The organism is Streptomyces sp. NPDC087901 (assembly GCF_044742205.1).
In the GTDB taxonomy this organism is placed as follows: domain Bacteria; phylum Actinomycetota; class Actinomycetes; order Streptomycetales; family Streptomycetaceae; genus Streptomyces.
In genome coordinates this window covers 518,295-574,124 of sequence record NZ_JBIUUC010000001.1, presented here as the reverse complement: position 1 = coordinate 574,124, position 55,830 = coordinate 518,295, and the positions used below count along the sequence as shown (strand labels likewise).

The window sequence follows — 55,830 nt, the reverse complement described above, 5'->3', positions numbered from 1 at the left end:
GCTGATCGTCATCGATCCCCGCCGCACCAGGACCGCCGAGCAGGCGGACCTCCATCTGGCACCCCGGCCCGGCACCGATCTTGCGCTCGCGCTCGGCATGCTGCACCTGGTGGTGTCGCAGGGGCGGGTGGACGAGGACTTCGTACGGGAGCGCACCAGCGGCTGGGACGAGGCACGGGCCGGGGTGATGGCCCACTGGCCGGAGCTGGTGGAGCGGCTGACCGGCGTTCCGGTGCCGCAACTGCGGGCGGCCGTCGAGATGTTCTGCGAGGCGGAGAGCGGCATGGTGCTGACCGCGCGCGGCCCCGAGCAGCAGGCGAAGGGAACGGACACCGTCGGCGCCTGGATCAACTTCGCCCTGGCCACCGGGCGCGCGGGCCGGCCGCTGTCCGGCTACGGCTGCCTGACCGGGCAGGGCAACGGCCAGGGCGGTCGTGAACACGGCCAGAAGGCCGACCAGTTGCCCGGCTACCGCAAGCTCACCGACCCGGCGGCGCGCCGCCATGTCGCCGGGGTGTGGGGGGTCGACCCCGACTCGCTCCCGGGGCCGGGGCGCAGCGCCTACGAGCTGCTCGACGCGCTGGGCACCGAGGTGCGGGCACTGCTGGTGATGGGCTCGAATCCGGTGGTGTCCGCGCCGCACGCGGGGCATGTGGAGGAGCGGCTGCGGTCGCTGGACTTCCTCGCGGTCGCCGATGTCGTGCTGTCGGAGACGGCAGCGCTGGCCGATGTGGTGCTGCCGGTGACGCAGTGGGCCGAGGAGACCGGGACCACCACGAACCTGGAGGGCCGGGTGCTGCTGCGCCGGCGGGCGGTCACCGCGCCCGAGGGCGTCCGCAGCGATCTGGACGTGCTGCACGGACTGGCCGGGCTCCTCGGGCACGGGAAGGGGTTCCCGGCAGACCCGGAGGAGGTGTTCGACGAGCTGCGCCGGGCTTCGGCGGGCGGCCCGGCGGACTACGCGGGCATCACATACGAGCGGATCGCCGCCGAGGACGGGGTCTTCTGGCCGTGTCCGGACACGGAGCACGCCGGTACGCCGCGGCTGTTCCTTGACCGGTTCGCGACGGAGGACGGGCGGGCCCGGTTCGTGCCCGTCACGCACCGGCCGTCCGCCGAGGAGACGGACGCGGAGTACCCGGTGGTGCTGACCACCGGACGGGTCGTCGCCCAGTACCAGTCGGGGGCGCAGACCCGCCGGGTGGCGGAGCTGAACGCTGCCGCCCCGGGGCCCTTCGTCGAGCTGCATCCCCGGCTCGCGGAGCGGATCGGGGTGGCCGAGGGCGATCCGGTGGCGGTCACTTCACGCCGCGGCCGGGCGGTGGCGCCCGCGCGGATCACCGTGGCGATCCGGCAGGACACCGTGTTCATGCCGTTCCACTGGGCGGGTGAGGGCCGGGCCAACACGCTGACCAACCCGGCCCTGGACCCGGTGTCGAAGATGCCGGAGTTCAAGGTCTGCGCGGTGCGGCTGGAGGCGCTCGTCCCGGACTCCGGTCCCGCTCAGAGCGAGGTGACCGGGGCCGTCTCCGCGGAGACCCAGCCCAGGTAGCGGGCGCTCCCCCGGAGCACCGGCAGGGCGATGATCTCCGGGGTGTCGTAGTCGTGTGCCTCCTGGAGGTACGCCTCCAGCTCGTCGTACCGTTCGGCCGTCGTCTTGAGGAACAGCTGCCATTCCTCGGTGGTCTCGATGGCGTTCTGCCAGCGGTAGACCGAGGTGACGGGCGCGGAGATCTGTACGCAGGCGGCAAGTCGCGCCTCCACCGCGCCCTGCGCCAGGAGCTGTGCCTTCTCCTCGCTGTCCGTCGTGGTCAGTACGGTCAGCCATGCGGGCGTGGTCACCTTCGGTCTCCTCGGATCGGCAGCGGGTCCTGCTCCCGATTGTCGGGCCCACGCTGCCGGGGCGCAGTCAGCCGCCGTACGGATGGGCCGCCCTGGCGTCCCTCAGCGCCCGCCCCCACCAGATCAGTTGGTCCAGGAGGGACTTCGCAGCGGCGTCGGGGCCGACCGGGTCGCGGTGCCTGCCCTCGTCGTCGAAGAGGGCGCCGGCGTTGTGGAACGAGACGGTGTCGCGGATCGATACGACGTGCAGTTCGGCGAAGACCTGGCGCAGGTGCTCGACCGCGCGCAGACCGCCGGAGACCCCGCCGTAGGAGACGAAGGCGACGGGTTTGGCCTGCCATTCGGCGCGGTGCCAGTCGATGAGGTTCTTGAGCGGGGCCGGGTAGGAGTGGTTGTACTCCGGGGTGATGACGACGAAGGCGTCGGCGTCCGCCAGCCGGCCCGAGACCTCGGCCAGCCGGGCCCGGTCCTCGGGTCCGTGGCTGTATGTGAGGGCGGTCGGGAGGTCGAGTGCGGCGACGTCGACCAGGTCGGTCTCGATGCCTGGGTGGCTGCCGGTACGGGAGAGGAACCAGTCGGCGACGACGGGCGCGAACCGGCCCTCGCGGTTGCTGGCGAGGATGACCGCGACCTTCAGAGGGGTGGTCCCGGACAGAGCGGTGGCCGTGGATTCGGCGGTGATGAGGTCCATGCGAGGAGACTCGTACGTCAACCATGGTTGAGGTCAAGCGGTCACCGCCCGCCTTCCCTCCGCGCGTGTCGGCATACCGTGGACGGCATGACGACTCCAGCAGCCGCACCACTCCCCTACGCCGAGTTCGACGGACATCCGGCCACCGAGGACGATCTGCGGGCGGCCGCCTTCTTCACCTACGGCCATTTCACGGCCATGCAGGTCAGGGGCGGCCGGGTACGCGGCCTGGGCCTTCACCTGGAGCGGCTCGATGCCGCGAACCGGGAGCTGTTCGAACTCCCCCTGGACGGCGACCCGGTACGCGAACTGATCCGGCACGCACTGCGGGCCGCGGGAGCGGCGGACGCCTCGGTGCGGGTGCACGGACTGCGGCCGCCGGGCGCCGCCGGGACGACCGTCATGGTCACGGTGCGCGGGCCGGCCCGGATGAGCCCCGAGCCGGTCGGCCTGATGTCCGTCCCGTACGCGCGCACCGCGCCGCACCTCAAGCGCCCCGGCGACTTCGGCCAGACGTACTACGGGGATCTCGCCCGCCGCGCCGGCTTCGACGACGCGCTGCTGACCCTTCCGGACGGCGCGGTGACCGAGGGCGCGATCACCAACATCGGCTTCTGGGACGGTGCTTCGGTGATCTGGCCGCAGGCACCCGCACTGCTGGGCATCACCATGGCGCTCCTGGAACAGGAGCTGCCCGGCGCGGGCGTGCGCTCGGTACGCCGACCGGTGACGAAGGACGGACTGGGGACCTACCGGTCCGCGTTCGTCACCAACTCGCAGGGCATCGCCCCGGTCGCCCGCGTCGACGACACCGTGTTCACGGTCGACGAGGAGCTGATGAAGCGGCTGGCGGCTGCGTACGGGACGGCCTCCTGGGACACCGTCTGACCCCCTGGGCGGCCGGCGGCCCGCCGCGGGGGTGGACCATGTCCCCATGCAGACCCCCGCCGAAGGACCGCCGTCGCCCATGCAGATCCACATCGAGGGATCGCGGCTGCCCGGCCGCACCTGCGGGCCCGGCGGCGACTTCCCCGGCCGCGAGAACATCCACGTGGGCGTGCAGCGCAAGGACCGGCCGGGCGAACTCCTCGGGCTGCACCCCGGCGACGCCCCGGCCGCCCACTGGACCCTGGACTGCACCACCACCGACGGCCCGGACGGTGTCGAGCCGAGCGGGCCGTTCGTGCAGAACCGGCTCGGCGGCCGGTTCGTCTACCTGTCGTGGGGCACGGTCGACGCGGACGGGCTGTTCTCCATGTTCCGGCGGGCCAAGCTGATGTTCTCCGACATCGACGCGGAGACCCTCGAAGCGGCCGCGCGCTCGGGGCACCTCACCGCACGACTGCCGCTCTCCGACACCGCGGGACAGCCACTGTGCGGCCGGATCCGGCCCCCCGTCATCACCTGGTCCGCCGACGCGCCCGCCTGAGCGGACGCCTTCCGGCACAGGACGCGGACGCCTTCCGGCACAGGACGAACCGCCCTCACCGGGCCCAGGGGGGGTGGGTCCGGTGAGGGCGGCGGCCGGGGGCGGCGTGCGCACCGTCCCGTGGGGGGTGAGCATCGTGTGCCCGGCGACACCCGGGTCATGCATGTGACGTACGCCACTTTCCCTCCGGTGGGCCGTCACCCGATCGGCACCGGACACCGAAGGGCCACCCCTCTCCCCCACCATCACCGCTGTGACCTGCACGCATGGGGCGTGGCAAGGAGGCGGCGCCGGTCCGATCGGGTGAAAGCTGACCCGGTGTCAGCAGGCATGGGTGGCGGCCCGGCCGTTAGCTCGGAACCAGGACACACCAGCCAGCGCCGTCCCCGCTCGGAGGAACCCCCCATGCGCAGTCCTGCTCGCCTCGTGACCGGCACCGCCGCCGCGGCTCTCGCCGCTGCCGCGCTCGGCCTCGGTGCCGCCGCCCCGTCCGCGTACGGGGACGAAGCGGCGCCACTGGAGATCACTCCCGCGAGTGCGGCCCCGGGCGCCACCGTCACCGTGAACACCACCGCCTGCGGCGGCGACACGGGCGCCACGGGGGACGCGAGCTCCCTGGACGCCTCGCAGTTCGCACTGGCGCCGGCCACTCTCAAGGAGGTCCTGGCCGGTTCGTTCCGGGTGCCGGGCAACATCGAGCCGGGGCCGTACAGCATCGACGTGGCCTGCGAGAACGGCAAGCAGGCCACCGGGGAGATCGAGGTGAAGGCGGCGAGTACGACCGTCAAGGACGGCAACGACAGCGCCGCGGGGTCCTCCGACACGGACTCCCCCGCCGATGCCGGTCTGCCCACGGACCTCTACGACTCCGAGGAGTACGACACCACCGGTCTCGACGAGGCCGAGGCTTCCGGTTCGGCCCTCGTGCCCGATGCCCCCGCGCTCCCCGGCCGTGGCACCCCCACCGCTCGCCCGAGCCCCTCCGGGCACGAGAGTTCCGCCGGGCACGACAGTTCGTCCGGGCACGACAGTTCGTCCGGCGACTACGAAACCCCCTCCGGCCACCACACCTCGGCCGCGCCCACCGCCCCCACGGGGCATGTGAAGACCGGTATCGGCGGCAGCGTCGGACCGGACACCACCCAGATCGCGGCGGGAGCCGGCGTTCTCGCCGCGACCGCCGTCGGCGGAGCCTGGCTCCTGCGTCGCCGGGCGAGCGGCACGCAGGACGACAGCTGACGGAGACTTCCACCTCTCCGTACCGCCCGGATTCCGTCCCGGTGGCTTCGCGCCACCGGGACGGGACCCTTCTCACCCGGGCCCGTCCCGGCCCCCGTCACCCGGAGGACGACCGTGTCCCAGAAGGCCAAGGGCTGGCTGCTCGTCGTCGCGGCGCTGGCCGGTCTCTGGCTGATCCGGAACGGCTCCGACACCCGGCTGACCCCGCCTGCCCCGGCCTCCGCCGACTCCTTCGCCGCCGGTCCCGGACTGCTGCCCGGCTCGCCGGTCGCCGAGCCGCTCCGGCCCTCGGCGCCCGTCCGCATCACCATCCCCGCCATCCGGGTCGACGCCCCGATGATGCGGCTCGGACTGGGACCGGACGGCAGCCTCGACGTACCGCCGGCCGGGAACACCGACATCGTCGGCTGGTACAGGGACGGCCCGCCGCCCGGCGCCAAGGGCACGGCGATCGTCGCCGGTCACGTCGACAACGCCCAGGGCCCGTCCGTCTTCTACGACCTGGGGACGATGAAGAAGGGCAGCACCGTCGAGGTGCTGCGCCAGGACGGCCGCACCGCCGTCTTCTCGGTCGACGCGATCGAGGTGTACGACAACGACGACTTCCCCGACCGGCGGGTGTACGGGGCCTCGGAGCACGCCTCCTTGCGCCTGATCACCTGCGGCGGCGGGTTCTCCGACGCGACGGGCTACGAGGGCAACGTGGTGGCGTACGCCCATCTCACCGGCGTGCGCTGAGGGGCCCTGCCCCGTTCAGGCCTGCCCCGTTCAAGCCTGCCCCGTTCAAGCCTGCCCCGTTCAAGCCTGCCACTGGTCGAACGCGAGCTTCGCCACCAGCGAGAAGACCACCACCAGCAGCACCCCGCGGACGAACTCGCTGCCCTTGCGCAGCGCCATCCGCGCCCCGAACAGGCCGCCCGCCAGGTTGAACACCGCCATCAGCGCGGCCAGCTGCCACATCACGTTGCCCTGGTAGGCGAACATCGCCAGGGCCCCGCCGTTGGTGCAGACGTTGACGATCTTGGCGGTGGCGGAGGCCGTCACCAGGTCGAGGTGGAGCACCGCGGTGAGCGCCAGCACGAGGAAGGTGCCGGTGCCCGGCCCGAACAGCCCGTCGTACAGCCCGATGCCGCCGCCCACCAGGACGATCGCGGTGACGGTGCGGGCCCGGGTGACCCGGGGCGCCGTGCCGTCCTCGGCGGACCGGCCGAACTGGGGCCGCAGCATCACGAACGCGGCCACGGCCAGCAGTACCACCATGATCACCGGGCGCAGCACCTCACTGCTGATCCCGGCGGCGAAGAAGGCTCCGGTCATCGAGCCGGCCAGCGCCGCCAGCCCGATCCGCAGCGCCGTGCCGACCTTCACCGGCGCCTTGCGCGCATAGGTGACGGCGGCGCCCGACGTGCCGACGATGGCGACCGCCTTGTTGGTGCCGAGGATCTGGGCAGCCGGGACGTGCGGCAGGCCGAGCAGCAGCGCGGGCAGCAGAAGCAGTCCGCCGCCCCCGACCACCGCGTCGATCCAGCCCGCCGCTGCCGCGGCGAGGCACAGCACAACGAGGGTGGTCAGGGATATGTCAGGCATGATCGCGACCTTAAGGAAACGGTACGTGTCGCGTCCAACCGTCCCGGAATTCTTGAGCCAATTCTGAGCTCGGCGCCCCGTCCGGCCCTCACAGGCGCCCTCCGCCGGCGCTGAGCGCAAGGTTCCTCCCGGGAAACAGAGGGGATCCGGACGGGTAACACCCCCCGGTCACGCTTCCAGTCATGAGGACACGGACGGAGAACACGGCGCAGGTGGTGGTGATCGGCGCCGGGATGGCGGGCGCACGCCTCGCCGCCAAGGTGCCCGATGTCACCGTCATCGGCGAGGAGTCGCACGCCCCCTACAACCGGGTACTGCTGGCCGAGGTGCTGGCCGGACGGTATCCGGCGGACGTGATCGCGCTCCCCCCGGCCGAGGTCAGGCGCGGGGTGCGGGTGGTGCGGATCGACCGGGCCGACCGGCTGGTGCACTGCGACGACGGAAGTGTCGTGCGCTACGGACGGCTGGTCCTGGCGACCGGCTCCAACCCGGTGCTCCCGCCGCTGCGCGGACTCGGGAACACGATGCCGGACGGGGTGCACGCGTTCCGCACCCTCGACGACTGCCTGGCGCTGCGCGCCTCGGTGCGGCCGGGGGTGAGCGCGGTCGTCATCGGCGGCGGTCTCCTCGGCGTCTCGGCGGCCCGGGCGCTGGCCGAGTGCGGCGCCCAGGTGGTGCTGGCCCAGCAGGGCGAGCACCTCATGGAACGGCAGCTGGACGCGGAGTCGGCGGGGCTGCTGCGGCGCCATCTGGAGTCGCTCGGCGTCGAGGTGCACACCGAGTGCCGGGTCCGCGGGCTGCGCTGCACCGACGGCGCGGTGCGGGCCGTGGAGCTCGCCGACGGCTACGAGCTGGCGGCCGAGATCACCGTGCTGGCCTGCGGGGTGCGCCCCCGGACAGGCCTCGCGCAGGCGGCCGGCCTGGAGGTTCGCAAGGGTGTCGTCGTCGACGACGAGCTGCGCACCTCCGATCCGTACATCCACGCCGTCGGCGACTGCGCCGAGCACCGCTCCACCGTGTACGGGCTCGCGGGCCCGGCGCTGGAGCAGGCCGATGTGCTCGCCGAGGTGCTGGCCGGCCGGCCCGCCCGGTACGACGGCACCCGGGCCCTGACCCGGCTGACCCTGAACGGCCCGGCCGACCCCGGTACGGGATCGCTCGATCTCGCCGCCTTCGGCGACTCCCGGCCGCTGCCCGGCGACGACGTGATCCGGCTGGCCGACGCCACCCGGGGCGCGTACCGCACGGTCGTCGTCCGCGGCGACCGGCTGGCGGGAGGTGTGCTGCTCGGCGATCTCGCCGCGGTCGGCACCCTGGCCCGCACCTGGCAGGACGACGAACCGCTCCCCGCCGAAACGTCCCTGCTCCACCTGCTCACCAACGACGGAGGCTTCTGAGATGCCGGTGTCCACTTTCCCGACCGCCCACACCTCCACCGCAGCAGCCGTGCCGACCATCGTGGTCGTCGGGCACGGAATGGTCGGCCAGCGTTTCCTGGAGGCCCTCGCCGACCGCGGGCTGACGGCCTCTGCCGGCACCGCCCGGGTCGTCGTGCTCTGCGAGGAGCCCCGCGCCGCCTACGACCGGGTGCAGCTGACCTCGTACTTCTCGGGGAAGACCCCCGAGGACCTGTCGCTGGTCGAGCAGGGCTTCATGGAGCAGCACGGCTTCGAGCTGCGGATCGGTGACCCGGCCGAGTCCCTGGACCGCGAGGCGCGCACGGTCACCGCGCGTTCCGGCGAGACCTTCACGTACGACACGCTGGTGCTGGCCACCGGCTCCTACCCGTTCGTCCCGCCCGTCCCCGGCAAGGACAGCGAGGGCTGTTTCGTCTACCGCACGATCGAGGACCTGCTCGCGATCGAGGAGTACGCGAAGACGGCGACGACCGGCGCGGTCGTCGGCGGCGGACTGCTCGGTCTCGAGGCGGCGGGCGCGCTGAAGGGGCTCGGACTCGACACCCACGTGGTGGAGTTCGCGCCCCGGCTGATGCCCGTCCAGGTAGACGAGGGCGGTGGCGCGGCGCTGCTGCGCACCATCGAGAACATGGGCCTGACCGTCCACACGGGCGTCGGCACCCAGGAGGTCACCTCGGGCGAGGACGGCTCGGTGAACGGGATGTCGCTCTCCGACGGCTCGTCGCTCGCCACGGATCTGGTGGTCTTCTCGGCCGGTGTCAGGCCCCGCGACCAGCTGGCCCGGGACTGCGGTCTGGCGGTCGGCCAGCGTGGCGGCATCATCGTCGACGACGAGTGCCGCACCTCCGACCCGGCGGTCTTCGCGATCGGCGAGTGCGCACTGGCCTCGGACGGCCGGGTGTACGGCCTGGTGGCCCCCGGTTACGAGATGGCGCAGACGGCCGCCGCCGTGATCGCGGGCAACGAGGCGGCGTTCACCGGCGCCGACCTGTCGACGAAGCTGAAGCTCCTCGGTGTGGACGTGGCGTCCTTCGGTGACGCCCACGGCACCGCCGAGGGCTGCCTCGACGTCGTGTACGCGGACTCCCGCTCGGGCGTCTACAAGAAGCTGGTGATCGGCCAGGACGGCACGCTCCTCGGCGGCGTGCTCATCGGCGACGCCGACCAGTACGGCACGCTGCGCCCGATGACGGGCACGGTCCTGCCGGTCGCCCCCGAGCAGCTGGTGCTGCCGGCCGGCGCGGGCGGCCCGGTCACCCTCGGCCCCTCCTCACTGCCCGACGAAGCCGTGATCTGCTCCTGCCACAACGTCACCAAGGGCGCGATCTGCGAGCACACCACGCTGCCGGAGGTGAAGAAGTGCACCAAGGCCGGTACCGGTTGCGGCAGTTGCGTCAAGGTCATCGGCCAGCTGCTCCCGCAGAGCCAGGACAAGGGCCTGTGCGGCTGCTTCTCGTACACCCGCAGCGAGCTGTACGAGATCGTCCGCACCCTGGGAATCACCTCGTACGCCGAGCTGCTCGACTCGCACGGCCGTGAGGCGGCGCGCGGTGGCGACGGCTGCGAGGTCTGCAAGCCGACGGTCGGTTCGGTCATCGCCTCGCTGGCGCCGACGGTCGGTGCGAGCGGCTACGTCCTGGACGGCGAGCAGGCGGCGCTGCAGGACACCAACGACCACTTCCTGGCCAACCTCCAGCGCAACGGTTCCTACTCGATCGTGCCGCGCATCCCCGGCGGCGAGATCACCCCGGAGAAGCTGATCGTGATCGGCGAGGTGGCCCGTGACTTCGGTCTCTACACCAAGATCACCGGTGGTCAGCGGATCGACCTGTTCGGCGCCCGCGTCGACCAGCTGCCGCTGATCTGGACCCGGCTGGTCGACGCGGGCTTCGAGTCGGGGCACGCGTACGGGAAGTCGCTGCGGACGGTCAAGTCCTGTGTGGGGCAGACCTGGTGCCGCTACGGCGTGCAGGACTCGGTGAAGATGGCGATCGACCTGGAGCTGCGCTACCGGGGCCTGCGCTCCCCGCACAAGCTGAAGTCGGCGGTCTCCGGCTGCGCCCGTGAATGCGCCGAGGCCCGCGGCAAGGACTTCGGGATCATCGCCACGGCCCAGGGCTGGAACCTGTACGTGGGCGGCAACGGCGGTGCCACCCCGCGCCACGCGGACCTGCTGGCCCAGGACCTGTCCGACGCCGAACTGGTGCGCCTCATCGACCGGTTCCTGATGTTCTACATCCGCACGGCCGACCGGCTGGAGCGCACCTCGACCTGGCTGGACCGGATCGAGGGCGGCCTGGAGCACGTACGGGACGTCGTCGTCCACGACTCGCTGGGGCTCTGCGACGAGCTGGAGCGGCTGATGGCCGACCACGTCCGCGGCTACCGCGACGAGTGGGCCGAGACCATCAACGACCCGGAGCGGCTGCGCCGCTTCGTCACCTTCGTCAACGCACCCGACGCACCCGACCCGTCGGTGAAGTTCGTCCCGGAACGCGACCAGGTCAAGCCCGACCTGGACATCCTCGCGGGCCCGGTTCTCGCCATCCGCACTCTTGAAGGGACCGCCTCCTGATGACGACCCAGACGATGAACGGGACGATGGAGACCGCGCAGGACACCCGGGTCATCCGGCTCGCCGCCGGGGACGACTGGCTCACGGTCTGCGACCGCGCGCTGCTGACGCCGGGCCGCGGAGTCGCCGCACTCCTCCCGGACGGCCGGCAGGTCGCGCTGTTCGTGGACCGGGCGGGGCGGGCGTACGCGATCGACAACCGCGACCCGTTCACCGGTGCGTACGTGCTCTCGCGCGGGCTGGTCGGATCGGAGGGCGGGCAGCCGTTCGTCGCCTCGCCGCTGCTGAAGCAGCGCTTCGACCTGGCGACGGGCGCCTGCCTGGACGACGACGAGGTCTCGGTGCCGGTCTTCGAAGTCCGCGCCGACTGATCCCGGCCCGTTCACCGCCTGTTGACGCTCCGTCAACTGCGCACCTCTACTGTCCTGACGTTCGACCCGCCGGGCCGACCGGACCGGCGGGCCCTCACGTCACCCGTGGAGTGATCGTGGAACGTCGGACCTTCTTGCGCACAGCCGTGATCGGCGGCTCGGCGGCCGCCTTCGGCGGCACCCTGTGGCGGGGTGCCGCCTTCGCCGGCCCCGCCCAGCCGGCCACCGGCCCGTACGGCGCACTGCAGGCGGCCAACGGCAACGGCATCCTGCTGCCGAGCGGCTTCTCCAGCAGAATCATCGCCCGCTCGGGGCAGACCGTCCCCGGCACCTCGTACGCCTGGCACAGCGCACCCGACGGGGGCGCCACGTTCGCCGACGGGAGCGGCTGGATCTACGTCTCCAACGCCGAGGTCTCCTCCGGCAGCGGCGGCGGGGCGAGCGCGGTGCGCTTCAACTCCTCCGGAACCGTCACCTCCGCCTCCCGGATCCTGTCCGGCACCAACAACAACTGCGCGGGCGGCCGTACCCCGTGGAACACCTGGCTGTCCTGCGAGGAGGTCAGCCGCGGATTCGTCTACGAGACGGACCCCTGGGGCGTGAACGCGGCCGTGCAGCGCCCCGCGCTGGGCCGCTTCAAGCACGAGGCGGCGGCAGCCGACCCGGACCACGGGTACGTCTACCTCACCGAGGACGAGACGGACGGCCGCTTCTACCGCTTCCGCCCCACCACCTGGGGCAACTTGTCCGCCGGCACCCTCCAGGTCCTGGTGGCCGGCACCGGCACCTCGGGCCCGGTGACCTGGTCGACGGTCCCCGACCCGGACGGCTCGCCCACCCTGACCCGCTACCAGGTCTCCGGCGCCAAGGTGTTCAACGGCGGCGAGGGCTGCTTCTACGCGGCGGGCACCTGCTGGTTCACCACCAAGGGCGACAACCGGGTGTGGGCGTACGACGCGAACGCGTCCAGCATCTCGCTCGTCTACGACGACTCGCTGGTCACCGGCGGCAGCGCCCCGCTGACCGGCGTCGACAACGTCACCCGGTCCACGTCGGGAGACCTCTACGTCGCCGAGGACGGCGGCAACATGGAGATCTGCCTGATCACCCCGGACGACACCGTCGCCCCGTTCCTGCGGATCAGCGGCCAGTCCGGCTCGGAGATCACCGGCCCGGCTTTCTCCCCGGACGGCACGCGGCTCTACTTCTCCTCGCAGCGCGGGACGAGCGGCAGCTCGTCCGGAGGCATCACGTACGAGGTCACGGGGCCGTTCCGCAGCTGAGCGGGACCCCGGCCGCGCGGCGCCCGTACCGGTGCCGCGCGGCCGTCTCCCCCGCCATCAGGCCGGCTGGCCACCGGCCTCGACGGCCGCCGGGTCCATCCAGATGACCTCCCAGATGTGGTGGTCCGGGTCCTGGAAGGACCGGCCGTACATGAAGCCGAGCTCCTGGGTCTCGTTGGCGGGCGATCCCCCGGAGGCGAGCGCCGTGTCCACCAGCTCGTCGACCTTCTCGCGGCTCTCGGCGCTCAGGGCCAGGATCACCTCGGTGGACTTCGAGGCGTCCACGATCTCCTTCTTGGTGAAGTCCTTGAAGCGCGGCTCCTCGAGGAGCATGGCGAAGATGGTGTCGCTGATGACGAGACAGGCGGTGTGCTCGTCACTGAACTGCGGGTTGAAGGAGTATCCGAGCTTGCCGAAGAAGTCCTTGGTCGTCTCGATGTTCTTGACCGGCAGGTTCACGAAAATCATCTGAGGCATGGCCGTCCCGCTCTCTCGGTGGTGTCCTGTGTGCGCTTCTCGAACGCGTTACGACAGGTAGACGCCGGGGCCACCGGGAACTCATCGGCACCGGACGAAAAATCCTTCCCGCACGGCGCCGGAGGGAAAACCTCCTCCGCGGCACCGGAGGAGGCGGAGGCTCAGGACACGGCGAGCGGCGCGCCGCCCCTCAGCAACGAGCCGCCCAGCGGGGTGAGGGTGTGCAGGACCGAGCTGCCGTGGCGCAGGGTGTGGACCAGGCCCGCCTCGCGCAGCACGCTGGCGTGCTGGCTCGCCGAGGCGAGGGAGACACCTGCCCGGCGGGCGAGCTCGCTGGTCGTGCAGCCGTCGCCGATGACCTTCAGGACCGTCGACCGGGTGTTCCCGAGCAGCCGGCCGAGCCACGGGCCCGGTTCGGCGAAGACCGGGGCGGCTGCGTGGGTCACCGGGTAGACGAGCACCGGCGGGAGCGTCGGGTCGCGGTAGACGACCGGGGTGCCGCGACAGAAGAAGGACGGCTGGAGGAGCAGGCCGCGTCCGTCCAGGTGCAGTTCGCGGTCGACCGGGTAGTCCGCCTCCAGCACGGGCGCCCGCCAGCGGATCACCGGCGGGAGCGAGGCCAGCAACTCGTCGGCGCCGCCGTCCAGGAGCGCCCGGCCGCGGACCGCGCGGTCGGCCTCGATGCGGGCCTGGATGTGCGGCCAGTAGGGCTCGACGGCGGCCCGGTGGTAGGCGCGCAGGACCCCGATGAGCCGGCCCAGGGGCTCGGCGCGCCCCTCCCCCAGCGTGTCCAGCGCCACCGGCCGGATCATCCGCCGGACCGCACCGCGGCCGCCGGCCGCCTCTTGGGCGCCCAGCACCGCCAGTTCGGCCTGCAGCCGCTCGGGCGGGGTGTCGCGCAGGGCCTCCATTCCGGTGGTGAAGTCCATCGGTTCGGCGCCTTCCTGAGAAGGCGTCAGGAAGTCCGGGAAATAGCCGCGCGGTGGAACCACGGCAGACAGCAGACGTACTTCATTATTCAACCGTGGCCGGGTTTCGGAGCGCCATTTCCCGAACACCGTGGAAGCCCGCCGGTCTCTCAGCCGGTGAAAGCTGAGAATGGTCTCCCATAATGCGTCAGGCCCGGTGGCCATCCGCACCTTGGAAAGGTCCCATCCGGAGACATGGATACGCAGCACCGAACCCCCACCCCTTGCACCTGCAATTGCCCCCGCGCAAGAGTATGCGAAGGGTAACTACACGTCACCACGGGGTTTCGGCCAGAGGTGAAACGTCTCGCCCCGAACCACCGTCACCCGAAAGGCTGTACGACGTCGGGTGCGATTCCGGAGCCACCGGAAGAGCGGGTGAAGGCCGTGGGGGGTTTTGCTCGCTCGGCGGCGGTTGGTGACGGTGCGGCTCCGCGCTCGACGGGGGTAAGCCGGGTGCGGTCCGGGGATGGGGATCCCTGGACCGCACCCCGGTCCGTTACGGGCCCATCTCTTTGCGCATTAAACGAAGCAATGAATAACCGCCCCGCAGAAAGCGCTCACATTCCGGTGCCCGGCCCAGGGCGGCGCGACATCCGAACACGTGCCCCGTGCACATGACAAGGCGGCGGCACCCCCGCACAGGGTGCCGCCGCCTTCGGGAATTCCGCGGCTGCCGCCGGACCGATGAGGGTCGTCCGGTCCGGCGGCAGCCGGCGGAGTCAGTGGCTCCGCCGCGTCATCGGCTGTCGCTGCCCCTCGACTCCGCAGCCGCCCGGCCGGCCTCCAGCCGGGCCACCGGAATGCGGAACGGTGAACAGGAGACGTAGTCCAGGCCCACCTCGTGGAAGAAGTGCACCGACTCCGGGTCGCCACCGTGCTCGCCGCAGACGCCGAGCTTCAGGTCGGGACGCGTGGCCTTGCCGGCCGCGACCGCGCTGCGCACCAGCGCCCCCACGCCGTCCCTGTCGATCGTCTCGAACGGCGACACCCCGAAGATGCCCTTCTCCAGGTACGCGGTGAAGAACGAGGCCTCCACGTCGTCACGGGAGAAGCCCCACACCGTCTGGGTCAGGTCGTTGGTGCCGAAGGAGAAGAACTCCGCCGCCTCGGCGATCTGACCGGCGGTCAGCGCGGCGCGCGGCAGCTCGATCATCGTGCCGATCTTCAGCTTGAGGTTCGTGCCCGTGGCGGCCTGGACCTCGGCGATGACCTGGTCGGCCTCCTCGCGGACGATCTCCAGCTCCTGGACCGTACCGACGAGCGGGATCATGATCTCCGCGCGCGGGTCGCCCTTGGCGTTCTTGCGCTCGGCGGCAGCCTCGGCGATCGCCCGTACCTGCATGGCGAACAGACCCGGGATGACGAGGCCGAGCCGGACCCCGCGCAGACCGAGCATCGGGTTCTGCTCGTGCAGCTTGTGCACGGCCTGCAACAGCCGCAGGTCGTTCTCGTTGGCGTCCTTGCGGGACTCGGCGAGCGCGACGCGGACCGAGAGTTCGGTGATGTCGGGCAGGAACTCGTGCAGCGGCGGGTCCAGCAGCCGTACGGTGACGGGCAGTCCGTCCATCGCCTCGAAGAGCTCGATGAAGTCGGCCTTCTGGAGCGGAAGCAGCTCCTCCAGGGCCGTCTCGCGCTCCTGGTCGGTGTCGGCCAGGATCAGCTTCTCGACCATCTCGCGGCGCTCACCGAGGAACATGTGCTCGGTGCGGCACAGCCCGATGCCCTGGGCGCCGAAGCGGCGGGCCCGCAGGGCGTCCTCGGCGTTGTCCGCGTTGGCCCGCACCCGCAGCCGACGCACCCGGTCCGCGTACGCCATGATCCGGTGCACGGCGGCGACCAGCTCGTCGGCGTCGTCGGCGCCCGCGTGCATCCGGCCCTCGAAGTACTCGACGACCGGCGACGGTACGACGGGTACCTCACCGAGGTACACCTTGCCGGTCGAGCCGTCGATGGAGACGACGTCGCCCTCCTCGATGACCCGCCCGCCCACCGTCATCCGGCGGCGCTTGGTGTCGACCTCCAGGTCCTCGGCGCCGCAGACACAGGTCTTGCCCATGCCGCGGGCGACGACGGCCGCATGCGAGGTCTTGCCGCCGCGCGAGGTCAGGATGCCCTCGGCTGCGATCATGCCGTCGAGGTCGTCCGGGTTGGTCTCGCGCCGGATGAGGATGACCTTCTCGCCGGAGCGGGACCATTTGACCGCGGTGTACGAGTCGAAGACGGCCTTGCCGACCGCCGCGCCCGGCGACGCAGCGATGCCGCGGCCCAGCCGCTCCGTCTTCGCTTCGTCGTCGAAGCGCGGGAACATCAGCTGCGCGAGCTGCGCGCCGTTGACGCGCTGCAGGGCCTCGGCCTCGTCGATGAGCCCCTGGTCGACGAGCTGGGTGGCGATCCGGAAGGCGGCACCGGCGGTGCGCTTGCCGACCCGGGTCTGGAGCATCCACAGCTGGCCGCGCTCGATGGTGAACTCGATGTCGCAGAGGTCCTTGTAGTGGGTCTCCAGCGTCTCCATGATCTGCATCAGCTGGTCGTACGACTTCTTGTCGATGGACTCCAGCTCGGCGAGCGGCACGGTGTTGCGGATGCCCGCGACGACGTCCTCGCCCTGCGCGTTCTGCAGGTAGTCGCCGTACACGCCCTGGTGGCCGCTGGCAGGGTCGCGGGTGAAGGCGACACCCGTACCGGAGTCGGGGCCGAGGTTGCCGAAGACCATGGAGCACACGTTGACCGCGGTGCCGAGGTCGCCGGGGATGCGCTCCTGACGGCGGTAGAGCTTGGCCCGGTCGGTGTTCCACGAGTCGAAGACGGCCTTTATGGCCAGGTCCATCTGCTCGCGAGGGTCCTGCGGGAAGTCGCGTCCGGCGTCCCGCGTGACGATCTTCTTGAACTGCTTGACCAGCTTCTTCAGGTCGCCCGCGTCGAGATCCACGTCGACGGTGACGCCCTTGGCCTCCTTCGCGGCCTCCAGCGCCTCCTCGAACAGGTCGCCCTCGACGCCGAGGACGGTCTTGCCGAACATCTGGATCAGGCGGCGGTATGAGTCCCACGCGAACCGCTCGTCGCCGGACTGGGCGACGAGGCCGACGACGGAGGCGTCGGAGAGGCCGATGTTGAGGACCGTGTCCATCATTCCGGGCATCGAGAACTTGGCGCCGGAGCGGACGGAGACCAGCAGCGGGTCGTCGGCCTGGCCGAGCTTCTTGCCCATCCGCGCCTCAAGGGCGTCGAGGTGCGCACTCACCTCTTCGCGCAGGGCGGCCGGCTCGTCGCCGCTGTCGAGGTAGACCTTGCAGGCCTCGGTGGTGATGGTGAAACCCGGAGGGACGGGAAGCCCGAGGTTGGTCATCTCGGCGAGGTTGGCACCCTTCCCGCCGAGAAGGTCCTTCAGTTCCTTGTTGCCCTCGGTGAAGTCGTAGACGAACTTCTGAAGGTCTTCGTTTTCCGACACGAGTCTCGACTCCTCGACGACGCGGTGGCTGCCCTGACGGCGAGGAACATACCCAGATCGAAGGTGTCTCGGTACGTCCACTTGCCCGTCATGCGGCCTCAACCACCCGTCCGCCAGCAGATCGAAAGTGACCCCATGGGTGAGCCGAACGCACGTCTGCATTCAAGACTTGTACACATCGCTACGGAACGCTCCCCGGTCGCGCAGATCATGTGACCGTACGTAAGGGGAGAGTCGATCGATCAAACCGAAGTTACCTGGCACCCAGTGCCATCATTTGAGAAGTGCACCCTGTTCATTTGCGCTCAAACGAGCGTCACCTGTCTCAAGGTGGCGAGAATCACGCCGAGCCGGCCGCTCAGATGTCACCATCCGGACGCCTCCCAGGTGGCTCCCGGTGGCCCTCCGCTCACACAGCGGCAGACAAACGCATCACGCGGGCGCGCCGGCCGTCACTTCTCGGCCCGATCGGCCGATTCTCGCGGGATAACGCGCTCACATGAGCAAGGGCTCCGAGAGGGCACCGGGTGCCCTCTCGAGGAGGCCTGTCAGCCGCCCGACGTGTCCAGTTCCGCGTCCGCGCTGACGCCCGCGCAGTCGTACGGGTCCTTCAGCCAGCCGTCCGGGAGCACCACCCGGTTGTTGCCCGAGGTGCGTCCGCGCGGACCGTCGGCACCGTCCGGCCACGGCTGGTCCAGCTCCAGCTCCTGCAGCTGGGAGCCGAGTTCGTCGAGCGACGAGGTGATCGCCAGCTTCTTGCGCATCTCGGAGCCGACCGCGAAGCCCTTCAGGTACCAGGCGACGTGCTTGCGGAAGTCGATCACGCCGCGGGTCTCGTCACCGATCCACTCCCCGAGCAGCGTCGCGTGCCGCAGCATGACGTCCGCGACGGTCCGCAGGGAGGGCGCCTGCCGCGTCTCCGTACCCTCGAACGCGCTCACCAGGTCGCCGAAGAGCCAGGGGCGGCCCAGGCAGCCGCGGCCCACGACCACGCCGTCGCAGCCGGTCTCGCGCATCATCCTCAGGGCGTCGTCCGCACACCAGATGTCACCGTTGCCGAGGACGGGGATCTCCGGGACGTGTTCCTTGAGCCGGGCGATGGCGTCCCAGTCGGCGGTGCCGCCGTAGTGCTGCGCCGTCGTCCTGCCGTGCAGGGCGACGGCCGTCACGCCCTCCTCGACGGCGATCCGGCCGGCGTCGAGGAAGGTGAGGTGGTCGTCGTCGATGCCCTTGCGCATCTTGATGGTGACGGGCAGGTCACCGGCCTGCGAGACGGCCTGCCTGAGGATCGCGCGCAGCAGCGGCCGCTTGTACGGGAGCGCCGAGCCTCCGCCCTTGCGGGTGACCTTGGGGACCGGGCAGCCGAAGTTCAGGTCGATGTGGTCGGCGAGGTTCTCGTCGACGATCATGCGGACGGCCTTGCCGACCGTGACCGGGTCGACTCCGTACAGCTGGATCGAGCGCGGGGTCTCGCTCGCGTCGAAGTGGATGAGCTGCATGGTCTTCTCGTTGCGCTCGACCAGGGCCCGCGTCGTGATCATCTCGCTGACGAACAGCCCCTTACCGCCCGAGAACTCCCGGCACAGGGTGCGGAAGGGAGCGTTGGTGATGCCGGCCATGGGGGCCAGGACCACCGGCGGCTGCACGGTGTGCGGGCCGATGCGGAGCAGCTGGGGCGAGGGGGCGAGCGTGGTCATTCCCCCATTGTCGCGTACGCCGGGAACTGCTCCGGCGGCGGCGGGGACGCGCCGGGTCGCGCGGGTCCCGTCCCAGGGCTCCGTTGTCGGACCCCCCACGTAGCGTGAGGGGGACGGTACCGAACCAGAGAACGAGGGAACGACGCTCATGAACTCCGCCCGACCCGCCCGCTCCACCCGCCTCGCCCGCCCCTTAGGCCCGGGCGCTTCGGCTGCATCGGCTGCATCGACGGCATCGGCTGCATCAACCGCATCGACCGCCGGAAAGGCCCCCAGCCGCCGCACCCTGCTCTCACTGGGCACCGCAGGGGCAGCCGGTGCACTGCTCGCCTCCACCGCGGGTCCCGCCCGGGCCGCCGCGCGGACCCCCGGGCCCGGGTCCGCCAGCGTCGCGCTTCGCGAGCTGGAACGCGTCCATGGCGCCCGCGTCGGCGCGTTCGCGTACAACCTGGCCACCGGGGCCACCGTCCGGCACCGGGCCGATGAGCTCTTCCCCGTACTCTCCACGTTCAAGACGCTCGCCGCGGCGGCCGTGCTGAGGGACCTGGACCGGGACGGCGAGGTGCTCGGCCGGCTCGTCCGCTACACGAAGGCGGACTGTGTGGTCGATTCCCCGATCACCGACACACCTGGACACATCGCGAGCGGGCTGACCGTCGCCCAGCTCTGCGACGCGGCCATCTGCGACAGCGACAACACCGCGGGCAATCTGCTGCTGCGCGAGCTCGGCGGCCCTGGGGCGATCACCCGTTTCAGCCGCTCGATCGGTGACCCGACGACACGGCTCGACCGCTGGGAGCCCGAGCTCAATTCGGCCGAGCCCGGGCGGCGTACCGACACCACCACTCCGGCCGCCATCGCACGCGACTACGCCCGGCTGGTGCTCGGGGACGTACTGGAACCGGGCGACCGCGAGCGGCTGACCGGCTGGCTGCTGAACTGCCGGACCAGCGGGACCCGTTTCCGGCTCGGACTGCCGCCGGAGTGGACGGTCGCGGACAAGACCGGCGGCGGATCGTACGGCAGCTGCAACGACGTGGGCATCGCCTGGACACCGGACGGGACCCCGGTGGTGCTGGCCGTGCTGACGACCAAGCCGGACGGGGACGCGGGGGCGGCCGGGGACCATCCGCTGGTGGCCGGCGTCGCCGGGGTACTGGCAGCGGAAGTCGTTAGTTAGGCGTACTATCCATGAATGCCTGAGCTCAGCCACCGGCGACGGATGCTCGTACTGGCGATCTGCTGCATGAGCCTCCTGCTCGTCAGTCTCGACGTCACCGTCCTCAACGTCGCTCTGCCCGCCATGCGCCAGGACCTGGACGCGAGCGTCGCGGGGATGCAATGGACGATCGACGCGTACACGCTCGTCCTTGCCTCCCTGCTGATGCTCGCGGGGTCCACCGCCGACCGGATCGGCCGGCGCAAGGTCTTCATGGCCGGTCTCGTCCTGTTCACCCTGGGCTCGGCGCTCTGCTCGCTGGCACCCAGCCTGGAGATGCTCATCGCGTTCCGGATGGTGCAGGCCGTCGGTGGCTCGATGCTCAACCCCGTGGCGATGTCGATCATCACCAACACCTTCACCGACCCCCGCGAGCGCGCCCGTGCGATCGGTGTGTGGGGCGGGGTCGTCGGCGTCTCGATGGCCGCGGGACCGGTGGTCGGCGGCGCCCTGGTCGACTCGGTCGGCTGGCGGTCGATCTTCTGGATCAACCTGCCGGTCGGCATCGCCGCCTTGCTGCTGACCTGGCGGTACGTCCCCGAGTCCCGCGCCCCGAAGGCCCGTCGCCCGGACCCCGTCGGCCAGCTGCTGGTGATCACGCTGCTGGGCTCGCTGACGTACGCGATCATCGAGGCGCCGCAGAAGGGCTGGACCTCGGCGGAGATCCTCCTCCTCGCCGCGCTCGCGGCAGCCTCGCTCACCGGCCTGCTGGTGTACGAGCCCCGGCGCACCGACCCGCTGATCGACCTGCGGTTCTTCCGCAGCATCCCCTTCAGCGGGGCCACCGTCATCGCGGTCAGTGCCTTCGCCGCCCTCGGCGGCTTCCTCTTCGTCAACACGCTCTATCTGCAGGACGTGCGGGGCCTGAGCGCACTCACCGCCGGCCTCTACATGCTGCCGATGGCGGCGGTGGTCTGTGTGCTGTCACCCCTGTCGGGCCGGCTCGTCGCCAGCCGCGGGCCGCGCATCCCGCTGCTCGTCGCCGGTGTCGCGATGGCGGTGAGCGGGCTGATGTTCGCGGCGTTCGACGCGGAGACCGGCACCGCGTCGATGTTCACCGCGTATGTGCTGTTCGGTCTGGGCTTCGGCTCGGTGAACGCGCCCATCACCAACACCGCGGTCTCCGGGATGCCACGCTCCCAGGCGGGCGTGGCCGCGGCGGTCGCCTCGACCAGCCGCCAGATCGGGCAGACGCTGGGCGTCGCCGTGATCGGGGCGGTCCTTGCGGCGGGGGTGGCCGGTTCCTCGTACGGCAGCGGGTCCGCGGGCGACTTCGTCGAGGCCAGCAGGGCCGCCTGGTGGATCATCACCGGCTGCGGGGTGTGCGTCCTGCTGGTCGGCGCGCTGAGCAGCGGGCGCTGGGCCCGGGACACCGCCCGCCGGACCGCGGAACGGCTGGAGGATTCTGCTGTCATGCCCGCGTCCGGTGCTCCCGCGGGTCAGTCCTCGTCGGCGAGCACCAGGGCCTGAAGCCGCTCCAGCCGCTCGCGGGTCTCCTCGTCGCGTGGCACGTACGTCACCAGCCTCGGTCCGGCGGACGGGCCGAGCCAGAGGTCCGTGGTCTCCACCCGGAGCAGCCCGACATGGGCGTTGCGGAAGATCTTGGACCGGCCACCGGCTCCCAGCACCTCGTGCCGCGCCCAGGTCTCCCGGAATTCCGGCGAAGCCGCCTCCAGCCGCTCGCGCAGCGCCTTCCAGGAGGGTTCGGCGAGGTGTTCCGCCATCGCTGCCCGGAATTTGGCGGTCAGGAGACGTGCCACCTCGTCGATGTCCATGACCGAGGATCGCCACTGCTCGTTCGTGTAGGCCAGCAGCATGATGTTGCGGTCCTCGGGAGCGACGGCTTCCATGTCGCAGAGCAGCCGGCCGTAGGTGCGGTTGTGGGCGAGGACGTCGTACCGGCTGTTCTGTACGCAGGCCGGGATCGGTTCCAGTTGCCGCAGCATGGTGCGCAGCGCCGGGGTGATGCTCGGGCACTCCGTGCCGGGTGCCGGGTCGATGGCGGCGGCGAGGGAGAAGAGGTGGGTGCGCTCGCTGCGGTCCAGGAGCAGGGCGCGGGCGAGCGCGTCGAGGACCTGGGGCGAGACCTGGATGTCACGCGCCTGTTCGAGCCAGGTGTACCAGGTGACGCCGACGGCGGAGAGCTGGGCGACCTCCTCGCGGCGCAGCCCCGGGGTGCGCCGGCGGCGGCCCCGGACCAGCCCCACCTGCTCGGGGGTGATCCGCTCCCGGCGGCTGCGCAGGAAGTCCGCGAGCTCGTGGCGCCGGATCTCGGGTTCGGGCGGGCCGGAGAGCTCCCGGTGGGGCTCGGGGGCCTCCGGGATCCGAACCGCTTCTAGGTCCTTCCGCGCTGCCGTCACCATCGTCGTCATGCCTCCAGGGTGCGGGACCGTCCGATGCCATGCCAGGTGCTGCTTGTACCAGGATAAAGACACTCTGGTACCAGGCTCCGAGAAGAGCGATCGTCGGTTCCGTGAGTGAATCCTCTGTACGGCCGAAGACATACGCCGCCCCCGCCCCCGTGGTGCGGCACGACCATCCGGCCCCGGTGCTCGGCGCGCTGGGGCTGTTCACCGTGCTGCTGGGTGCGGCCCTCCCCCTGATCGACTTCTTCATCGTCAACGTCGCCCTGCCCACCATCGACCACGACCTGGCCGCGGGTCCCGCGCTGCTGGAACTGGTCGTCGCGGGCTATGGGCTCTCGTACGCCGTCCTGCTTGTCCTCGGCGGCCGGCTCGGCGACATGGCCGGCCGGCGCCGGCTCTTCCTGCTGGGCATCGCCGCTTTCGGGCTCACCTCACTGGCCTGCGGGCTCGCCCCGAACGCCTGGACGCTGGTCGGTGCGCGGGTGGCCCAGGGGGCCGCGGCGGCGCTGATGCTGCCGCAGGTGCTCGCCACCATCCAGGCGGCCACCTCGGGGCACCGGCGGGCCCGGGCGATGAGCCTGTACGGGGCCACGGCCGGGCTCTCCATGGTCGCGGGCCAGATCCTGGGCGGTGTGCTGGTCGCCGCTGCGCCGCTGTCGTCGGTGTTCGGCGAGAGCGCGGGGTGGCGCTCGGTGTTCCTGGTCAACGTTCCGGTGGCGGCCGTCGGGCTGTTCCTGGCGGCCCGCGCGGTGCCGGAGACCCGTTCGGAGCGGCCGGCGCCCATCGACGTACCGGGCACGCTGCTGCTCGCCCTGTCCCTGGTGACGCTGCTGGCCCCGCTCACCGAGGGGCGGGCCGCGGGCTGGCCGCTGTGGACCTGGGTGTCGCTGGCGCTGTTCCCGTTCGCCGCGGTCGCCTTCTACCGGGTGGAGCGGCGGGCCGACCGGCGCGGACTGGTTCCGCTGGTCCCGCCGAGCCTGTTGCGGCTCGACTCGCTGCGGCGCGGGCTGGCGCTGGTGGTGCCGTTCTCGATCGGCTTCGGCGGCTTCATGTTCGTCATCGCCGTGGCGCTCCAGCAGGGCCTGAAGCTGGGTCCGGCGGCATCGGGCCTGTCGATGGCCCCGATGGCGGTGGCCTTCTTCGCGGCCTCACTGGCCGGTCCGCGGCTGGTGCGGCGATACGGCAGCCGGGTCGTGACGGCCGGCGGACTGATCCAGGCGGCAGGCGTCGTCGTGCTCGCTCTCACGGTGTGGCACGGCTGGTCGGGCCTGGGGCTGCCGGGGCTGATTCCGGGGATGGCGATCGCCGGCCTCGGTCAGGGGCTGCAGCTGCCCGTCCTCTTCCGCATCGTGCTGTCCGACGTGCCGCCGGAGCGGGCCGGTGTGGGCGGCGGTGTCATGACGACGACCCAGCAGGCGGCGCTGGCGCTGGGCGTGGCGACGCTCGGCTCGCTGTTCCTGGCGCTGGCGCCGGGCTCGGGCATGCGGGACGCGCTGATCGTGACGCTGCTGGTCCAGCTGGCGGCTGTCGCGCTGACCACGCTGCTGAGCCTGCGGCTGCCGCGCAGCGTGGCCTGAGAGCGGGGCGCCGATACGGGTGTGGGCCCGGAACACCTCAGATGCCTGAGGTGTTCCGGGCCCACGGTCGTACGGGTGGTGCGAACTGTCCTCGGCGAGGAGGCGTCAGCTCTGCGCAGGCGCGTCCTGCTCCGGGGCGTCCTGCGCGGCGGGGGCGGCGGCGGCGTCCGACGGCTCGGTTCCGGCGGCGCGCTCACGCATCTTGCGCAGCAGCTCCGCCTTCTGCTCGGCGGCCGTCTTGCGGTTGGCGTTGCGCTCGGGGCCGGCGCCCTGCTGCTCGGCGCGGGACACCTTCTTGCGCTGTCCGCCGACACCGAGAAGGTTGTTACGGCTCTTGGCCACGGGGTTCTCCCATTCGTGGTGAAAGTGAGGTCTGAGAAGACCCTGGATCGGTCCGGTGGGCGGCGGGTGGTCGGACCCGCCGCGCTCTCACTCGTAGATCTGGAAGAACGAAGACATGGGCAAACGGTATCCCGCCCCCATCGGCCGCGGCACCGCGTTTTCTCCCCGCCGGGCGAAGCTCCTACTTCGCGGTCGGGTCGACCGTTGCCTGGTGGGCCTCGGTGAGGTGTTCCTCGGCCTTGAGCCAGGGCAGGAACTGCACCGCCCTGCGCCAGTCGCAGGTGTCGCAGCTCAGCTGCCGCTGCACCCCCGACTTCCGCACGTGAACGACGTGTTCACGGCCGTGCTGGTCCCATCTGCTGACCTTGCTCGTGGTCATGGACGGCATCCGAGCCTCCTGAGGGCGAGTGTGCCCAGTGTGCACGAAGCCCCCGGTTCCGTACGGGGAACCGGGGGCTTCGTGCAACGGGTACAGCGGGTACAGCGGGTGCGACGCGTCAGCAGCCGAGCAGGCGGGCGCCGAGGTACGCCTGGATCTGGTCCAGCGAGACGCGCTCCTGCTTCATGGTGTCGCGCTCGCGCACCGTCACCGCGTTGTCGTCGAGGGTGTCGAAGTCGACGGTGACGCAGAACGGCGTGCCGATCTCGTCCTGGCGACGGTAGCGGCGGCCGATGGCGCCCGCGTCGTCGAACTCGATGTTCCAGTTCTGCCGCAGGTCGGCCGCGAGGCCCTTGGCCTTCGGCGAGAGCTGCGGGTTGCGGGACAGCGGCAGGACCGCGACCTTGACCGGCGCCAGGCGCGGGTCGAGGCGCATCACGGTGCGCTTCTCCATGACGCCCTTGGCGTTGGGCGCCTCGTCCTCGATGTAGGCGTCCAGCAGGAAGGCGAGCATCGAACGGCCGACACCGGCCGCGGGCTCGATGACGTAGGGGGTCCAGCGCTCGCCGGCCTCCTGGTCGTAGAACTGCAGGTCCGTGCCGGAGGCCTTGGAGTGCGCCTTCAGGTCGTAGTCCGTGCGGTTGGCGACACCCTCCAGCTCGCCCCACTCGCTGCCGCCGAAGCGGAAGCGGTACTCGATGTCAGCGGTGCGCTTGGAGTAGTGGGAGAGCTTCTCCTTCGGGTGCTCGAACCACCGCATGTTCTCCTCGCGCAGGCCCAGGCCGGTGTACCAGTTCCAGCGCTGCTCCATCCAGTACTCCTGCCACTGCTCGTCCTCGCCCGGCTTGACGAAGAACTCCATCTCCATCTGCTCGAACTCGCGCGTGCGGAAGATGAAGTTGCCCGGAGTGATCTCGTTCCGGAAGGACTTGCCCATCTGCGCGATGCCGAACGGCGGCTTCTTGCGCGAGGTCTGCTGCACCTGACCGAAGTTGGTGAAGATGCCCTGGGCGGTCTCGGGGCGCAGGTAGGCCACCGAGCCGGAGTCCTGGGTCGGGCCGAGGTGCGTCGAGAGCAGGCCGGAGAACTGCTTGGGCTCGGTGAAGGTGCCCTTGTTACCGCAGTTGGGGCAGTTGAGGTCGGCGAGGCCGTTGACCGGCGGCTTGCCGTGCTTCTCCTCGTACGCCTCCTCCAGGTGGTCCGCGCGGTAGCGCTTGTGGCAGGAGGTGCACTCGGTCAGCGGGTCGGAGAACGTGGCGACGTGACCGGAGGCCACCCACACCTCGGGGGCCAGGATGACCGACGAGTCGAGTCCGACCACGTCCTCGCGCGAGGTGACCATGTAGCGCCACCACTGGCGCTTGAGGTTCTCCTTGAGTTCAACGCCCAGCGGCCCGTAGTCCCAGGCGGCACGCTGACCACCGTAGATCTCACTGCAGGGGTAGACGAAGCCACGGCGCTTGCTCAGGCTGACGATGGAGTCGATCTTGTCGGCGGCCACGGTGCTCTCTTCATTACGACGACGAAACGGGACAGGGGCGACGCGAAGCGCCTCGGTGGGGGGTGGTGGTCAGGAGACGGGTGCGCGAATACCTCAGATTACCGGCGGGCACGCCCCTTCGATCAAATCGGTATCGGACCAGCTCGCCGAGAAGCCCGTCGAGCAGCCCGCCGTGAGGGCGGCCGGGCCGCCTTGTTGACAATCGTTTCCACTTTTGTTGAAAATGACTGTCATGAACGTACGCCGCCTCATACCCACGACCGCCGTCGCCGGAGCAGTCGTCCTCGGCCTCACCGCACTCTCCGCCTGCTCGGCGTCCGACGCAGCCGACCGCAAGAACGGCGACAAGCTGAACGTGGTGGCGTCGTTCTATCCGATGCAGTTCCTCGCCGAGCAGATCGGCGGAAACCACGTCTCCGTCTCCACGCTGACCAAGCCGGGCGTGGAACCGCACGACCTGGAGCTCAGCCCGCGGGAGGTCGGCGGCCTGAGCGACGCGGACTACATCCTCTACCTCAAGGGCCTCCAGCCCGCCGTCGACGACGCGATCAAGCTCTCCGAGTCCGAGCACACCGTCGACGCCGCGAAGCTCACCACGCTGGAGGACCACGGCGCCGAGGTCGGCGGCGAGGAGCACGCCCACGAGCACGAGGGCGACGAGGCCGGCGCCGACCCGCACATCTGGCTGGACCCGGTGAAGTACGCCCAGGTCGCCAAGGGGGTGGGTGCGTCCCTGGAGAAGACCGACCCGGACCACGCCGCGGACTACCGCAAGAACACCGACGCCCTGGTCACCAAGCTCGACGCACTCGACACCGCGTACGAGAACGGGCTCAAGAACACCGCGACCAGGACGTTCATCACCACCCACTCCGCCTTCGGGTACCTCGCCGAGCGCTACGGCCTCACCCAGGAGGGCATCGCCGGCATCGACCCCGAGGCCGAGCCCAGCCCCGCGCGGATCAGCGCCCTGCACTCGATCGCACAGGAGAAGAACGTCACCACCGTCTTCTTCGAGACGCTCGCCAGCGACAAGACCGCGAAGACCGTGGCGCGGGACACCGGCCTGAAGACCGACGTCCTGGACCCGCTGGAGGGAATCACCGGCAAGTCCAAGGGCGATGACTACATCGAGGTCATGGAGTCCAACCTCACCGCGCTGCAGAAGGCACTGGGCGCGAAGTGAGCGACACCGACCCGGCCGACCCGAACCGCGCAGCAGCACCGGAGGCGCTCATGCCCGAGCCCCAGAGCACCACACCGAGCACCGCACCCGACCCCGTGATCGTGGTGCGCGACGCCGCGGCCACCCTCGGCGCACGCCCCGTGCTGCGCGGCATCGATCTGACCGTGCACCGCGGCGAGGTGGTCGCCCTGCTCGGCGCCAACGGTTCCGGCAAGTCGACCGCCGTGCGCTCCGTCATCGGCCAGGTCCCGCTCACCGGCGGCACCGTCGAGCTCTTCGGCACCCCGCTGCGCCGCTTCCGCGACTGGGCCCGGATCGGCTACGTACCGCAGCGCACCACCGCGGCCGGCGGTGTGCCCGCCACGATCCGCGAGGTCGTCGCCTCCGGGCGGCTTTCGCGCACCCGGCTGGGGCTGCCGCGCAAGGCGGACCGCGCCGCCGTCGACCGCGCCATCGCGCTCGTCGGCCTCGCCGACCGCGCCAAGGACTCCGTGGACGCCCTCTCCGGCGGCCAGCACCAGCGCGTACTGATCGCCCGCGCGCTCGCCTCCGAACCCGAGCTGCTGATCATGGACGAGCCGATGGCCGGCGTCGACCTGGCCAGCCAGGAGATCCTCGCCGAGACCCTGCGCGAACAGGTCGCGGCCGGCACCACCGTGCTGCTCGTCCTGCACGAGCTCGGCCCGCTGGAGCCCCTGATCGACCGGGCCATCGTGCTGCGCGACGGCTGCGTGATGCACGACGGGCCGCCCCCGAAGGCACTCGGGCAGCACGCACTGCCCGGCCACGACCACGTACACCCCCACGCGGCCTCCGAGCCCGTCCGGACGGGACTGCTGAGCTGATCATGGAATTCCTCACCCCTCCCTTCATGCAGCGGGCGCTGATCGCCGCCGTACTGGTCGGCGTCATCGCCCCCGCCGTCGGCATCTACCTGGTGCAGCGCCGGCAGGCCCTGATGGGCGACGGCATCGGCCATATCGCGATGACCGGCGTCGGCCTCGGCTTCCTGCTCTCCACCAGCCCGGTCTGGATGGCCACGGCCGTCGCCGTCGTCGGCGCCGTCACCATGGAGCTGATCCGCTGGTACGGACGCACCCGCGGCGACATCGCGCTGGCGATGCTCTTCTACGGCGGCATGGCGGGCGGTGTCCTGCTGATCAACCTCTCCGACACCGGCTCCAACGCCAACCTCACCTCGTACCTCTTCGGCTCGCTGTCCACGGTCTCGTCCGAGGACATCACCGCGATCGCCCTGCTGGCGGCGTTCGTGCTGCTGGTGACGGTGGGGCTGCGACGACAGCTGTTCGCCGTCAGCCAGGACGAGGAGTTCGCCCGGGTCACCGGGCTGCCCGTGCGCGTGCTGAACCTGCTGATCGCGGTCACCGCCGCGGTGACCGTCACCGTCGCGATGCGGGTCGTCGGGCTCCTGCTGGTCAGCGCCCTGATGGTGGTCCCGGTCGCCGCCGCGCAGCAGATCACCCGCTCCTTCAAGGTGACGTTCGTGCTCTCGGTCGTCACCGGGGTCGCGGTGACCCTGGCCGGCACCATCACCTCGTACTACCAGGACGTCCCCCCCGGCGCGACGATCGTGCTGCTGGCCATCGGAGTGTTCATCGCCCTGACGCTGCTCGCCGCCCCGCTGGCCCGGATCCGGGCCAGCCGCCGCGAAACGGCGGACGACCGGTGCACCCTGGAGGTACCGGTCACCCGCCGGCCCGCGGACGACGTCCACGTCTGACCGTGCCGCCGGTGCGGACTGGCACAATGGCCCGACATACGTACGGGCGACACGAGGAGGCTCCTGTGGCGACGGCGCCGATCAGTGGAACGAACGCTGCACCGGTACGCGGCCGGTCGACCCGGCAGCGGACAGCGGTGGCTGCGGCGCTCGACGAGGTGGACGAGTTCCGCAGCGCCCAGGAACTGCACGACGTACTCAAGCACCGCGGTGACTCGGTCGGGCTGACCACGGTCTACCGCACCCTGCAGTCCCTCGCGGACGCGGGCGAGGTCGACGTGCTGCGCACCACCGAGGGCGAGTCCGTCTACCGCCGGTGCTCGACCGGCGACCACCACCACCATCTGGTGTGCCGGATGTGCGGCAAGGCCGTCGAGGTGGAGGGCCCGGCGGTGGAGCAGTGGGCCGAGACCATCGCGGCACAGCACGGCTTCGTGAACGTGGCCCACACCGTCGAGGTCTTCGGCACGTGCATGGAGTGCGCAAGCGCCAAGGGGTGAGCCCGGGGCCCCGCTCCTCGCCGGAGAGGCTGGGAGATGCCGGGCTTCGGCTGTCAGGCCTTTGTCAGGTGCCGGTCGAAGATCTCGCGCAGGCGGTCCACGTCGGACCGGTCCTGGGCGCCGCGCTTGGCTATCACGGTCAGGGCGGTGGCGTTCTTGTCGTCGCTGAGCATCACGAAGAGATCTGGTGTCTCCACGTACTGCGGCTGCGCCTGCCACCTGACGACCGCACTGGTGTTGTCCGTGTCGACGCTGACGCCGGACTCTTCGACCCGCACCCGGAACTCGCCCTGCCGCCCCACGAACCGGAACAGCTGGCGTGCCATCAGCCACGGGCTCAGGAGCAGCAGCGGGCCGCAGACCAGCATCAAAATCAGCAGCGCCACCGGCGTTTCGCTGCCTGTCGCCAGGGACAGCGAGGCGGTCACGACGGCGCAACCCGTCGTGACCACCCCCAGGATCCGCTGCCGCCGGCCCGTCGCACTGACCCGGTTGCGGGCGCGGAGCGCCGCCGAATAGTCCCGCAGCACCGGGTGGTATCTCAGCTCGACCGCACCGTGCACGGCCCCCTGCTGCCCACTCATGGCCCCCCCCTGAAGTGTGAAGAGCCGTGATCGTACCGGCAAAGGATCAGGCCGTGGGTTCCGCCTTCTGTGCCGCCTCAACCGCCCCGCCGAAGCGCCGGTCGCGCTGCGCGAACTCCAGGCAGGCCCGCCACAGGTCGCGACGGTCGAAGTCCGGCCACAGCACGTCCTGGAAGACCATCTCGGCGTACGCGCTCTGCCAGATCAGGTAGTTGGAGGTGCGCTGCTCACCACTGGGGCGGACGAAGAGGTCGACGTCCGGCATGTCCGGGTAGTAGATGTACTTCGCGAACGTCTTCTCGTTGACCTTCGACGGGTCGAGCTTCCCGGCCGCGACGTCCTGGGCGATCCGCTGCGCGGCGTCCGCGATCTCGGCACGGCCGCCGTAGTTGACGCAGAAGTACAGCGTCATCTTGTCGTTGTCCTTGGTCTGCTCCTGGGCGACCTGGAGCTCCTGGACGACGGACTTCCACAGCTTCGGCATGCGGCCGACCCAGCGGATCCGGATGCCGAGTTCGTCCATCTCGTCGCGGCGGCGGCGGATGACGTCCCGGTTGAAGTTCATGAGGAACTTCACCTCCTCCGGCGACCGCTTCCAGTTCTCCGTCGAGAACGCGTACAGCGAGAGGTTCTTGACGCCCATCTCGATGCAGCCCTTGAGCACGTCCATGACGACGCCCTCGCCCACCCTGTGGCCCTCGGTGCGCGGCAGACCGCGCTCCTTGGCCCAGCGGCCGTTGCCGTCCATCACGACGGCGACGTGCTTGGGCACCAGCTCGCCGGGGATCTTCGGGGGCACGGCACCGGACGGGTGCGGCTCCGGGGTCTTGTAGTCGCGCCGGTTACGGCCGCCGAAAATCCCAGGTACTGCCATGAACTGTCTCGCTCCCTGTGCCTGATCCACTGATCGCCTGATCTGCTGATCTACCTGATCGCCTGATCTGCCTGTGTCACTTTTCCACGTACCGCAGTGAGCGCAGCCCGCGCTCCAGATGCCAGTGCAGATAGGCGGACACCAGCCCGCTCCCCTCCCTGACATGACGCGCCTCGCACGCGTCCGCCGTCTCCCAGTCGCCGGACAGCAGGGCGCTCAGCAGGGTGACGGCCTCAGCCGAGGGTACGACGCTGCCGGGCACCCGGCAGTCGCCGCAGATGACGCCGCCCGCCGCGACGGAGAAGAACCGGTTCGGACCGGGCATTCCGCACCGGGCGCAGTCGACGAAACTGGGGGCGTAGCCGTTGACCGCGAGCGAACGCAGCAGGAACGCGTCGAGGATGAGATTCGGCTCGTGCTCCCCGCGGGCCAGCGTGCGCAGGCCTCCCACCAGCAGGAGGTACTGCTGGACCGCGGGCTCGCCCTCGTGGTCGGTGAAGCGTTCGGCGGTCTCCAGCATCGCGGTGCCGGCGGTGTAGCGCCCGTAGTCGGTGACGATCGCGCCGCCGTACGGGGCGATGGTCTCGCTCTGGGTGCAGAGCGGCAGCCCGCGCCCGATCAGTTCGCTGCCGCGCGCGAAGAACTGCACGTCCACATGGGAGAACGGCTCCAGCCGGGCCCCGAACTTCGACTTCGTGCGCCGCACCCCGCGTGCGACGGCCCGTACCCGGCCGTGGCCGCGGGTCAGGATCGTGATGATCCGGTCGGCCTCGCCCAGCTTCTGCGTGCGGAGCACCACGCCGTCGTCCCGGAACAAGCTCATGGCTCCATTGTCCGGTACGCGGATGGCCCGGCGGGCCCGCCCCCGGAACCCGGTCCGCTCAGCTCCCTGCCGCGCCGCCGCCCGCGGGCACGACGAGCCCGGATTCGTAGGCGACGATCACCAGCTGGGCCCGGTCGCGGGCGGCCAGCTTGCCCATGATCCGGCTGACGTGCGTCTTGGCGGTGAGCGGGCTGAGGCCGAGAGTCCCGGCGATCTCGGTGTTGTTCAGACCGCGTGCGACGAGGGCGAGAACCTGGCGTTCCCGGTCGGAGAGCGTCCCGGGCCCGCCGGGCCCGGCGCCGGTCGGGGGCCGGGGGGCGCTGAGGACCCGGGCGATGAGCCGGGCTGTCGGGCCGGGCGACAGCAGGGACTCGCCCGCGGCCACCGTCTTGATGGCGGCGAGCAGGTCGGCGGGCCTGGTGTCCTTCACCAGAAAGCCGGAGGCGCCGGCGCGCAGCGCCTCGACGATGTGGTCATCGGTGTCGTACGTGGTCAGGACCAGGACCTTCACCCCGGCCAGGTCCTCGTCGGCGGCGATGCGGCGGGTCGCCTCGATGCCGTCGAGTTCGGGCATCCGGATGTCCATCACGACGAGGTCGGCGCGGGCGGTGCGGGCGAGCGCGACGGCTTCGAGGCCGGTGCCGGCCTCGCCGACGACCTCCATGCCCGGGTCGGAGCCGACGAGCATCGCGAACGCCGCCCGCACGAGCGTCTGGTCGTCGGCGAGCAGTACGCGGATCATGATGCGGTCTCCGATGCCAGTTTCTGTTCCGGGCGGCCCTGCGCTCGTTCCGGTGCCTGTTCCTGTGGCGGTGCCGGTGCCGGTGCCGGATCTTGTTCCTGTTCCTGTGCCGGAGCCTGTTCCTGTTCCTGTGCCGGAGCCTGTTCCTGTTCCGGAGCCTGTTCCTGGAACGGCAGCAGCGCCGAGACCTCGAAGCCGCCGCCGGGGCGGGGCCCGGCGTCCAGGGTGCCGCCCGTGGTGCGGGCCCGTTCCCGCATGCCCACGATGCCGAACCCGGGCGTGGAGCCGTCGTCCACCGGACCGGTGCCGTCGTCCGTGACCGTGACGCGCAGGGCGCCCGGGCCGGCGGGTTCGACGGCGACGACGACGCGGACGCCGGGGCCCACGTGCCGTACCGCGTTCGTCAGGGACTCCTGGACGATGCGGTACGCGGCCGCTCCGGTCGCCGGGGCGAGGCGGCTGTCCGGTGCGCGCACCCGGAGGTCGACCTGCGCCCCGGCCGCCTCCGCGGCCCGTACGAGACCGGGGAGTGCGGCCAGACCGGGCAGCGGGCCGTCCGTGTCGTGCCGGTTGCCGTTCCCGGTGTCGCGCAGCACCTGGAGGGTGGTCCGGAGTTCCGCCCTGGCCTCCCGGCAGGTGTCGGCGATGTCGTCCAGGGACGCGGCGATCGCCTGCCGGTCGAGCCGTTCCGGGTCGACGGTCAGGATGTGCGAGGCGACGGAGGTCTGCACGCCGATGAGGGTGATGCTGTGGGCCAGCAGGTCGTGCAGATCGCGGGCGATCCGCAGCCGCTCCTCGGCGACCCGCCGACGGGCCTCCTCCTCGCGGGTCCGCTCGGCGCGTTCGGCGCGCTCCAGCATCGAGGCGACGTACTGGCGGTAGATGCGTACGTCGACACCGCAGAACAGCACGGCGACGATCCACCCGGAGATGCGCAGCAGTTCGAGGCCCTGATGGGCGTCGATGGTGAGCACCACCGTCACCATCACGGACGTCACCCCGATGCCGGTGAGCAGGGTCCGCAGCGGGCGGCCGGTCACGGCCACGGTGTAGAGCACGATCCAGGTCTGCGGCATCGGAGCCGTATGGGCGTTGTCGAGGCCGTGGTAGAGCATCAGCAGCGGAATCATGGCGAGCAGGACGAGGACGGGGTTCCGTCGCCGCCACACGAGCGGTGCGACGCTGGCCGTCAGCAGGAGCCAGCCGAGCGCGTCGGGCGCCACGTCGTCGTCGGCGAACAGGGCGAGGGCGGCGGAGAGCGCACCGGCGCCCACGGCTACGAGGGCGTCGGTGCGCGTCTTGTGCGGCGCGTGCATCGGGTCGCGGTTGACGACGGCCAGGATGCGCTCGCGGCGGCGTGCGGTGGTGGACACGCCGCCATCCTCCGGTACGGGCCGGGGCACTGTCAGGGGGTCCCGACGAGTTCCGGTTCGCGCGGGGCGGGTGCGGCAGGGGTACGGCTGAGCGCGCCGGGCCACCACATCCTCCGCTGCAGGGCCACGCTCGCCGAGGTCACCAGGTAGGTACGGACGAGGAAGGTGTCGAGCAGGACGCCCACGGCGATGACGAAGCCCATTTCGACCAGGGAGGTCAGCGGCATGTTCGTCAGGACGGCGAAGGTGGCGGCGAGCACCAGCCCCGCCGAGGCGATCACGCCACCGGTGGTGCGCAGTGCGGTGAGCGCGGCCTCGGTGGGTTCGGCACCGCCCCGGGCCTCCTCGCGGACCCGGTGCATCAGGAAGATGCCGTAGTCGACGCCGAGGGCCACCAGGAAGACGAAGGAGAGCAGCGGCAGCCCGGGGTCGGTGCCCTTGAGCCCGAGGACCGGTTCGAAGAGCAGTCCGCCGATGCCGAGCGCGGCACCCCAGACCGCGACGACGGCGGCGACGAGCAGCAGCGGGGCGACGAGGCTGCGCAGCAGGACGATCAGGATCAGCAGGACGGAGAGCAGGACGAGCGGGACGACGATCCCGAGGTCCCGTGAGCTGGCCGTCTCCAGGTCCATCTGCTGGGCGCCGGGGCCGCCGACGTGGCTGCCCTCCAGGCCGTCGCGCAGGCGGTGGATGGTGTCCCGCTCCCCCGCGGACTCCGGCCGGGCCTCGGCGACGACGGACAGTTCGGTCCAGCCGCCGCCGCTGCGGCCGCGCTCGGCGGAGGTGACGCCCTCCGTCGTACGGGCCTTCGCCAGTGCGGCACCGGCCCGGCCGGTGGGGGTGATCACGGTGATCGGCTGGGCGGAGCGGCCGGGGTAGGCGTCGGCGAGGGTCGCCATGGCGATGACCGAGTCCGGCTTGCTGGTGAAGGAGTCCTCCTGCTTCAGGTCGCCCGGCAGGTTGAACGCCCCGAGCGACAGCGCGCCCAGCAGTACCCCGCCGGTCACCAGCACCGCGACGGGCCGGCGTCCGGCCGAGCCGCCCATGGCGGCGAAGAGGGAGCGGCGCTTCTTCGGCTCGGTGCCGTACATGGGCACGAGGGGCCAGAACACCCGGCGGCCCAGGAGCACCAGGACGGCAGGAAGCAGCGTCAGCATGGCCAGGAGCGCGCACAGCACCCCGACGGCGGCGATGGGCCCCATGCCCCGGCTGCTGGTGAGATCGGCGGCCAGCAGGCACAGGAGGCCCGCTGCGACGGTGGCGGAGGACGCGACGACGGCGGGCCCGCAGCCGCGCAGCGCCGCCGCCATCGCCTCGTGCGGCCGGGCGAAGCGGGTGAGTTCCTCGCGGTAGCGGGAGACGAGCAGCAGGGCGTAGTCCGTGCCCGCCCCGAAGACGAGGATCGTCATCACCGCGGAGCTCTGGCCGGTGACGGTGACGTCGAAACCCCGGTTGAGGCCGTAGACGACCGCCATCGACAGGGCGTCGGCGACGCCCGCGACGACGAGCGGCACCAGCCACAGCAGCGGGCTGCGGTAGATGAGGATCAGCAGGATCGCGACGACCGCGACGGTCGTGTAGAGGAGGGGGCCGCCGAGCGAGCCGTACACCTTCTGCGCGTCGGCGTTCAGGGCGCCGGGCCCGCCGACCTCGACGCTCAGCCCGCCGCCGCCCTTCACGGTCTCGCGCACCTCGTCGACGAACGCGGTGCGCGCCTCGTCGTCCTGGCCGGGCTCGGTGGTGGAGACCGGGTACATCAGCGTCGTGCCGTCCTCGGACGGCACGGCCCGGGGCGGCGCGGTGAGGGTGTGGGCGCCCGCCACCCCGCCGGTCTGCCGGGTCGCGGCAGCCCGGTCGGCGGCGGTCAGTCCGCCGTCGCGGTGGTACACGAGGACGAGGTCGGTCGACTCGCCGCCGGGCAGCGTGTCCTGGATCTTCGCGACCTGGGTGGAGTCGGCGCTCGCCGGCAGATAGTCGACGGCGCGGTTGACCTGTACGTCCCCGAGCTTGCCGGCCGGCGGGCCGGCGATCGCGATCACGGCGGCCCAGAGCGCGACGATCGCCCAGGGCACCATGCGCCACCGGTTGCGTGGCCGCGTCCGCTCGCCACTGTCCTGTGCTGCGGCCCTCATGGGAGGCCCCCCTCGTCCGTGCGGGTGTCCGGTCATCTCCAGACTCCCGCCGGGCCGGGGGCACCTCGTCGCGCTGGGGGCCGACTTCCCGGCTACTGCCGGGGAGGGCATGACGGCCCGGCTACTCCAGCGGGAGTACCGGGCCGGTGCAGAGAGAAAGGGATCAGGAGGGCGTACGCGCGGCCGCCGCGAGCAGCCGGGCGGTGTCCTCGGCGCGGAGCCGCAGCGCCCCGCCGATCGTGGTCAGCACCTCGCGCTCGGCCGGGCTGTACGGGCCGTCGGCGAGGGCGATCCGGGCGCCCTGGAGCAGAATCGATTCGCGGCCCGCGGGCGCCAGATGCGCGGCGAGGGGCTCCAGGGCCTCGTGGAGTTCGATGGCGAGAGCCGCCCCGCAGGCCTCGGCGGCGGGGTCGAACGCGGAGCCGTGGCCGATGTCGGCGGAGAGGACCTCGACGACGGTGGCGAGCTGCTCCTGTGTGCAGTCGTCGAATCCGGCGCCGCGCACGGTCTCCACAGCCGTCTCCAGGACCGTACGGGAGGTGCTGCCGCCCGCCGCGAGGACCCCGAGGGTCACGGTGTGGACGGCGTCCCTGAGCATCGCGGAGAAGCGTGTGGTGGTGGGGTGGTCGAGCGCCTCGGGGTCGAAGTGGGCGTGGCAGGCGGCGCATTCGACGACCGGTCCCACGGTGCCGCGTCGCAGCAGCGGTACGCCGAGGACCGCGAAGCGGCGGCGGCCGGTGAGACGGCGGTAGTTGCGGTCGCCCCCGCAGCCGGGGCAGAAGAACTCGCCGTCACCGACGGTGTCCCACAGGGTGCGGGTGCCGCAGATACGCAGCTTTGTGGCGCTTCGTCCCAGGCTTGACCGCACGTCGCACACCTCCGTAATGCTCCGGCAACATTGCCGTGTTGGACGTGATGTTAACCACATCCGTGAAGCCGCGTCAGCATCTCGCTCGTCACAACCGCCCGGAGATGGCCGAACCCCGCCCCCCGGGTACGGGTGGGCGGGGTTCACGGACCGTGCGACTTCATGCCCTTTCGGGCGCCGGGTCAGCGGGTGGCGCGGTTGACGGCCGAGACGACCGCCTTCAGGGAGGCCCGCGTGGTGTTGGCGTCGATGCCGATGCCCCACAGGACCATTCCGTCGATGGCGCACTCGATGTACGAGGCGGCCTGCGCGCTCGCACCCTCGCTCATCGTGTGCTCGGTGTAGTCCAGCAGCCGCGCGTCGATACCGATGGCCTGCAGCGCTTCGAAGAACGCGGAGATCGGCCCGTTGCCGGTGCCGGTGAGCACGGTGTCCACGCCGTCCACGGTCGCCTCGACGGTGATCGTGTCCTGGCCGTCCGAACCGGTCGTGGTCTGGCCGGAGCGGATCTGTACGCGTCCCCATTGAGCCGCAGCGTTCTCCGGGTTGGGCAGGTACTCGTCCTGGAAGGTGGTCCAGATCTGCGCCGGGGTGACCTCGCCGCCCTCGGCGTCGGTCTTGGCCTGAATGATCCGCGAGTACTCGATCTGCATCCGGCGCGGCAGGTCCAGCTTGTGGTCGTTCTTCAGGACGTAGGCGATTCCGCCCTTGCCGGACTGCGAGTTGACCCGGATGACCGCCTCGTAGCTGCGGCCGACGTCCTTCGGATCGATCGGCAGGTAGGGCACCGCCCACTCGAGGTCGTCCACCGTCTTGCCCTGGGCGGCCGCATCGGCCTCCATGGCGTCGAAGCCCTTCTTGATGGCGTCCTGGTGGGAGCCGGAGAAGGCGGTGTAGACCAGGTCGCCCGCGTAGGGGTGGCGCGGGTGGACCTCCATCTGGTTGCAGTACTCGCTGGTGCGGCGGATCTCGTCGATCTGCGAGAAGTCGATCTGCGGGTCGACGCCCTGCGAGAACAGGTTCATGCCCAGCGTCACCAGGTCGACGTTGCCGGTGCGCTCGCCCTGGCCGAACAGGCAGCCCTCGATCCGGTCCGCACCGGCCATCAGGGCCAGTTCGGCGGCGGCGACGGCGGTGCCGCGGTCGTTGTGCGGGTGGACGGACAGGCAGACGAACTCGCGGCGCGACAGGTTGCGCGACATCCACTCGAACCGGTCCGCGTGCGTGGACGGCGTCGAACGCTCCACGGTGGCGGGCAGGTTGAGAATGATCTCGCGGCCCTCCTCGGGCTGCCAGACGTCACAGACCGCCTCGCAGACCTCCAGGGCGAAGTCCAGCTCGGTGTCGGTGAAGATCTCGGGGCTGTACTGGTAGCCGAAGATCGTCTCCTCGCCGAGGATCTTCTCGGCGTACTCCATGACCAGCCGGGTGCCGTCCACCGCGATCTGCTTGACCTGCTCCTTCGAGCCGCGGAAGACCACGCGGCGGAAGGTGGGGGCGGTGGCGTTGTACAGGTGCACGGTGGCGCGGTGGGCGCCGCGCAGGGACTCGACGGTCCGCTCGATCAGTTCCTCGCGGGCCTGCGTCAGGACGGAGATCGTCACGTCCTCGGGGATCGCGCCCTCTTCGATGATGGAGCGGACGAACGCGAAGTCGGTCTCGCCCGAGGACGGGAAGCCGACCTCGATCTCCTTGTAGCCCATGCGAACCAGCAGGTCGAACATCTCGCGCTTGCGGGCCGGCGACATCGGGTCGATCAGGGCCTGGTTGCCGTCGCGCAGGTCGGTGGAGAGCCAGCGGGGTGCCTGGGTGATCCGCTCCCCGGGCCAGGTGCGGTCCGGGATCTCGACGGCCTCGTACCGACCGTACTTGTGAACGGGCATCCCTGACGGCTTCTGCAGCGCCGTGGCGTTGGTGATCGGCGTGGGGCGGCCCACGGCGTTCTCGGCGGGGGTCTGCGCGGGGTTCACTGCGGTCATGGCGTAGGGCTCCTCGGGGTCCTGCAAGGGGACGGCCGACTGTGTCGCTGCAACACCAGACTCCGCGGGGAGGGGGTCGGCCTACGACTACAGGCCCTCGCCGCGGCAGCTAAGAAGAAGCAGCCCGAAACGCATGATGCGACGAGGCTAGCCCAGTGGCGCCCGAGACGTCGGTGCCGTATCAGTATGCGGGACCGGGCGCCGGTAACGGGTGAACAGTGATGGATCACTCTATTTCGTCAATCCAGGTAGCAACCAGTGACTTTGCCATCACACGCTGCCACAGTCGTGTGTATGCAGCCTCGATCTCAGCACGGGTTCCACCCCGTCTTCTGCACCATCGTGCCGCCCCACGTCCTCGACAAGCTGTCGCAGTCCGACGACCCCGTCCTCGCGGGCCCGGCCCGCCGCACTCTGGAGGCCGACGCCGCCCGGCGCACCCGGCGTCAGGTGACCACCGTCGTCCGGACCCGCATCGACCCGGCGCCCGAGGGCGACCGGTCCGGCAAACCCGACCGCACGCTCTACGACTGCCGCCACGGCACGGACCTCCCCGGGACGAAGGTCCGCGCCGAGGGCGAGGAGCCCACGTCCGACGCCAGCGTCAACCGCGCGTACGCGGGCCTCGGCGCCACCTTCGAACTGTTGCTCAGCGCCTACGGCCGCCGTTCGATCGACGGCAACGGGCTGCCGCTGATCGGCTCCGTGCACTACGACGAGAAGTACAACAACGCCTTCTTCGACGGCGAGCAGATGGTCTTCGGTGACGGGGACGGGGAGATCTTCCTGGACTTCACCGTCGCCATCGACGTGATCGCCCATGAGCTGGCGCACGGACTGACCCAGCACACGGCCAACCTGAACTACTACGGCCAGTCCGGGGCGCTCAACGAGTCGGTCTCGGACGTGTTCGGCTCCCTGGTGAAGCAGTACTCGCTCGGCCAGACCGCCGCGCAGGGCGACTGGCTGATCGGCGCGGGGCTGCTGGCTCCCCGCGTCCAGGGGGTGGCGCTGCGCTCGATGAAGGCGCCCGGTACCGCGTACGACGACGACGTGCTCGGCAAGGACCCGCAGCCCGCCTCCATGGACGACTACATCCACACGGGCGAGGACAACGGCGGGGTGCACCTCAACTCCGGCATCCCGAACCGCGCGTTCTATCTGCTTGCCATCGCGCTCGGCGGCAGTTCCTGGGAGCGGGCGGGTCAGCTCTGGTTCGATGTGCTCACCGGTGGTGAACTGGCGGTGGACGCGGACTTCGCGTCCTTCGCCCGGCTGACCGTGGCGGCGGCCCGCAGCCGCTTCGGTGAGGGCGACGAGGTGGAGGCGGTCCTCAAGGCCTGGTCGGAGGTGGGCGTACCGACCGCGTAGGCCCCGGGGCCCGTCCGTCGAGGAAGGACACCGCATGCGGATTCAGGTGAGCAGGACCGGCGGCTTCGCCGGCATCGCGCGCCACCGCGAGATCGACACCTCGGGACGGGCCGACGCCCACGAGTGGGAGGCCCTGGCCGAATCGGCGGTCACCGGCGGCCGGGAGGCTCCCGCGAGGGGCGTTCCGGACGGCTTCAGCTACCGGATCACGGTCGACGGCCGCACCGTGCACTGCGCGGACCCGCGACTGACCGACGCCCAGCGCGCCCTGGTCTCACGCGTCCTGAAGGAGGGCGCGTGAGACCGGCGGCGTACGTCTGACAGGGCTCGGAAACGGCCCGCTGTTCCTCCGGGGCCCGGAACCCTGGCCTGTGCGGCTACTCGGGAACCGGCCCTTCCCGCCGCCCTCGCACTCCTCGGCCCCAAGGGGCCTCAGTGGCTTCGCACGGCTGCGCCGGCTTCCCGATCGTGGCCCCGCTCAGAACCCCAGCTTGCGCAGCTGCTTCGGATCGCGCTGCCAGTCCTTGGCGACCTTCACATGCAGGTCGAGGAAGACCGGTGTGCCCAGCAGCGCCTCGATGTGCTTGCGCGACTTCGTGCCGACATCCTTCAGCCGCTTGCCCTTCGGGCCGATGATGATGCCCTTCTGGCTGGGCCGCTCGATGTAGACGTTGGCGTGGATGTCGAGCAGCGGCTTGTCGGCCGGACGGTCCTCGCGCGGCAGCATCTCCTCGACGACGACCGCGATGGAGTGCGGCAGCTCGTCCCGTACGCCTTCGAGCGCCGCCTCACGGATCAGTTCCGCGACCATGACCATCTCGGGCTCGTCGGTGAGGTCGCCCTCCGGGTAGAGCGGCGGGCTCTCCGGGAGCAGCGGGGCGATCAGGTCGGCCAGCAGGCCGACCTGGTCGTCCTTGACCGCCGAGACGGGGATGATCTCCGCCCACTCGAAGCCGAGCTCCTCGCCGAGGCGGGAGACGGCCAGCAGCTGTTCGGCGAGCTGCTTGGACTCGACCAGGTCGGACTTGGTGATGATCGCGATCTTGGGCGTCTTCTTGATGCCCGCGAGTTCCTTGATGATGTACTTGTCGCCGGGGCCGAGCTTCTGGTCGGCGGGCAGGCAGAAGCCGATGACGTCGACCTCGGCCCAGGTGGTGCGCACGACGTCGTTGAGACGCTCGCCCAGCAGGGTGCGCGGCTTGTGGAGGCCGGGGGTGTCGACCAGGATCAGCTGTGCGTCCGGCCGGTGCACGATGCCGCGCACGGTGTGCCGGGTCGTCTGGGGCCGGTTGGACGTGATCGCCACCTTCTGGCCGACCAGAGCGTTCGTAAGGGTGGACTTGCCCGCGTTGGGACGGCCCACGAAGCAGGCGAAACCGGCCCGGTGGGGGGCGTTGTTCTCAGCCTGCTGCGCAGCAGCTTCTGGGTTAGGTCGAGCGCTCATGGCGCCCATTGTCCCCGATCCCGGCGGCTGCGGGGCACCAAGGCGGCCGCCGCGGCCACCGGACCCTCTTCTCAGGCCGTGCGGCGACGGTTCCGGCGTGACCGGATCCACAGCGCCGCACCCCCGGCGACGGCCGCCAGCAGCACCCCGGCGGCCGGCCAGGGCAGTGCGAAGTACGAGACGGAGGCGGACTCGCGGGTGTCGCGGGCGCTCGCGGTCAGCTTGATCTCGCCCCACTCCACCCGCGGCGCGCCCGACCACTCCTCGGTGAGCCGCACCTCCTGGCGGGGCAGCAGCTCGGAGGGGATGCGTTTGAGGTCGCGGGCCAGGAGGGTGCGGCCGAAGAGGCCCTCGGCCTTGAGGGCGACCTCGGGGCTGAGGGTGACGTTGCCGCGGTTGCGGAGCGTGTACGAGATGACGGCCCGGGAGGTGCCCGTGCCCGGGATCAGCGACTGGGTGTGCTCGACCGTCACGTCCTCGACGGAGAGCGCGGGCATCGTCGGGCCGTTGACGCGCAGGTATATCCGGGCGCCGACCGCCTTCTGGATGCCGACGGCGACGGCGCCCGCGTCGGCGGGGTCGATGCGTTCGTCGAGGGCGACGAGCGCGCCGGGGTGGTCGCCGGGTTCGGCGTCCTCGGGCACCTTGATCGTCACGGGAACGGTGACCGAGCCGTGCGGTTTCACGGTGACGCGGTCGCGCCCGGCCTTCGCCCAGGCTCCGACGGAGCGCTGCTTCTCGTTCTGCGTCCGGACCGCGAATCCGCCGTCGCGTGCGGTGTTGTACGCGTCGGCGGCGTACAGCCGGAAGGTCAGCGGCTCACCCGTCTTGTTGGTGACGGTCACCTTGTCGGTGAGGGTGGCGCCGGGGTCGGCGGAGAGGTAGAAGTACGGCCGCGCGCCCGCGTCGGCGGTGGCGGGGAAGACCGACCAGCTGCCGTTGTCGGCGGCGCCGGCCGTGGGCGCGCCGAGCAGGAGCAGGGCTGCGGACAGCAGGGACGACAGGAGAATGGACAGCTTGCGCACGGTGCGGGCCCCCAGGTGCACGCTCGGGCGGGGTGGGCCGGCCGGGTGCGCGCCCGGCCCACCGGTTGATCAGTGACTGCCGCTCACGCTCACGTCAGGGTGAGTGTGAGCACTCCGGTGTACGCGCCTGCGGCGGTGAACGCCGGTACGTCCAGCGACAGCTGGGCGTCGACGGTGAACTCACCGCCGGTGAAGGCGCCGTCCGGCGTGGACGCCAGGGTGGCGCCCGCGCTGCCGACCGTCCCTTCGGACCCGGCCGCGCAGGTGCTCGGGCTGCCGGTCTTCGTGGCGCAGGCCGGACTCCAGCCGAGCGCGGACGCGCCGATCGTCGCCCCGCCCGGACCCGTGAAGTCGGTGACCTTGCCGGTCAGGGACCAGCCCGCGGGGCCGCCGCGGAAGTCCTTGACCGTCACCGTCTGCAGAGCGCCGGTGGAGGCGCCGCCCTGCCCGAAGTCGACCGCCGACAGTGCGACGGAGTCCCCGGCCTGGGCCATGGAGAGGGTGCCCGCCCTGACCGACGACGTCAGCCGCTGGCTGCCGTCCGGGATCTCACCGCCGCCACCGGTGACGGTGTAGGCCTGGGGTCCCGCACCCTTGGCGGCGTCCCAGCCGGCGCCCTCGTAGGCGACGATGCCGGTGGTCGCCGGGTCGTTGACGGTGAGCTGTCCGGTGAAGCCGCCCGAACCGTCCGCGGTGACCGTCGCGGTGTCACCGCTCTCGGCGTCCCCGGCCCGGCCGGCGAGCGTGACGGATGCGCCCGCGGTGAACTTCGACCCGGTCACGGTGACCTGGTCGCCGGCCGCGCCGGAGGCCGTACCGAGCTGGATGGCACGTTCGTTGACCTGGCCGCCGCCGTCCGTGGCGATGATCGTCTGGGAGACGGGGGCGGGCGGATCGGTGACCGTGCAGGGCGTGTCCAGCTCCATGATGTAGCTGGTGTGGATGTTGTAGTCGCCGGGCGAGAGCGTGATCTCACCGGGCGCGGTGACCGTGAAGGTGCCGGTCATGGAGAACGACGGGAAATCGCCCTTGCCGGGCACCGGACCGTTCTTCTTCGGGCCCGCCACCGTGACGTCGGCGGACTGCGCGCCGCCGACGGTGACCTTGCCGGTCGGCGTCATGATGTCGGCGGGCAGCGCCAGGTCGACGGGGTTGCTCGCGGCGGGCTTGACGACGGTGTAGGTCACCGTGACCGTGTCGCCGACCTTCGGTGCCGCGTTGTCGACGGTGATCTGGGCCGAGGTCGTCCCGTCGATCGGCGGGATGCCGGCGATGGCGGGCGGGATGCAGTGGGTCGGGAAGTCCACCGCGACCGAGGCTGTCGCACTGGCCTGCGCGGGTCCGGCGAGCAGCCCTCCCCCGGTGACGACGAGCGCGCCGACACCGAGCGCGGCGGCCCAGCGGCGGCCGCGGTCCGGACGGTCCCGGCGACGGGATCTTCGGCTGTCGGATCTTCGAATGGCTTGGCGCATGGAGCCCCCTCCTGCGGGATCCGGCGCGGCGGCTCTTCCGCGCCGGCAGGGGGCCATTGATGACTCCGGTCCGGAAGAAGTCAATGGGATCGAAATGCGCTGACTGATGGGCCATCAGATAGTGTCAAGATCCACGTTTCCCGCACATCCTGTACGAACGCCCCGCGCCGGTGGGGCGCGGGGCGTTCGTACACACGATGGTGGTCCTGCGGAGGTCAGCCCGCCGTCGCGGTGAGCCGCAGCACCCCGTCGGGCCCCGCGAGCAGCACGGGCGTGCCGGCCCCGCCCAGGTCCCGTACCGCGGCCCTGTCCTCGTCGGAGAGGGTCTGCGCCGCGGAGACGACAGCGGCCGCCTCCAGCGACGTGGCCCCGCTGGCCACGGCCATCGCGACGGCCGTCCGGAGCGCGCTGAGCTTCAGCGACTCCAGCTCCACGGTCCCCGCCACATACGTACGTCCGGTCTCGTCCCGCACGGCCGCGCCCTCCGGCACACCGTTGCGGGCGCGGGCGCTGCGCGCCAGCGTGACGATCTTGCGGTCCTCGGCGCCGAGGTCGGTGCTATCGGTCATGTGCCGAGCATACGAAGTGCGGCGACGGGCGCGGCACGCGGGAGCCCGGACCGCTCACGCCCGCACCTGGCGCATCGAGCCACGCCGGCCCTCCGGCGAGGCCAGCCACCGCAGCTTCTCCTCCGTGCCGGTGCCCGGCCACGGCATGTGCACCACGACCGCCAGGTCAGGGCGGGCCGGAATGCGCAACTGGGTGGCCTCCAGGACCAGCTCGCCCACCGCCGGGTGTGCCAGCTCCTTGCGCATCTGGCCGCCCGGCGCGACGTCCCGCCGCGCCCACAGTTCGGCGAACTCGGGGCTGCGCTCCTTCGCCTCGTCCACGATCGCCCGGAACCCGTCGTCGTCAGGGCACTCCGCGCACGCGGCCCGGAACTGGGCGACGACGCGGGCGGCGGTCTCCCACCACTCCTTCTCCCCGCCCCGGTGGACCGGATCGGTGAAGAAGGCGATCACACAGTTCTGCGGACGTTCGGGACGCAGCCCCATCACCATCGAGGACGCGTCGTTGTAGAGGATGACGTTCCAGTACGCATCCATGATCTGCGCCGGGAACGGCATCCAGCCGTCGAGCAGCCGCTGCAGCCCCTCGCACATGTCCGTGTGGGCCGGATCGACCTCGAGGGCGGGCGGGTTGAGCCCCGCCAGTACGTAGAGGTGACGGCGTTCGGCGCTGCTGAGCCGCAGTACCCGGGCGACGGAGTCGAGCACCTGGGGCGACACGGTGATGTCGCGGCCCTGCTCCAGCCACTGATACCAGGAGACCCCCACCCCCGCGAGGACCGCGACCTCCTCGCGCCGCAGCCCCGGGGTGCGCCGCCGGGCCCCGCCGTCCGGGAGTCCCGCCTCGGCCGGGCTGACCCGCGCCCGCCTGCTCATCAGGAACTCACGCAGCTCGCCGAGGCGATGCGCCTTGCCCGCGTCCGCCGCGATCCGGGCCGGTGTGCCCACGTACTCCCCCTGGTTTCCGTGCCCGCGCCTGCCTGGTGGTGCGGCCAACAGGATAAGTTCCCGCTCCCCACGGATATTCCGACGGCCGCAGGCTCGTGCCCATGGCGATCGATTCACCCTCCCCAGCTACTGTCACCGCTCCCGTCCCCGCGCCACCCACCCCGGACCGGCTCTCCGGCCGGGCCCGGCTGGTCCTCCTCGTCCTGTGCGCCGCGCAGTTCATGGTGTCGCTCGACTTCTCCGTACTGAACGTGGCACTTCCCGTTCTCGGCGACGACCTCGGTCTGAGCCGGTCAGGACTCCAGTGGGCGATCACCGCCTTCGCCCTGCCGTCCGGCGGCTTCCTGCTGCTCTTCGGCCGGATCGCCGACCTCTACGGCCGCCGCCGGCTGTTCCTCACCGGCCTCGCCGTCTTCGGCGCGGCCTCGCTGCTGGCCACGCTGGCCTGGAACCCGGCCGCCTTCCTCACCGGGCGGGCACTCCAGGGGCTCGGCGCCGCGGCCATCGTGCCGACCGGCATGTCCCTGCTCACCACCACCTTCCCCGAGGGACCGCTGCGGGACCGGGCGCTCGGCATCAGCGGCACCCTGCTCTCCCTCGGCTTCACCGTCGGCATGGTGGCCGGCGGCACCCTCACCGACACCCTCGGCTGGCGCTCCACGATGGGGCTGCTGACCCTGGCCGCGGTGGTCGTCCTCGCGGCGGCGCCCGCGCTGCTCACCGAGTCCCGTACGCCGGACCGGCCGCGGCTCGACGTCCCCGGTGCCGTGACGGTCACCGGTGGCCTCCTCGCGCTGATCTACGCCCTGTCCACGGCGGCCGAGCACGGCTTCGGGCGCCCGGACGTGCAGATCTCCCTGGCCGCCGGGGTCGGCCTGCTCGCCGCCTTCGCGGTCATCGAGTCGCGGGCGTCGGCCCCGCTGGTCTCACTGCCGATGCTCCGCCGGCGCACCGTGGCCTTCGGCAATCTGGGCGGGCTGCTCACCTTCTCGATGATGAGCACCATCGTCTTCGTCCTGACCCTGTATCTGCAGGAGGTCCTGGACCTGTCGGCGTTCGGGACCGGGCTCGTCTTCGGGGTGCAGGGCGTCGCCTCGGTGGCGGCGGGCATGTACGCCCCGAAGGTCATCGGCCGGATCGGTGCCCGGCGCACCCTGTCCGTCTCCCTGCTGGGTCAGGGCCTGTTCATCGCGGCGCTGCTGGGACTCGGCGCGGACTCGGGCGTCTGGCTGGCCACGGTCGCGGTCTCGATCGCCAGCATGTTCCACCTGGGCGCGATCATCGCGTACGGACTGACCGTCACATCGGGGGTGCCGAACGCGGAGCAGGGCCTGGCGACGGGTCTGGTCACCACGACCCAGCAGGTGGGTCTCACGGTCGGGATCCCGTTGCTCGGCGTGGTGGCGACGACCCAGGACTCCCTGTTCGGTGGCGTACGGACCGTGATCGCGGTGGCGGCGGGCCTGCTGGTCGTCGCCGCGGGCGTGGTGGCCGCGGGACTGCGGCGGGCCTAAGGGCTGTCCCGGGCGGCCGCCGCCTCCTCATAGGCGGCGGTCAGCTCCGCCAGCACTCCGTCCCTGCGGGCCGGTGCCCCGGTCAGATGAGTGGCGCGGAGTTCCGCCATGAACCGCTCCCACATCGGGGGGCCACCGGCGGCCAGCAGTTCGGCCCGCACCGTCAGCTCCGGCGCCGTGTCCAGCCAGCGGGCACCCCAGGCGCCGAGCTGGGCCATCACCGGGACGAGCTGCACCGCCGCCTCGGTGAGGTGGTACGCGACCTTCTGGCGGTGGCTCGGGTCGTCGTCGCGGGTGAGCAGCCCCGCCCCGACGAGTTTGGCGAGCCGGTTGGCCAGGATGTTCGACGCGATGCCTTCCATGGAGGCGTTGAGCAGCTCACGGAAGTGGGTGAGCCCTCCGAACATGATGTCGCGCAGCACGATCAGGCTCCAGCGGTCCCCGAGGAGCTCGACCGTCATGTTGATCGGGCAGCCGGACCGGCCCGGCGACACGGGCAGCTTCCCCGCGGGTACTGGTTGCAACATGGGAGCAGTCTAGATAGCTTACGAACCAGTTGCAGATCGCAACCGGAGAGGGATTCGATGAAACAGCTGGTCCGCGTCCAGAACTTCTGTGTCTCCCGAGACGGCTACGGCGCCGGGGAGGGGCAAACTCTCGAACGTCCGTTCGGCAACGTCGACCCCGGCTCGCTCATCTCCTGGGCCGGTGCCACCGCCCACTGGCCCAACCGGACCGACCCCGGGGGCACCCTCGGCCTGGACGACTACTTCACCCGCGACTTCACCAACAACATCGGCGCCGAGATCATGGGCCGCAACAAGTTCGGCCCCCAGCGCGGTCCGTGGGAGAACCACGACTGGGAGGGCTGGTGGGGCGAGGAACCCCCGTTCCACACCCCGGTGTTCGTCCTCACCCATCACGAACGCCCTTCGATCACGCTCGGGGAGACCACGTTCCACTTCCTCGACGCGTCCCCCAAGGACGCGCTCGCCCGGGCCTTCGACGCCGCCGAGGGCAAGGACGTACGCATCGGCGGCGGTGTCGCCACGGTCCGGGAGTTCCTCGCCGCCGACCTCATCGACTCGATGCACGTCGCCGTCGCACCGGTCGAATTCGGCGGCGGCGAACGGCTGTGGGAGAGCCCCGACGACCTGACGGACCGCTTCCATCTGGAGCGCGTCCCCAGCCCGGGCGGCGCGGTGGTGCACCACCTGCTCTGGCGGAAGTGACCGGCCCGGCCCCGGACCGCGCCTACGCCCGGTCGAGCCGCAGCCGCTCCGCCCGGGGCAGCTTCGCCACCACGAGGTCGTAACTGTCCTCGATCAGCTCACGCAGCTTGGCGTCCGGCAGACGGCCGACCGTCACGGTGTTCCAGTGCCGCTTGTTCATGTGCCACCCCGGCGCCACGGCCTCGTACTCCTCCCGGAGCCGCACCGCGTCGTCGGGGTCGCACTTGAGGTTCACCGTCAGCGGCCGGGCGTCCAGCGTGCTCAGCGCGAACATCTTGCCGAGCACCTTGAAGACGGACGCCTCCGGCCCGAACGGGAACTCCTCCACGCTCGCGTTGAACTCCAGGCAGAACGCCCTCAGTTGCTGCGGTGTCATGCCGTCGCCTCCTCCTCGGGAGCCACCGGCTCCACCAGCACCGTGACGATCTTGTTCCGCCGGCCCGCCGTGGACTCCGCGGTCAGCCGCAGCCGGCGCCCGTCGGGGAGCTCGACCTGGGACGAGGCACCCGCGATCGGGACCCGGCCCAGCGCCTTCGCGAGCAGGCCGCCGACGGTCTCCACGTCCTCGTCGTCGTACTCGTCGAGGCCGAACAGCTCGCCGAGGTCACCGATGTCCAGCCGGGCCGTCACCCGGAAGCAGCCGTTCTCCAGCGCCTGGACCGGCGGGAGCTCACGGTCGTACTCGTCGGTGATCTCGCCGACGATCTCCTCCAGGATGTCCTCGATCGTGACGATGCCCGCCGTGCCGCCGTACTCGTCGATGACGACGGCGACGTGGCTGCGGTCCTGCTGCATCTCCCGCAGCAGGTCACCGGCGTTCTTCGTGTCGGGCACGAACGCCGCCGGACGCATCGCGCTGGAGACCAGATCGGCCTCGGAGTCCCGGTTGATGTGCGTCTTGCGGACCAGGTCCTTGAGGTAGACGATCCCGACGATGTCGTCCTCGTTCTCCCCGGTGACGGGGATACGCGAGAATCCGGAACGCAGAGCCAGGGTCAGCGCCTGCCGGATCGTCTTGTAGCGCTCGATGCAGACCAGGTCGGTACGCGGCACCATCACCTCGCGCACGAGCGTGTCACCGAGCTCGAAGACGGAGTGCACCATGCGGCGCTCCTCGTCCTCGATCAGCGACTCCTGCTCGGCGAGGTCGACCATCGCCCGCAGCTCGGCCTCGCTGGCGAACGGCCCCTTGCGGAAACCCTTGCCCGGCGTCAGGGCGTTGCCGATGAGGATCAGCAGCTGCGGAATCGGCCCCATGATCCGGGCCAGCGGCAGCAGGACGTACGCCGCCGCCGTGGCCGTGTTCAGCGGGTGCTGACGGCCGATGGTGCGTGGCGACACACCGATGGCGACATAGGAGACGAGGACCATCACACCCATGGCGACGGCCAGCGCCTGCCAGGTCTCCGGGAACTCCTTCAGGCAGGCGTACGTGACGAGCACCCCGGCCGCCATCTCGCAGGCGACCCGCACCAGCAGGGCGACATTGAGATAGCGCGTCGGATCGGCCGCGACCTGTTCCAGCTTGTCGCTGCCGCGCCGCCCCGAGCGGACCGCCTCGGCGGCCCGGAAGCTCGACGTACGCGCGATGCCGGCCTCGGCGCAGGCCGCCAGCCAGCCGACGACGACCAGCAGAACGACCCCGAAGACGAGAGGCAGGCTCACGAGACGGTGGGTGCGGGCGACGGGCCGGTCATGCCGTGCTCGCCGCGCCAGCCGTCCACGATCGCCGCCTGAAGACCGAACATCTCGGCCTTCTCGTCGGGCTCCTCGTGGTCGTAGCCGAGCAGGTGCAGCACCCCGTGGACGGTGAGGAGCTGGAGCTCCTCGTCCATGGAGTGCTGCGTCTCGGCGTCCTCGCCCTGCTTCTTGGCGACCTCCGGGCAGAGCACGATGTCACCGAGGAGCCCCTGCGGGGGCTCCTCGTCGTCCTTGGCCGGCGGACGCAGCTCGTCCATCGGGAAGGACATGACATCCGTCGGGCCCGGCAGGTCCATCCACTGGATGTGGAGCTGTTCCATGGCGGCGGAGTCCACCACGATCACCGAGAGTTCGGACAGCGGGTGGATCCTCATCCGCGCGAGCGCATAGCGGGCGATGTCGAGGATCGCCTGCTCGTCGACCTCGGTTCCGGACTCGTTGTTGACGTCGATCGACATGGTGCGCTGCTACTGCTTCCCGTTATGTCGGCCCTGGCCCTTGCCGGCCTGGCCGTCCTGGTCGCTGTCGTACTTCTCGTACGCGTCGACGATACGGCCGACCAGCTTGTGCCGGACGACATCCTGGGAGGTGAGCCGGGAGAAGTGCACGTCGTCGATGCCCTCCAGGATGTCCTGGACCTGACGCAGACCGCTCTTGGTGCCGGTCGGGAGGTCGACCTGGGTGACGTCACCGGTGACGACGATCTTCGAGTCGAAGCCGAGCCGGGTCAGGAACATCTTCATCTGCTCGGCGCTGGTGTTCTGCGCCTCGTCCAGGATGATGAAAGCATCATTGAGGGTGCGACCCCTCATGTATGCCAGCGGTGCGACCTCGATCGTGCCCGCCGCCATCAGCCGCGGGATCGAGTCCGGGTCGAGCATGTCGTGCAGCGCGTCGTAGAGCGGGCGCAGATACGGGTCGATCTTGTCGAAGAGCGTGCCGGGCAGGAAGCCGAGCCGCTCACCGGCCTCGACCGCCGGGCGGGTCAGGATGATCCGGCTGACCTGCTTGGACAGCAGGGCCTGGACCGCCTTGGCCATGGCGAGGTACGTCTTGCCGGTACCGGCCGGGCCGATGCCGAAGACGATCGTGTGCTTGTCGATCGCGTCGACATACCGCTTCTGGTTGAGCGTCTTGGGGCGGATCGTGCGGCCGCGGCTGGAGAGGATGTTCTGCGTGAGCACCTCGGCCGGGGTCTCGGTGCCGTCCGCCTGGCCGTTGTCGCTGGCCTTGAGCATCGCGATCGAACGTTCCACGGCGTCCTCCGTCATCGGCTGACCGGTGCGGAGCACCAGCACCATCTCGTCGAACAGGCGCTGGATCAGGGCGATGTCCGCCGTGTCGCCCGTCGCGTTTATGTCATTGCCCCGGACGTGGATGTCGGCCGCCGGGAACGCCGCTTCGATCACGCGCAGCAGCGAGTCGCCCGCTCCCAGCAGCATCACCATCGGGTGAGCGGCCGGAATGCTGATGTGGGCACGCGCCTGCGGCTGTGTGGGTGTCTGAGTCATGGGCCGGCCCTCGGGCCTGCGCATACCTCCCGTTGCACGGTTCTCGCTGCTCGAGAACCTCAGGTGTATCCAGCCTACGACTCCGTACTGACAACACCGAGAGGTTTTCGCGGGCGGGAGGCGACCGCCGGGTTACGGACGGAAGCCGATGGTCGGGACGGCCCGGCGCAGCGGCCAGGGGCGGGTAGCCGCGGGGAGCAGGTCCTGGAGGAAGGCGTACCGCTGGAGTGCGGCCGGGTCCTGGTCGCTGACGGTACGGATCCGCTGCCACCAGGCGGCGATCTCCGCCCAGCCGGGGGCGGAGAGCGAGCCGCCGAACTCCTGGACCGAGAGGGCCGCGGTGAGGCCGGCGAAGGCGAGGCGGTCGGCGAGCGGCCAGTTGGCGAGGGTGCCGGTGACGAAGCCGGCCACGAAGACATCGCCCGCGCCGGTCGGGTCCAGGGCCTCGACCGCGATCGCGGGGACCTCGGCAGTGGTCCCGGTGGCCGCGTCGACCGCGTAGGCGCCCTCGGCGCCGAGGGTGACGACGGCGAGCGGAACCCGCTCGGCGAGGGCGTGCGCGGCGGCGCGGGGGCAGTCGGTGCGGGTGTAGCGCATGGCCTCCTCGGCATTGGGGAGGAAGGCCTGGCAGTGCTTCAGGTCGGTCAGGCCGTCCAGGTCCCAGCGGCCGGTCTCGTCCCAGCCGACGTCGGCGAAGACCACGGCCCCCTGGCGGGCCGCCGTGGCGACCCAGGGTTCGCTGCGGCCGGGGGCGAGCGAGGCGATGGCGGCCCTGGCCCGGGGCGGGCACCGGGGGGAGGAGGTGGCGGGAGCTCCCGTGGAGGCGAACGCGGGCGGGGGCGGGGCCTCGTGGCCGTGCGAGACCATCGTCCGCTCGCCCTCGTACGCCATCGAGACGGTCACCGGGGAGTGCCAGCCGCGGACGGTGTGCGACAGGGACAGGTCGATGCCCTCACCCTGTTCGAGGGCGTCCCAGCAGTACTCGCCGTAGTGGTCGTCGCCGAACGCGGCGGCGAGTGAGGTGCGGAGGCCGAGGCGGGCGAGCGCGGTGGCCATGTTGGCGACGCCGCCGGGGCTGGATCCCATGCCGCGGGCCCAGGACTCGGTGCCGCGCACCGGGGCGCTGTCCAGGCCGGTGAAGATGATGTCGAGGAAGACCGTGCCGGTGAGGAAGACGTCGCAGTCGGGGTCCTGCGGCGCGCGCAGCCCGTCCAGTGGGTCGATGGCTGGGATGTCGGTGCTCACCTTGCACTCCCCGGTCGTGGCGGTTCCGGCCAGTGTGCCCGACTCCCGTGTGTGTGCGCCGGGTCCGCGCCGGGTCTCTGCGGTTCTTCGCGCGCAGAGGCTGACCTGCATAAACATGCGCTGGTACCCGCATAGAAACACGGCAAACGCATAAGTGATGCAGATCACAGCATGGCGGCTTTCGGTCGACCGGGAGCACTTGATACAAATTGGCCCGCGACCACCGTTGGCGACCTAACCGACGAGTGTGCCGAACCCCCGCATTTTCAGCATTTCTCGTATTTCTCGCAGTTCTCTCATCTTTCGCAGTTCTCGCATTGCCCTCCTCTGCCTTCTCCGCCTCTTCTGGCATGTCTTCAGGAACGCCCATGTCCTCGCGCCCTCGCGCCGCGTGGCCTCTGGTTGCCGTGTTCACCGCCGGTTACCTCGCCGCCTATCTGCTCCCCACCATCGTGGGACGGCTCTCCGTCTATCTGGGCCTCAGCACGGCACAGGCCGGTCTGGTCGGCAGCGCCCTGCTGTTGAGCTCGGCCTCGGCCGGCTTCTGCCTGGCGGGCCGCGTCGAGACGTACGGGCCGCGGAGGCCGGCGCGGATCGGCCTGGTGCTGGCCGTGCTGGGGTACGGCTGCGCCGCGCTGGCGGGGTCCGTGCCGCTGGTGGTCCTGGGCGCGGTGGTGGGCGGTTTCGGTTCCGGCACGGCGACCGCGGTGGCCGCGGCGGGCATCGCAGCCCAGCGTGATCCGCACCGGACTTCGTCCCTGGGGCTGTTGAGCGTCTCGGCCACCGCGGGCGCCCTGTATCTGACGATCCCGCACCTGGGCGGGGGCCACCGGCTCCCGTTCGCATCGATCGCGCTGGTCGCGCTGCTCGTCTGGCCGGCCACCTCCCGGCTCGGCAGCCCGGTTCCGGCCGGTCCGGCCGTCCCCGCGTCGGGACGGCTGCCGCACCGCCGCTCGGGCCTGGTGCTGGCGGGCGGCATGCTCGTCTGGTCCATGGCGCAGAACGCGCTGTGGGGGGTCAGCAGCCGCATCGGCGTGGACCAGGTCGGGCTCTCCGAGATCACCATCGGCGCGGTGTTCGCCGCCGCGCTCGGCGCCGGTCTGCTGGGTGTGATGGGCGCCGGGGTGCTGGGCGCACGGCTCGGACGGGCGGTGCCGATCGGTCTGGGCACCGTGGTGATCGCGGCGAGCATCGTGCTCAGCTCGTCGGCCGGGAGCCTCGGCTCGTTCGCGACCGGCGAGATCCTGTGGAACACCGTCTACCCGGTGGTCCTGTCGTATCTGATCGGCCTGGCCGCGTCCCTGGACGTGCGCGGGCGCTGGGCGGTCCTGGCGGGCTCGGCCTCGTCGGTCGGCGTGGCCAGCGGTCCGGTGCTCGGCAGCGTGCTGTCCGAGGGGGCCGGCTTCCCGGTGATGGGGCTGATCCTGGGCGCCGTGACCCTGCTGGTCGCGGTCCCGGTGACGGCGGTCGCGCTGCACACCGGCGGGCGTCCGCTGGTGCCGGGTTCGGTGCGCCGCAGGGGTGGCGCTCCGGCGGCCCTGCTCGCGGTCACCACCGGTGCGGTGCCCGGCGCGGTACCGAAGCTAGGCGCGCCCGAGCAGGCCGTCACGGAGATAAGCCTGCCCGCGCTGCGCCGCCGGCGTCTGGTCAGGAGTGCGTTCCGGACGGCCGGCCCGTCGGGTGGCGGTCAGTCGAACGCGTACGCCTCGACCTCGGACAGGTAGCGCGCCCTGCGCTCCTCGTCGTGGTCGAGGAAGGCCGCCTCGAAGGAGTTGCGGGCCAGGGTGCGCAACTGCTCGCGCTCCAGGCCGAGCGCCTCATGGACCGCGTGGAAGGTGTCTCCGACGTATCCGCCGAAGTAGGCGGGGTCGTCGGAGTTCACCGTGCAGAGCAGCCCGGCGTCCATCATGGCCCGCAGCGGGTGCTCCTCCAGCGTGTCGATGGCGCGCAGCCGTACGTTGGACAGCGGGCAGAGCGTGAGCGGCACCCGGTCGGCGGCCAGCCGCTTCACGAGCTCCGGGTCCTCCATGCAGCGCAGCCCGTGGTCGATGCGCTCCACGCCGAGCACGTCGAGCGCCTCGGTGATGTACGCCGGCGGCCCCTCCTCGCCCGCGTGGGCGACCTTGCGGAGTCCGAGCGCCTCGGCCGCGGCGTACACCTCGCGGAACTTGGCGGGCGGGTGGCCGACCTCGGCGGAGTCCAGGCCGACGGCGCTGATCCGGTGCAGGTGCGGCTTCGCGGTCTCCAGGGTCTCCAGCGCCGATTCGGCGGACTGGTCGCGCAGGAAGCACATGATCAGCTGGGTGGAGATGCCGTGCTTCTCCTCGCTGCGCTCCAGCGCACGGCCGAGCCCCTCGACGACGGTGCCGATGGCCACACCGCGGGCGGTGTGCGCCTGCGGGTCGAAGAAGATCTCGGCGTGGCGCACGCCCTGGGCGGCGGCGCGGGTGAGGTAGGCGTCGGCGAGTTCGGTGAAGTCGTCCTCGGTCCGCAGCACCGCCATCAGCGCGTAGTACAGGTCGAGGAAGCTCTGCAGGTCGTCGAAGAGGTAGGCGGTGCGCAGCTCCTCGGTGTCCGCGTAGGG

At 71.1% G+C, this 55,830-nt stretch carries 52 protein-coding genes (2 of these 52 running past the window's edge); 21 read left to right on the top strand and 31 right to left on the bottom strand.

Annotated elements, in window-relative coordinates:
* A protein-coding gene (locus ACIOEW_RS02470; RefSeq protein ID WP_362540961.1) for a molybdopterin oxidoreductase family protein crosses the window boundary here: on the top strand, positions 1-1,552 show its 3' portion. The gene continues 599 nt to the left of window position 1, outside the view; only the last 1,552 of its 2,151 coding nucleotides appear in the window; its start codon lies beyond the left edge, outside the window; it ends in the stop codon at positions 1,550-1,552.
* Here ACIOEW_RS02470 and cutA read toward each other — a convergent pair.
* Positions 1,504-1,842 (bottom strand): divalent-cation tolerance protein CutA, encoded by a 339-nt coding sequence (gene cutA / locus ACIOEW_RS02465; RefSeq protein WP_362540958.1) that lies wholly within the window; start codon positions 1,840-1,842, stop codon positions 1,504-1,506. The two genes, ACIOEW_RS02470 and cutA, sit on opposite strands and share 49 nt — an antisense overlap.
* Positions 1,843-1,909: 67 nt before the next feature.
* The gene (locus ACIOEW_RS02460; protein WP_401960617.1) at positions 1,910-2,533 is read right to left on the bottom strand and encodes an NADPH-dependent FMN reductase; all 624 of its coding nucleotides are present in this window, start codon (positions 2,531-2,533) and stop codon (positions 1,910-1,912) included.
* Positions 2,534-2,620: 87 nt separating this feature from the next.
* Here ACIOEW_RS02460 and ACIOEW_RS02455 point away from each other — a divergent pair, with 87 nt between their 5' ends.
* The 4 genes from ACIOEW_RS02455 to ACIOEW_RS02440 all read left to right on the top strand — a co-directional run bounded on the left by ACIOEW_RS02455 (position 2,621) and on the right by ACIOEW_RS02440 (position 5,939).
* Complete coding sequence (locus tag ACIOEW_RS02455) at positions 2,621-3,421, top strand: aminotransferase class IV (RefSeq protein WP_401960614.1); 801 nt, start codon at positions 2,621-2,623, stop codon at positions 3,419-3,421.
* Positions 3,422-3,500: 79 nt separating this feature from the next.
* The gene (locus ACIOEW_RS02450; protein ID WP_362541398.1) at positions 3,501-3,962 is read left to right on the top strand and encodes a DUF5990 family protein; all 462 of its coding nucleotides are present in this window, start codon (positions 3,501-3,503) and stop codon (positions 3,960-3,962) included.
* A 405-nt stretch (positions 3,963-4,367) separates the two neighbouring features.
* Complete coding sequence (locus tag ACIOEW_RS02445; RefSeq protein ID WP_401960612.1) at positions 4,368-5,201, top strand: hypothetical protein; 834 nt, start codon at positions 4,368-4,370, stop codon at positions 5,199-5,201.
* A gap of 114 nt (positions 5,202-5,315) precedes the next feature.
* Positions 5,316-5,939, top strand: a complete 624-nt coding sequence (locus ACIOEW_RS02440) for a class F sortase (protein ID WP_401960609.1) — start codon at positions 5,316-5,318, stop codon at positions 5,937-5,939.
* Positions 5,940-5,999: 60 nt separating this feature from the next.
* On the opposite strand, the gene ACIOEW_RS02435 is transcribed toward ACIOEW_RS02440, so the two are convergent.
* Entirely contained in the window at positions 6,000-6,788 is a 789-nt protein-coding gene (locus ACIOEW_RS02435) for a sulfite exporter TauE/SafE family protein (protein WP_401960606.1), read from the bottom strand.
* Positions 6,789-6,970: 182 nt separating this feature from the next.
* Here ACIOEW_RS02435 and ACIOEW_RS02430 point away from each other — a divergent pair, with 182 nt between their 5' ends.
* The 4 genes from ACIOEW_RS02430 to ACIOEW_RS02415 all read left to right on the top strand — a co-directional run bounded on the left by ACIOEW_RS02430 (position 6,971) and on the right by ACIOEW_RS02415 (position 12,435).
* Positions 6,971-8,185: an NAD(P)/FAD-dependent oxidoreductase gene (locus ACIOEW_RS02430; protein ID WP_401960605.1), complete on the top strand. Its 1,215-nt coding sequence runs from the start codon at positions 6,971-6,973 to the stop codon at positions 8,183-8,185.
* A 1-nt stretch (position 8,186) separates the two neighbouring features.
* Positions 8,187-10,781, top strand: a complete 2,595-nt coding sequence (gene nirB, locus ACIOEW_RS02425; RefSeq protein ID WP_401960603.1) for a nitrite reductase large subunit NirB — start codon at positions 8,187-8,189, stop codon at positions 10,779-10,781.
* Positions 10,781-11,152, top strand: coding sequence for a nitrite reductase small subunit NirD (gene nirD, locus ACIOEW_RS02420; RefSeq protein ID WP_362540937.1), 372 nt, complete (start codon positions 10,781-10,783; stop codon positions 11,150-11,152). The genes nirB and nirD overlap by 1 nt, the downstream gene beginning before the upstream one ends.
* Positions 11,153-11,268: 116 nt before the next feature.
* Positions 11,269-12,435: an alkaline phosphatase PhoX gene (locus tag ACIOEW_RS02415; RefSeq protein ID WP_362540933.1), complete on the top strand. Its 1,167-nt coding sequence runs from the start codon at positions 11,269-11,271 to the stop codon at positions 12,433-12,435.
* 57 nt (positions 12,436-12,492) lie between these two features.
* Here the strand turns inward: ACIOEW_RS02415 and ACIOEW_RS02410 are convergent, their stop codons facing one another.
* The 4 genes from ACIOEW_RS02410 to dusB all read right to left on the bottom strand — a co-directional run bounded on the left by ACIOEW_RS02410 (position 12,493) and on the right by dusB (position 19,028).
* A complete protein-coding gene (locus ACIOEW_RS02410) occupies positions 12,493-12,912 on the bottom strand; it encodes a VOC family protein (RefSeq protein WP_362540930.1) in 420 nt (139 codons plus the stop codon).
* A 161-nt stretch (positions 12,913-13,073) separates the two neighbouring features.
* The gene (locus tag ACIOEW_RS02405) at positions 13,074-14,090 is read right to left on the bottom strand and encodes a helix-turn-helix domain-containing protein (RefSeq protein WP_362540928.1); all 1,017 of its coding nucleotides are present in this window, start codon (positions 14,088-14,090) and stop codon (positions 13,074-13,076) included.
* A 529-nt stretch (positions 14,091-14,619) separates the two neighbouring features.
* Positions 14,620-17,331 carry a pyruvate, phosphate dikinase gene (ppdK, locus tag ACIOEW_RS02400; protein ID WP_362540925.1) on the bottom strand — a complete coding sequence of 904 codons (2,712 nt, stop codon included), beginning with the start codon at positions 17,329-17,331 and terminating at the stop codon, positions 14,620-14,622.
* 548 nt (positions 17,332-17,879) lie between these two features.
* On the bottom strand, positions 17,880-19,028 hold the full coding sequence (dusB, locus tag ACIOEW_RS02395) for a tRNA dihydrouridine synthase DusB (RefSeq protein WP_401960599.1): 1,149 nt from the start codon (positions 19,026-19,028) through the stop codon (positions 17,880-17,882).
* Positions 19,029-19,176: 148 nt separating this feature from the next.
* Here dusB and bla point away from each other — a divergent pair, with 148 nt between their 5' ends.
* Positions 19,177-20,208, top strand: a complete 1,032-nt coding sequence (gene bla, locus ACIOEW_RS02390) for a class A beta-lactamase (protein ID WP_401960596.1) — start codon at positions 19,177-19,179, stop codon at positions 20,206-20,208.
* A 15-nt stretch (positions 20,209-20,223) separates the two neighbouring features.
* Entirely contained in the window at positions 20,224-21,717 is a 1,494-nt protein-coding gene (locus tag ACIOEW_RS02385; RefSeq protein WP_401960595.1) for an MFS transporter, read from the top strand.
* Here the strand turns inward: ACIOEW_RS02385 and ACIOEW_RS02380 are convergent.
* Positions 21,687-22,610 (bottom strand): helix-turn-helix domain-containing protein, encoded by a 924-nt coding sequence (locus tag ACIOEW_RS02380; RefSeq protein WP_401961512.1) that lies wholly within the window; start codon positions 22,608-22,610, stop codon positions 21,687-21,689. The genes ACIOEW_RS02385 and ACIOEW_RS02380 overlap by 31 nt on opposite strands.
* Before the next feature lie 110 nt (positions 22,611-22,720).
* Between ACIOEW_RS02380 and ACIOEW_RS02375 the strand changes: the two genes are divergently transcribed.
* Positions 22,721-24,190, top strand: a complete 1,470-nt coding sequence (locus tag ACIOEW_RS02375; protein WP_401960594.1) for an MFS transporter — start codon at positions 22,721-22,723, stop codon at positions 24,188-24,190.
* 105 nt (positions 24,191-24,295) lie between these two features.
* Here the strand turns inward: ACIOEW_RS02375 and ACIOEW_RS02370 are convergent, their stop codons facing one another.
* The 3 genes from ACIOEW_RS02370 to ACIOEW_RS02360 all read right to left on the bottom strand — a co-directional run bounded on the left by ACIOEW_RS02370 (position 24,296) and on the right by ACIOEW_RS02360 (position 26,412).
* On the bottom strand, positions 24,296-24,532 hold the full coding sequence (locus tag ACIOEW_RS02370; protein WP_401960592.1) for a DUF6243 family protein: 237 nt from the start codon (positions 24,530-24,532) through the stop codon (positions 24,296-24,298).
* A 181-nt stretch (positions 24,533-24,713) separates the two neighbouring features.
* Positions 24,714-24,920, bottom strand: a complete 207-nt coding sequence (locus tag ACIOEW_RS02365; protein ID WP_362540907.1) for a hypothetical protein — start codon at positions 24,918-24,920, stop codon at positions 24,714-24,716.
* Positions 24,921-25,029: 109 nt separating this feature from the next.
* Positions 25,030-26,412, bottom strand: coding sequence for a glycine--tRNA ligase (locus ACIOEW_RS02360; RefSeq protein ID WP_362540904.1), 1,383 nt, complete (start codon positions 26,410-26,412; stop codon positions 25,030-25,032).
* Between the two features lie 232 nt (positions 26,413-26,644).
* Between ACIOEW_RS02360 and ACIOEW_RS02355 the strand changes: the two genes are divergently transcribed.
* The 4 genes from ACIOEW_RS02355 to ACIOEW_RS02340 all read left to right on the top strand — a co-directional run bounded on the left by ACIOEW_RS02355 (position 26,645) and on the right by ACIOEW_RS02340 (position 29,839).
* Positions 26,645-27,598 (top strand): metal ABC transporter substrate-binding protein, encoded by a 954-nt coding sequence (locus ACIOEW_RS02355; protein WP_362540901.1) that lies wholly within the window; start codon positions 26,645-26,647, stop codon positions 27,596-27,598.
* A 50-nt stretch (positions 27,599-27,648) separates the two neighbouring features.
* Entirely contained in the window at positions 27,649-28,443 is a 795-nt protein-coding gene (locus tag ACIOEW_RS02350; RefSeq protein ID WP_401961510.1) for a metal ABC transporter ATP-binding protein, read from the top strand.
* Positions 28,444-28,445: 2 nt separating this feature from the next.
* Positions 28,446-29,339: a metal ABC transporter permease gene (locus tag ACIOEW_RS02345; RefSeq protein WP_362540898.1), complete on the top strand. Its 894-nt coding sequence runs from the start codon at positions 28,446-28,448 to the stop codon at positions 29,337-29,339.
* A 65-nt stretch (positions 29,340-29,404) separates the two neighbouring features.
* Positions 29,405-29,839, top strand: a complete 435-nt coding sequence (locus tag ACIOEW_RS02340) for a Fur family transcriptional regulator (protein ID WP_401960588.1) — start codon at positions 29,405-29,407, stop codon at positions 29,837-29,839.
* A gap of 53 nt (positions 29,840-29,892) precedes the next feature.
* Here ACIOEW_RS02340 and ACIOEW_RS02335 read toward each other — a convergent pair whose 3' ends face one another.
* The 8 genes from ACIOEW_RS02335 to leuA form a co-directional block, all read right to left on the bottom strand.
* Positions 29,893-30,423 carry a hypothetical protein gene (locus ACIOEW_RS02335; RefSeq protein ID WP_401960586.1) on the bottom strand — a complete coding sequence of 177 codons (531 nt, stop codon included), beginning with the start codon at positions 30,421-30,423 and terminating at the stop codon, positions 29,893-29,895.
* Between the two features lie 46 nt (positions 30,424-30,469).
* The gene (locus ACIOEW_RS02330; protein ID WP_362540892.1) at positions 30,470-31,297 is read right to left on the bottom strand and encodes an isoprenyl transferase; all 828 of its coding nucleotides are present in this window, start codon (positions 31,295-31,297) and stop codon (positions 30,470-30,472) included.
* Positions 31,298-31,373: 76 nt separating this feature from the next.
* The gene (gene recO / locus ACIOEW_RS02325) at positions 31,374-32,120 is read right to left on the bottom strand and encodes a DNA repair protein RecO (RefSeq protein WP_350994631.1); all 747 of its coding nucleotides are present in this window, start codon (positions 32,118-32,120) and stop codon (positions 31,374-31,376) included.
* 58 nt (positions 32,121-32,178) lie between these two features.
* On the bottom strand, positions 32,179-32,862 hold the full coding sequence (locus ACIOEW_RS02320; protein ID WP_401960582.1) for a response regulator: 684 nt from the start codon (positions 32,860-32,862) through the stop codon (positions 32,179-32,181).
* Positions 32,859-34,178, bottom strand: coding sequence for a sensor histidine kinase (locus ACIOEW_RS02315; RefSeq protein WP_401961507.1), 1,320 nt, complete (start codon positions 34,176-34,178; stop codon positions 32,859-32,861). The genes ACIOEW_RS02320 and ACIOEW_RS02315 overlap by 4 nt, the downstream gene beginning before the upstream one ends.
* Before the next feature lie 89 nt (positions 34,179-34,267).
* The gene (locus tag ACIOEW_RS02310) at positions 34,268-36,367 is read right to left on the bottom strand and encodes an MMPL family transporter (protein ID WP_401960580.1); all 2,100 of its coding nucleotides are present in this window, start codon (positions 36,365-36,367) and stop codon (positions 34,268-34,270) included.
* A gap of 163 nt (positions 36,368-36,530) precedes the next feature.
* Entirely contained in the window at positions 36,531-37,244 is a 714-nt protein-coding gene (locus ACIOEW_RS02305; RefSeq protein ID WP_401960577.1) for a TerB family tellurite resistance protein, read from the bottom strand.
* Positions 37,245-37,417: 173 nt separating this feature from the next.
* Positions 37,418-39,214: a 2-isopropylmalate synthase gene (leuA, locus tag ACIOEW_RS02300; RefSeq protein ID WP_362540880.1), complete on the bottom strand. Its 1,797-nt coding sequence runs from the start codon at positions 39,212-39,214 to the stop codon at positions 37,418-37,420.
* A gap of 294 nt (positions 39,215-39,508) precedes the next feature.
* Here leuA and ACIOEW_RS02295 point away from each other — a divergent pair, with 294 nt between their 5' ends.
* Positions 39,509-40,585 carry a M4 family metallopeptidase gene (locus tag ACIOEW_RS02295; protein ID WP_362540877.1) on the top strand — a complete coding sequence of 359 codons (1,077 nt, stop codon included), beginning with the start codon at positions 39,509-39,511 and terminating at the stop codon, positions 40,583-40,585.
* A gap of 34 nt (positions 40,586-40,619) precedes the next feature.
* Complete coding sequence (locus tag ACIOEW_RS02290; protein ID WP_362540874.1) at positions 40,620-40,886, top strand: protealysin inhibitor emfourin; 267 nt, start codon at positions 40,620-40,622, stop codon at positions 40,884-40,886.
* Positions 40,887-41,063: 177 nt separating this feature from the next.
* Here ACIOEW_RS02290 and era read toward each other — a convergent pair whose 3' ends face one another.
* From era to ACIOEW_RS02265, 5 genes are all read right to left on the bottom strand, one after another.
* Complete coding sequence (era, locus tag ACIOEW_RS02285) at positions 41,064-42,038, bottom strand: GTPase Era (RefSeq protein ID WP_401960574.1); 975 nt, start codon at positions 42,036-42,038, stop codon at positions 41,064-41,066.
* A gap of 62 nt (positions 42,039-42,100) precedes the next feature.
* Positions 42,101-43,054, bottom strand: coding sequence for a WxL protein peptidoglycan domain-containing protein (locus ACIOEW_RS02280; protein ID WP_401960572.1), 954 nt, complete (start codon positions 43,052-43,054; stop codon positions 42,101-42,103).
* 89 nt (positions 43,055-43,143) lie between these two features.
* Positions 43,144-44,526 (bottom strand): beta-xylosidase, encoded by a 1,383-nt coding sequence (locus tag ACIOEW_RS02275; protein ID WP_401960570.1) that lies wholly within the window; start codon positions 44,524-44,526, stop codon positions 43,144-43,146.
* 215 nt (positions 44,527-44,741) lie between these two features.
* Positions 44,742-45,095, bottom strand: coding sequence for a cytidine deaminase (locus ACIOEW_RS02270; RefSeq protein ID WP_401960568.1), 354 nt, complete (start codon positions 45,093-45,095; stop codon positions 44,742-44,744).
* Between the two features lie 54 nt (positions 45,096-45,149).
* The gene (locus ACIOEW_RS02265; protein ID WP_362540861.1) at positions 45,150-46,043 is read right to left on the bottom strand and encodes a helix-turn-helix transcriptional regulator; all 894 of its coding nucleotides are present in this window, start codon (positions 46,041-46,043) and stop codon (positions 45,150-45,152) included.
* 101 nt (positions 46,044-46,144) lie between these two features.
* Between ACIOEW_RS02265 and ACIOEW_RS02260 the strand changes: the two genes are divergently transcribed.
* Positions 46,145-47,557 carry an MFS transporter gene (locus ACIOEW_RS02260; protein WP_401960566.1) on the top strand — a complete coding sequence of 471 codons (1,413 nt, stop codon included), beginning with the start codon at positions 46,145-46,147 and terminating at the stop codon, positions 47,555-47,557.
* Here ACIOEW_RS02260 and ACIOEW_RS02255 read toward each other — a convergent pair.
* Positions 47,554-48,084: a winged helix-turn-helix transcriptional regulator gene (locus ACIOEW_RS02255; RefSeq protein WP_401960564.1), complete on the bottom strand. Its 531-nt coding sequence runs from the start codon at positions 48,082-48,084 to the stop codon at positions 47,554-47,556. The two genes, ACIOEW_RS02260 and ACIOEW_RS02255, sit on opposite strands and share 4 nt — an antisense overlap.
* Before the next feature lie 57 nt (positions 48,085-48,141).
* Here ACIOEW_RS02255 and ACIOEW_RS02250 point away from each other — a divergent pair, with 57 nt between their 5' ends.
* Positions 48,142-48,789 carry a dihydrofolate reductase family protein gene (locus ACIOEW_RS02250; RefSeq protein WP_401960562.1) on the top strand — a complete coding sequence of 216 codons (648 nt, stop codon included), beginning with the start codon at positions 48,142-48,144 and terminating at the stop codon, positions 48,787-48,789.
* Positions 48,790-48,811: 22 nt separating this feature from the next.
* Here ACIOEW_RS02250 and ACIOEW_RS02245 read toward each other — a convergent pair whose 3' ends face one another.
* The 5 genes from ACIOEW_RS02245 to ACIOEW_RS02225 all read right to left on the bottom strand — a co-directional run bounded on the left by ACIOEW_RS02245 (position 48,812) and on the right by ACIOEW_RS02225 (position 53,246).
* Complete coding sequence (locus ACIOEW_RS02245; RefSeq protein ID WP_362540851.1) at positions 48,812-49,165, bottom strand: MmcQ/YjbR family DNA-binding protein; 354 nt, start codon at positions 49,163-49,165, stop codon at positions 48,812-48,814.
* Positions 49,162-50,454 carry a hemolysin family protein gene (locus tag ACIOEW_RS02240; RefSeq protein ID WP_362540848.1) on the bottom strand — a complete coding sequence of 431 codons (1,293 nt, stop codon included), beginning with the start codon at positions 50,452-50,454 and terminating at the stop codon, positions 49,162-49,164. Before ACIOEW_RS02240 ends, ACIOEW_RS02245 begins: the two co-directional genes overlap by 4 nt.
* A complete protein-coding gene (gene ybeY / locus ACIOEW_RS02235; protein ID WP_326662361.1) occupies positions 50,451-50,948 on the bottom strand; it encodes an rRNA maturation RNase YbeY in 498 nt (165 codons plus the stop codon). Before ybeY ends, ACIOEW_RS02240 begins: the two co-directional genes overlap by 4 nt.
* 9 nt (positions 50,949-50,957) lie before the next feature.
* Complete coding sequence (locus ACIOEW_RS02230; RefSeq protein ID WP_362540845.1) at positions 50,958-52,001, bottom strand: PhoH family protein; 1,044 nt, start codon at positions 51,999-52,001, stop codon at positions 50,958-50,960.
* Between the two features lie 132 nt (positions 52,002-52,133).
* A complete protein-coding gene (locus ACIOEW_RS02225; protein ID WP_362540842.1) occupies positions 52,134-53,246 on the bottom strand; it encodes a PfkB family carbohydrate kinase in 1,113 nt (370 codons plus the stop codon).
* A 368-nt stretch (positions 53,247-53,614) separates the two neighbouring features.
* On the opposite strand from ACIOEW_RS02225, the gene ACIOEW_RS02220 reads away from it, so the two are divergent.
* A complete protein-coding gene (locus tag ACIOEW_RS02220) occupies positions 53,615-54,970 on the top strand; it encodes an MFS transporter (protein ID WP_401960557.1) in 1,356 nt (451 codons plus the stop codon).
* Here the strand turns inward: ACIOEW_RS02220 and ACIOEW_RS02215 are convergent.
* On the bottom strand, positions 54,934-55,830 hold the 3' portion of the coding sequence (locus ACIOEW_RS02215; protein ID WP_401960555.1) for an adenosine deaminase. Its footprint extends 96 nt past the window's final position; the window shows 897 of its 993 coding nt (coding positions 97-993); the start codon falls outside the window, past its right edge; its stop codon occupies positions 54,934-54,936. The two genes, ACIOEW_RS02220 and ACIOEW_RS02215, sit on opposite strands and share 37 nt — an antisense overlap.

Excerpts from the sequence above, each read along its gene's own strand:
- ACIOEW_RS02260 (WP_401960566.1), top strand. The coding sequence starts at position 46,145 with ATGGCGATCGATTCACCCTCCCCAGCTACTGTCACCGCTCCCGTCCCC.
- ACIOEW_RS02450 (WP_362541398.1), top strand. The coding sequence starts at position 3,501 with ATGCAGATCCACATCGAGGGATCGCGGCTGCCCGGCCGCACCTGCGGG.
- ACIOEW_RS02220 (WP_401960557.1), top strand. The coding sequence starts at position 53,615 with ATGTCCTCGCGCCCTCGCGCCGCGTGGCCTCTGGTTGCCGTGTTCACC.
- ACIOEW_RS02275 (WP_401960570.1), bottom strand. The coding sequence starts at position 44,526 with ATGCGCCAAGCCATTCGAAGATCCGACAGCCGAAGATCCCGTCGCCGG.
- ACIOEW_RS02320 (WP_401960582.1), bottom strand. The coding sequence starts at position 32,862 with ATGATCCGCGTACTGCTCGCCGACGACCAGACGCTCGTGCGGGCGGCG.
- nirD (WP_362540937.1), top strand. The coding sequence starts at position 10,781 with ATGACGACCCAGACGATGAACGGGACGATGGAGACCGCGCAGGACACC.
- ACIOEW_RS02345 (WP_362540898.1), top strand. The coding sequence starts at position 28,446 with ATGGAATTCCTCACCCCTCCCTTCATGCAGCGGGCGCTGATCGCCGCC.
- nirB (WP_401960603.1), top strand. The coding sequence starts at position 8,187 with ATGCCGGTGTCCACTTTCCCGACCGCCCACACCTCCACCGCAGCAGCC.
- ACIOEW_RS02435 (WP_401960606.1), bottom strand. The coding sequence starts at position 6,788 with ATGCCTGACATATCCCTGACCACCCTCGTTGTGCTGTGCCTCGCCGCG.
- ACIOEW_RS02295 (WP_362540877.1), top strand. The coding sequence starts at position 39,509 with ATGCAGCCTCGATCTCAGCACGGGTTCCACCCCGTCTTCTGCACCATC.
- ACIOEW_RS02460 (WP_401960617.1), bottom strand. The coding sequence starts at position 2,533 with ATGGACCTCATCACCGCCGAATCCACGGCCACCGCTCTGTCCGGGACC.
- ACIOEW_RS02385 (WP_401960595.1), top strand. The coding sequence starts at position 20,224 with ATGCCTGAGCTCAGCCACCGGCGACGGATGCTCGTACTGGCGATCTGC.
- ACIOEW_RS02310 (WP_401960580.1), bottom strand. The coding sequence starts at position 36,367 with ATGAGGGCCGCAGCACAGGACAGTGGCGAGCGGACGCGGCCACGCAAC.
- ACIOEW_RS02315 (WP_401961507.1), bottom strand. The coding sequence starts at position 34,178 with ATGCACGCGCCGCACAAGACGCGCACCGACGCCCTCGTAGCCGTGGGC.
- ACIOEW_RS02255 (WP_401960564.1), bottom strand. The coding sequence starts at position 48,084 with ATGTTGCAACCAGTACCCGCGGGGAAGCTGCCCGTGTCGCCGGGCCGG.
- ACIOEW_RS02250 (WP_401960562.1), top strand. The coding sequence starts at position 48,142 with ATGAAACAGCTGGTCCGCGTCCAGAACTTCTGTGTCTCCCGAGACGGC.
- dusB (WP_401960599.1), bottom strand. The coding sequence starts at position 19,028 with ATGACCACGCTCGCCCCCTCGCCCCAGCTGCTCCGCATCGGCCCGCAC.
- ACIOEW_RS02350 (WP_401961510.1), top strand. The coding sequence starts at position 27,649 with ATGCCCGAGCCCCAGAGCACCACACCGAGCACCGCACCCGACCCCGTG.
- ACIOEW_RS02410 (WP_362540930.1), bottom strand. The coding sequence starts at position 12,912 with ATGCCTCAGATGATTTTCGTGAACCTGCCGGTCAAGAACATCGAGACG.
- ACIOEW_RS02270 (WP_401960568.1), bottom strand. The coding sequence starts at position 45,095 with ATGACCGATAGCACCGACCTCGGCGCCGAGGACCGCAAGATCGTCACG.
- ACIOEW_RS02430 (WP_401960605.1), top strand. The coding sequence starts at position 6,971 with ATGAGGACACGGACGGAGAACACGGCGCAGGTGGTGGTGATCGGCGCC.
- ACIOEW_RS02245 (WP_362540851.1), bottom strand. The coding sequence starts at position 49,165 with ATGACACCGCAGCAACTGAGGGCGTTCTGCCTGGAGTTCAACGCGAGC.
- ACIOEW_RS02290 (WP_362540874.1), top strand. The coding sequence starts at position 40,620 with ATGCGGATTCAGGTGAGCAGGACCGGCGGCTTCGCCGGCATCGCGCGC.
- ACIOEW_RS02455 (WP_401960614.1), top strand. The coding sequence starts at position 2,621 with ATGACGACTCCAGCAGCCGCACCACTCCCCTACGCCGAGTTCGACGGA.
- ACIOEW_RS02355 (WP_362540901.1), top strand. The coding sequence starts at position 26,645 with ATGAACGTACGCCGCCTCATACCCACGACCGCCGTCGCCGGAGCAGTC.
- recO (WP_350994631.1), bottom strand. The coding sequence starts at position 32,120 with ATGAGCTTGTTCCGGGACGACGGCGTGGTGCTCCGCACGCAGAAGCTG.
- ybeY (WP_326662361.1), bottom strand. The coding sequence starts at position 50,948 with ATGTCGATCGACGTCAACAACGAGTCCGGAACCGAGGTCGACGAGCAG.
- ACIOEW_RS02365 (WP_362540907.1), bottom strand. The coding sequence starts at position 24,920 with ATGCCGTCCATGACCACGAGCAAGGTCAGCAGATGGGACCAGCACGGC.
- ACIOEW_RS02380 (WP_401961512.1), bottom strand. The coding sequence starts at position 22,610 with ATGGTGACGGCAGCGCGGAAGGACCTAGAAGCGGTTCGGATCCCGGAG.
- ACIOEW_RS02445 (WP_401960612.1), top strand. The coding sequence starts at position 4,368 with ATGCGCAGTCCTGCTCGCCTCGTGACCGGCACCGCCGCCGCGGCTCTC.
- ACIOEW_RS02330 (WP_362540892.1), bottom strand. The coding sequence starts at position 31,297 with ATGGCAGTACCTGGGATTTTCGGCGGCCGTAACCGGCGCGACTACAAG.
- ACIOEW_RS02230 (WP_362540845.1), bottom strand. The coding sequence starts at position 52,001 with ATGACTCAGACACCCACACAGCCGCAGGCGCGTGCCCACATCAGCATT.
- bla (WP_401960596.1), top strand. The coding sequence starts at position 19,177 with ATGAACTCCGCCCGACCCGCCCGCTCCACCCGCCTCGCCCGCCCCTTA.
- ACIOEW_RS02335 (WP_401960586.1), bottom strand. The coding sequence starts at position 30,423 with ATGAGTGGGCAGCAGGGGGCCGTGCACGGTGCGGTCGAGCTGAGATAC.
- leuA (WP_362540880.1), bottom strand. The coding sequence starts at position 39,214 with ATGACCGCAGTGAACCCCGCGCAGACCCCCGCCGAGAACGCCGTGGGC.
- era (WP_401960574.1), bottom strand. The coding sequence starts at position 42,038 with ATGGGCGCCATGAGCGCTCGACCTAACCCAGAAGCTGCTGCGCAGCAG.